The organism is Plantactinospora sp. ZYX-F-223, assembly GCF_039649625.1.
Taxonomy (GTDB): domain Bacteria; phylum Actinomycetota; class Actinomycetes; order Mycobacteriales; family Micromonosporaceae; genus Plantactinospora.
In genome coordinates this window covers 1-57,671 of the sequence record NZ_JBDJAV010000039.1, presented here as the reverse complement: position 1 = coordinate 57,671, position 57,671 = coordinate 1, and the positions used below count along the sequence as shown (strand labels likewise).

Annotated in this window: 46 protein-coding genes (1 of these 46 running past the window's edge); 21 read left to right on the top strand and 25 right to left on the bottom strand. The window is 71.0% G+C overall.

Annotated elements, in window-relative coordinates; translation table 11 throughout:
- Positions 1 to 587: the end of a glycogen debranching N-terminal domain-containing protein gene (locus AAH979_RS31830; RefSeq protein WP_346261834.1), read on the top strand. Its footprint begins 1,585 nt before the window's first position; the window shows 587 of its 2,172 coding nt (coding positions 1,586–2,172); the start codon falls outside the window, past its left edge; the stop codon is at positions 585 to 587.
- Positions 588 to 678: 91 nt separating this feature from the next.
- Here the strand turns inward: AAH979_RS31830 and AAH979_RS31825 are convergent, their stop codons facing one another.
- Positions 679 to 1,230, bottom strand: a complete 552-nt coding sequence (locus tag AAH979_RS31825) for a dihydrofolate reductase family protein (RefSeq protein ID WP_346261833.1) — start codon at positions 1,228 to 1,230, stop codon at positions 679 to 681.
- A 119-nt stretch (positions 1,231 to 1,349) separates the two neighbouring features.
- Positions 1,350 to 2,795 carry a PLP-dependent aminotransferase family protein gene (locus AAH979_RS31820; protein ID WP_346261832.1) on the bottom strand — a complete coding sequence of 482 codons (1,446 nt, stop codon included), beginning with the start codon at positions 2,793 to 2,795 and terminating at the stop codon, positions 1,350 to 1,352.
- Between the two features lie 46 nt (positions 2,796 to 2,841).
- On the opposite strand from AAH979_RS31820, the gene AAH979_RS31815 reads away from it, so the two are divergent.
- Positions 2,842 to 3,783 carry an aldo/keto reductase gene (locus tag AAH979_RS31815; protein ID WP_346261831.1) on the top strand — a complete coding sequence of 314 codons (942 nt, stop codon included), beginning with the start codon at positions 2,842 to 2,844 and terminating at the stop codon, positions 3,781 to 3,783.
- Between the two features lie 149 nt (positions 3,784 to 3,932).
- On the opposite strand, the gene AAH979_RS31810 is transcribed toward AAH979_RS31815, so the two are convergent.
- Entirely contained in the window at positions 3,933 to 6,647 is a 2,715-nt protein-coding gene (locus tag AAH979_RS31810; RefSeq protein WP_346261830.1) for a M14 family zinc carboxypeptidase, read from the bottom strand.
- Between the two features lie 172 nt (positions 6,648 to 6,819).
- On the opposite strand from AAH979_RS31810, the gene AAH979_RS31805 reads away from it, so the two are divergent.
- Positions 6,820 to 8,205 (top strand): GntR family transcriptional regulator, encoded by a 1,386-nt coding sequence (locus tag AAH979_RS31805; protein WP_346261829.1) that lies wholly within the window; start codon positions 6,820 to 6,822, stop codon positions 8,203 to 8,205.
- 43 nt (positions 8,206 to 8,248) lie between these two features.
- On the opposite strand, the gene AAH979_RS31800 is transcribed toward AAH979_RS31805, so the two are convergent.
- Both AAH979_RS31800 and AAH979_RS31795 read right to left on the bottom strand, forming a co-directional pair.
- The gene (locus AAH979_RS31800; protein ID WP_346261828.1) at positions 8,249 to 10,207 is read right to left on the bottom strand and encodes a fibronectin type III domain-containing protein; all 1,959 of its coding nucleotides are present in this window, start codon (positions 10,205 to 10,207) and stop codon (positions 8,249 to 8,251) included.
- Positions 10,208 to 10,355: 148 nt separating this feature from the next.
- Positions 10,356 to 11,015, bottom strand: a complete 660-nt coding sequence (locus tag AAH979_RS31795; RefSeq protein ID WP_346261827.1) for a M23 family metallopeptidase — start codon at positions 11,013 to 11,015, stop codon at positions 10,356 to 10,358.
- A 499-nt stretch (positions 11,016 to 11,514) separates the two neighbouring features.
- On the opposite strand from AAH979_RS31795, the gene AAH979_RS31790 reads away from it, so the two are divergent.
- From AAH979_RS31790 to AAH979_RS31780, 3 genes are all read left to right on the top strand, one after another.
- Positions 11,515 to 12,528 carry a pectinesterase family protein gene (locus AAH979_RS31790; protein WP_346261826.1) on the top strand — a complete coding sequence of 338 codons (1,014 nt, stop codon included), beginning with the start codon at positions 11,515 to 11,517 and terminating at the stop codon, positions 12,526 to 12,528.
- A 31-nt stretch (positions 12,529 to 12,559) separates the two neighbouring features.
- Entirely contained in the window at positions 12,560 to 14,023 is a 1,464-nt protein-coding gene (locus AAH979_RS31785; protein WP_346261825.1) for an RICIN domain-containing protein, read from the top strand.
- 88 nt (positions 14,024 to 14,111) lie between these two features.
- Positions 14,112 to 15,455 carry a hypothetical protein gene (locus tag AAH979_RS31780; protein ID WP_346261824.1) on the top strand — a complete coding sequence of 448 codons (1,344 nt, stop codon included), beginning with the start codon at positions 14,112 to 14,114 and terminating at the stop codon, positions 15,453 to 15,455.
- Between the two features lie 56 nt (positions 15,456 to 15,511).
- Here the strand turns inward: AAH979_RS31780 and AAH979_RS31775 are convergent, their stop codons facing one another.
- On the bottom strand, positions 15,512 to 16,429 hold the full coding sequence (locus tag AAH979_RS31775; protein ID WP_346261823.1) for an ion transporter: 918 nt from the start codon (positions 16,427 to 16,429) through the stop codon (positions 15,512 to 15,514).
- A gap of 498 nt (positions 16,430 to 16,927) precedes the next feature.
- Here AAH979_RS31775 and AAH979_RS31770 point away from each other — a divergent pair, with 498 nt between their 5' ends.
- From AAH979_RS31770 to AAH979_RS31760, 3 genes are all read left to right on the top strand, one after another.
- Positions 16,928 to 17,749 carry a hypothetical protein gene (locus tag AAH979_RS31770; protein ID WP_346261822.1) on the top strand — a complete coding sequence of 274 codons (822 nt, stop codon included), beginning with the start codon at positions 16,928 to 16,930 and terminating at the stop codon, positions 17,747 to 17,749.
- A gap of 5 nt (positions 17,750 to 17,754) precedes the next feature.
- A complete protein-coding gene (locus AAH979_RS31765) occupies positions 17,755 to 18,150 on the top strand; it encodes a GntR family transcriptional regulator (protein WP_346261821.1) in 396 nt (131 codons plus the stop codon).
- A 407-nt stretch (positions 18,151 to 18,557) separates the two neighbouring features.
- A complete protein-coding gene (locus AAH979_RS31760) occupies positions 18,558 to 19,760 on the top strand; it encodes a fumarylacetoacetate hydrolase family protein (protein ID WP_346261820.1) in 1,203 nt (400 codons plus the stop codon).
- 120 nt (positions 19,761 to 19,880) lie between these two features.
- Here the strand turns inward: AAH979_RS31760 and AAH979_RS31755 are convergent, their stop codons facing one another.
- The 8 genes from AAH979_RS31755 to AAH979_RS31720 form a co-directional block, all read right to left on the bottom strand.
- Positions 19,881 to 20,666: an ABC transporter permease gene (locus AAH979_RS31755; protein ID WP_346261819.1), complete on the bottom strand. Its 786-nt coding sequence runs from the start codon at positions 20,664 to 20,666 to the stop codon at positions 19,881 to 19,883.
- Positions 20,666 to 21,613, bottom strand: coding sequence for an ATP-binding cassette domain-containing protein (locus AAH979_RS31750; protein WP_346261818.1), 948 nt, complete (start codon positions 21,611 to 21,613; stop codon positions 20,666 to 20,668). Before AAH979_RS31750 ends, AAH979_RS31755 begins: the two co-directional genes overlap by 1 nt.
- Before the next feature lie 460 nt (positions 21,614 to 22,073).
- Positions 22,074 to 22,496, bottom strand: coding sequence for a hypothetical protein (locus AAH979_RS31745; protein WP_346261817.1), 423 nt, complete (start codon positions 22,494 to 22,496; stop codon positions 22,074 to 22,076).
- 13 nt (positions 22,497 to 22,509) lie between these two features.
- A complete protein-coding gene (locus AAH979_RS31740) occupies positions 22,510 to 22,767 on the bottom strand; it encodes a hypothetical protein (protein WP_346261859.1) in 258 nt (85 codons plus the stop codon).
- The gene (locus AAH979_RS31735; RefSeq protein WP_346261816.1) at positions 22,767 to 23,144 is read right to left on the bottom strand and encodes a DUF2089 domain-containing protein; all 378 of its coding nucleotides are present in this window, start codon (positions 23,142 to 23,144) and stop codon (positions 22,767 to 22,769) included. The genes AAH979_RS31740 and AAH979_RS31735 overlap by 1 nt, the downstream gene beginning before the upstream one ends.
- A 105-nt stretch (positions 23,145 to 23,249) precedes the next feature.
- Positions 23,250 to 23,648: a hypothetical protein gene (locus AAH979_RS31730; protein WP_346261815.1), complete on the bottom strand. Its 399-nt coding sequence runs from the start codon at positions 23,646 to 23,648 to the stop codon at positions 23,250 to 23,252.
- A 123-nt stretch (positions 23,649 to 23,771) separates the two neighbouring features.
- On the bottom strand, positions 23,772 to 25,436 hold the full coding sequence (locus AAH979_RS31725) for a cellulose binding domain-containing protein (protein ID WP_346261814.1): 1,665 nt from the start codon (positions 25,434 to 25,436) through the stop codon (positions 23,772 to 23,774).
- Between the two features lie 169 nt (positions 25,437 to 25,605).
- Complete coding sequence (locus AAH979_RS31720; RefSeq protein ID WP_346261813.1) at positions 25,606 to 25,728, bottom strand: hypothetical protein; 123 nt, start codon at positions 25,726 to 25,728, stop codon at positions 25,606 to 25,608.
- 316 nt (positions 25,729 to 26,044) lie between these two features.
- On the opposite strand from AAH979_RS31720, the gene AAH979_RS31715 reads away from it, so the two are divergent.
- On the top strand, positions 26,045 to 26,842 hold the full coding sequence (locus tag AAH979_RS31715; RefSeq protein WP_346261812.1) for a nitroreductase family protein: 798 nt from the start codon (positions 26,045 to 26,047) through the stop codon (positions 26,840 to 26,842).
- Positions 26,843 to 26,910: 68 nt separating this feature from the next.
- Here the strand turns inward: AAH979_RS31715 and AAH979_RS31710 are convergent, their stop codons facing one another.
- The gene (locus tag AAH979_RS31710; RefSeq protein ID WP_346261811.1) at positions 26,911 to 27,147 is read right to left on the bottom strand and encodes a preprotein translocase YidC; all 237 of its coding nucleotides are present in this window, start codon (positions 27,145 to 27,147) and stop codon (positions 26,911 to 26,913) included.
- Positions 27,148 to 27,572: 425 nt separating this feature from the next.
- Positions 27,573 to 28,286 carry a hypothetical protein gene (locus tag AAH979_RS31705; RefSeq protein WP_346261810.1) on the bottom strand — a complete coding sequence of 238 codons (714 nt, stop codon included), beginning with the start codon at positions 28,284 to 28,286 and terminating at the stop codon, positions 27,573 to 27,575.
- Positions 28,287 to 28,679: 393 nt separating this feature from the next.
- On the opposite strand from AAH979_RS31705, the gene AAH979_RS31700 reads away from it, so the two are divergent.
- Together AAH979_RS31700 and AAH979_RS31695 are read left to right on the top strand one after the other, a co-directional pair.
- The gene (locus AAH979_RS31700; protein ID WP_346261809.1) at positions 28,680 to 30,866 is read left to right on the top strand and encodes a HEAT repeat domain-containing protein; all 2,187 of its coding nucleotides are present in this window, start codon (positions 28,680 to 28,682) and stop codon (positions 30,864 to 30,866) included.
- Positions 30,867 to 31,366: 500 nt separating this feature from the next.
- Entirely contained in the window at positions 31,367 to 33,847 is a 2,481-nt protein-coding gene (locus AAH979_RS31695) for a M14 family zinc carboxypeptidase (RefSeq protein WP_346261808.1), read from the top strand.
- Between the two features lie 134 nt (positions 33,848 to 33,981).
- On the opposite strand, the gene AAH979_RS31690 is transcribed toward AAH979_RS31695, so the two are convergent.
- Positions 33,982 to 34,365 (bottom strand): cellulose binding domain-containing protein, encoded by a 384-nt coding sequence (locus AAH979_RS31690; RefSeq protein WP_346261807.1) that lies wholly within the window; start codon positions 34,363 to 34,365, stop codon positions 33,982 to 33,984.
- A gap of 278 nt (positions 34,366 to 34,643) precedes the next feature.
- On the opposite strand from AAH979_RS31690, the gene AAH979_RS31685 reads away from it, so the two are divergent.
- Positions 34,644 to 35,441 (top strand): CehA/McbA family metallohydrolase, encoded by a 798-nt coding sequence (locus AAH979_RS31685; RefSeq protein WP_346261806.1) that lies wholly within the window; start codon positions 34,644 to 34,646, stop codon positions 35,439 to 35,441.
- A 108-nt stretch (positions 35,442 to 35,549) separates the two neighbouring features.
- Here AAH979_RS31685 and AAH979_RS31680 read toward each other — a convergent pair whose 3' ends face one another.
- Positions 35,550 to 36,482 carry a lysophospholipid acyltransferase family protein gene (locus AAH979_RS31680; protein ID WP_346261805.1) on the bottom strand — a complete coding sequence of 311 codons (933 nt, stop codon included), beginning with the start codon at positions 36,480 to 36,482 and terminating at the stop codon, positions 35,550 to 35,552.
- Between the two features lie 459 nt (positions 36,483 to 36,941).
- Between AAH979_RS31680 and AAH979_RS31675 the strand changes: the two genes are divergently transcribed.
- From AAH979_RS31675 to AAH979_RS31660, 4 genes are all read left to right on the top strand, one after another.
- On the top strand, positions 36,942 to 37,991 hold the full coding sequence (locus AAH979_RS31675; RefSeq protein WP_346261804.1) for an LLM class flavin-dependent oxidoreductase: 1,050 nt from the start codon (positions 36,942 to 36,944) through the stop codon (positions 37,989 to 37,991).
- Positions 37,992 to 38,145: 154 nt separating this feature from the next.
- Positions 38,146 to 38,802, top strand: a complete 657-nt coding sequence (locus AAH979_RS31670; protein ID WP_346261803.1) for a maleylpyruvate isomerase N-terminal domain-containing protein — start codon at positions 38,146 to 38,148, stop codon at positions 38,800 to 38,802.
- A gap of 136 nt (positions 38,803 to 38,938) precedes the next feature.
- A complete protein-coding gene (locus AAH979_RS31665) occupies positions 38,939 to 40,474 on the top strand; it encodes a cellulose binding domain-containing protein (protein ID WP_346261802.1) in 1,536 nt (511 codons plus the stop codon).
- A 164-nt stretch (positions 40,475 to 40,638) separates the two neighbouring features.
- The gene (locus AAH979_RS31660) at positions 40,639 to 40,839 is read left to right on the top strand and encodes a hypothetical protein (protein WP_346261801.1); all 201 of its coding nucleotides are present in this window, start codon (positions 40,639 to 40,641) and stop codon (positions 40,837 to 40,839) included.
- Positions 40,840 to 41,193: 354 nt separating this feature from the next.
- Here the strand turns inward: AAH979_RS31660 and AAH979_RS31655 are convergent, their stop codons facing one another.
- The 4 genes from AAH979_RS31655 to AAH979_RS31640 form a co-directional block, all read right to left on the bottom strand.
- The gene (locus AAH979_RS31655; protein ID WP_346261800.1) at positions 41,194 to 43,161 is read right to left on the bottom strand and encodes an ABC transporter ATP-binding protein; all 1,968 of its coding nucleotides are present in this window, start codon (positions 43,159 to 43,161) and stop codon (positions 41,194 to 41,196) included.
- Positions 43,162 to 43,186: 25 nt separating this feature from the next.
- Positions 43,187 to 43,309, bottom strand: coding sequence for a hypothetical protein (locus AAH979_RS31650; protein ID WP_346261799.1), 123 nt, complete (start codon positions 43,307 to 43,309; stop codon positions 43,187 to 43,189).
- 144 nt (positions 43,310 to 43,453) lie between these two features.
- A complete protein-coding gene (locus AAH979_RS31645) occupies positions 43,454 to 44,779 on the bottom strand; it encodes an MFS transporter (RefSeq protein WP_346261798.1) in 1,326 nt (441 codons plus the stop codon).
- A gap of 94 nt (positions 44,780 to 44,873) precedes the next feature.
- Positions 44,874 to 45,851, bottom strand: coding sequence for a hypothetical protein (locus tag AAH979_RS31640; RefSeq protein WP_346261797.1), 978 nt, complete (start codon positions 45,849 to 45,851; stop codon positions 44,874 to 44,876).
- A 316-nt stretch (positions 45,852 to 46,167) separates the two neighbouring features.
- Here AAH979_RS31640 and AAH979_RS31635 point away from each other — a divergent pair, with 316 nt between their 5' ends.
- Positions 46,168 to 47,247: a glycoside hydrolase family 19 protein gene (locus AAH979_RS31635; RefSeq protein WP_346261796.1), complete on the top strand. Its 1,080-nt coding sequence runs from the start codon at positions 46,168 to 46,170 to the stop codon at positions 47,245 to 47,247.
- A gap of 135 nt (positions 47,248 to 47,382) precedes the next feature.
- On the opposite strand, the gene AAH979_RS31630 is transcribed toward AAH979_RS31635, so the two are convergent.
- Together AAH979_RS31630 and AAH979_RS31625 are read right to left on the bottom strand one after the other, a co-directional pair.
- Entirely contained in the window at positions 47,383 to 47,691 is a 309-nt protein-coding gene (locus AAH979_RS31630; protein WP_346261795.1) for a hypothetical protein, read from the bottom strand.
- Between the two features lie 415 nt (positions 47,692 to 48,106).
- A complete protein-coding gene (locus tag AAH979_RS31625) occupies positions 48,107 to 48,460 on the bottom strand; it encodes a hypothetical protein (protein ID WP_346261794.1) in 354 nt (117 codons plus the stop codon).
- A 199-nt stretch (positions 48,461 to 48,659) separates the two neighbouring features.
- Here AAH979_RS31625 and AAH979_RS31620 point away from each other — a divergent pair, with 199 nt between their 5' ends.
- Together AAH979_RS31620 and AAH979_RS31615 are read left to right on the top strand one after the other, a co-directional pair.
- Positions 48,660 to 48,983 (top strand): STAS domain-containing protein, encoded by a 324-nt coding sequence (locus tag AAH979_RS31620; RefSeq protein ID WP_346261793.1) that lies wholly within the window; start codon positions 48,660 to 48,662, stop codon positions 48,981 to 48,983.
- A gap of 67 nt (positions 48,984 to 49,050) precedes the next feature.
- A complete protein-coding gene (locus tag AAH979_RS31615) occupies positions 49,051 to 51,759 on the top strand; it encodes a hypothetical protein (protein ID WP_346261792.1) in 2,709 nt (902 codons plus the stop codon).
- A gap of 145 nt (positions 51,760 to 51,904) precedes the next feature.
- On the opposite strand, the gene AAH979_RS31610 is transcribed toward AAH979_RS31615, so the two are convergent.
- Positions 51,905 to 53,890, bottom strand: coding sequence for a PQQ-binding-like beta-propeller repeat protein (locus tag AAH979_RS31610; RefSeq protein WP_346261791.1), 1,986 nt, complete (start codon positions 53,888 to 53,890; stop codon positions 51,905 to 51,907).
- Positions 53,891 to 54,270: 380 nt separating this feature from the next.
- Between AAH979_RS31610 and AAH979_RS31605 the strand changes: the two genes are divergently transcribed.
- On the top strand, positions 54,271 to 57,671 hold a 3,401-nt coding region (locus AAH979_RS31605; RefSeq protein ID WP_346261790.1), incomplete at its 3' end, for a discoidin domain-containing protein.

Here is a 57,671-nt window from a genome sequence, read left to right as displayed (position 1 = left end):
TGGACGGGGACAAACAGACCATCGACGCGATGACCTCCAACCTGGGCCACCTGCTGTGGAGCGGCATCGTGCCGGCGGAGCGGGCCGCGATCCTGGCCCAGCAGCTCATGTCCGACCAACTCTTCTCCGGCTGGGGCGTGCGTACGCTCTCGACCGGCGACCGCGGCTACAACCCGATCGGCTACCACCTCGGCACCGTCTGGCCGCACGACAACTCGCTGATCGCCCACGGGCTGGCCCGGTACGGCTTCCGGGCGGAGGCGAACCGGATCATCGAGGCGATGATGGAGGCGGCCCGGTACTCCGACAACCGGCTGCCGGAGGCGTTCTCCGGCTACGACCGCTCGTTCGGCCGGGTTCCGGTGCCGTACCCGACCGCCTGCAACCCGCAGGCCTGGGCCAGCGCCGCACCGCTGCTGTTCCTGCGGACCATGTTCGGCCTGGAGGCTCGGGACGGGCGGTTCGTCCTGGACCCGGACGTCCCCGAGCGGTTCGGACGGATCCAGCTCAGCCGGGTGCAGGGCTTCGGCCAGTGTTGGGAGATCGAGGTGAACCGCCGGCGGGGCCATCTGCGGCTGGTGGCCTGACCCGGGCGGTGCCCGGTTCGTCAGCCACCCGGCGCGGCGCGGCTGTGGCCGGGCGGAGGTGGACCCGGGCGGGGACCGGGCCCACCGTGGCTCAGGCGGTAGCCGGCCGGTAGGTGGCGATGACCACACCGCTCTTCATGACCCGGGTGTCGGCCAGCTCCAGCGTCGTCGTCACGTCGGACAGCGCCGAGCTGAACGTCGGGCCGCCCTGGAAGACCGGGTGGATCCAGAACCGGACCTCGTCGAGCAGGCCGGCCTTGAGCAGGGTGTGCGTGACGGTGCCGTAGCCGTACATCAGGATGTCCCCGCCGTCCTGGGCCTTGAGCCGGGTGACGGCCTCGACCAGGTCGCCCTGGAGCACCTCGGTGTTGTTCCACTCCGGGTCGGTCAGGGTGGTCGAGGCGACGTACTTCTTGACGCTGTTGAAGTACGCCGCACCGGTCCTCGGGTCGCTCTCGTCCATCTTCGGCCAGGTGGCGGCGAATCCGTCGTAGGTGTGCCGCCCCATCAGCAGCGCGTCGGCGGCCGCGGTCTGGCTGGCCGCGACCGCACCGGCCTCCTCGTCGAAGTACGGCGCCGTCCATACCGGGTTGTCGATGACGCCGTCGAGGGTGATGTAGGTCGAACTGATGATCTTGCGCATCGGGGTGCCTCCTGTGGTGTCGTCGCTGTCGACCAGAACCCTGCCGGGGCGCCCTTACCATTCGCTTCAGGTGGCCTTACCGGACCCGCGCTCGGCGACCCGACCGCTGTGCCGGCGGCTCAAGCCGGCGGCGGAGAGGGTCGGCGGGCCGGCTGCGGCGCGTCCAGCGCCGCCCGGAGCAGCGCGACCGCCGGCGGGATCTCGACGTCGGTGATGTTGCCGTACCCGAGGACCAGTGCCGGCGGACCGGACCGCTGCGCCCGGTAGGCGTCGAGGTCCGCCAGCCGCAGCCCGGCCGCCGCCGCGCTGGCGAGCACCGCCCCGGTGTCGGTGCCGGCCGGCAGGTGCAACAGGATGTGCAGGCCGGCGGCGGTGCCGGCCACCCGGCCGTCCGGCACCCGGGCGGCGAGTTCGCGCACGAGCACGTCGCGCCGGGTCCGGAACCGGCGCCGGGCGGCGCGCAGGTGCGTGTCGTACCAGCCCCGGTCGATGAAGGTGGCCAGGGCGAGCTGGTCCAGTACCGGCGGGGGTGCCGCGACGGCGTTCGCCGCCCGCAGCGCCGGCAGCAGGGCCGGCGGCGCGGCCGTCCAGCCCAGGCCCAGGGCGGGGGACAGGGTCTTGCTGACCGAGCCGGCCAGGAAGACCCGGCGCGGATCCAGACCCTGCATCACCGCGATCGGCCGGCGGTCGTACCGGAACTCGGCGTCGTAGTCGTCCTCGACGACGTACCCGTCGACCGCCCGCGCCCAGCGCACCAGCTCGGCCCTGCGGTCGGGGCTGAGCATCGCCCCGGTCGGGAACTGGTGTGCCGCGCCGACCACCACGGCCCGGACCCCGACCGCCCGGGCCAGCTCGGCCACGCGTAACCCGTCCCGGTCCACCGGGACCGGGCGGATCCGCAGGCCGGCGCTTGCCACCGCGTCCCGGAGCCGGCCCCACCCGGGCTCCTCCACCGCCACCTCGGCGATCCCCTCCGCCCGCAGCGCCCGGCAGATCCGGAACAGCCCGTCGGTGATCCCGGCGCAGACCAGTACCGACCCGGGGTGCGCGTCGGCCCCGCGGGACCGCCGGAGGTACTCCGCGAGCGTGCGGCGCAACGCCGGGTGGCCGGCCGGGTCGGGTGGGCCGAGGTCGTACCGCGCGGCCGAGCCGGTGACCGCGTGTACCGCCTCGGTCCAGCGTCGGCGGGGGAAGGCCCGCAGGTCGGGAAGCCCGGGCGCCAGGTCGTAGCGGACCGGTGGCGGCGCCGGCCGGGGCAGCGCGCTGCGGCGTGCCGGCGAGGTCTCCGGCGACCACGAGACCCGGGTGGCGGAGCCGACCCGGGCCGCGAGGTATCCCTCGGCGACCAGTTGCGCGTAGGCCTCGGTCACCACCCACCGCGAGCAGTCGAGTTCCTCGGCGAGTGCCCGGCTGGGCGGCACGGCGGCGCCGGTCCCGAGCCGACCGTCCCGGATCGCGGCCCGCAGCGCGCGGGTCAGCCGGTCGTGCAGCGGACGCCGGGCACGGTCCCGGGGCTCGATGTCCAGCAGCGTCGCCCACGCCGAATTGGTCTGGGAATCCGCCACGAGATTGGAGCGTACCGCCCGTCCGATCGCGCCTACCGTTCCAGCCATGACCTACCCCATCGCGCTCGGTGCCATGCTCTTCGGCACCGTCCAGGACGAGCGACGCTCCTTCGAACTGCTGGACCACTTCGTCGAGGCCGGCGGCACCTGGATCGACACGGCGAACTGCTACGCCTTCTGGGCCGATCCCAGCGGGTTCGGCGGGCAGAGCGAGGAACTGCTCGGGCGCTGGCTGGCGCGACGTCCCGGTGTCCGTGACCGGATCAGGATCAGCACCAAGGTGGGCTGCGAACCGACCGTGGCCGGCCGGTTTCCGGAGACCGCCGAGGGCCTGTCCGCATCGGCGATCAAGAACGGGATCGAGGGCAGCCTCCGCCGGCTCGGCGTGGACCACGTCGACCTGTACTGGGCGCACAAGGAGGACCGCCGGACACCGCTGGCGGAGACGGTCGCCGCCTTCGACGAACTCGTCTCCGCCGGTACGGTCGGCGCGCTCGGCTGCTCGAACTACGCGATCTGGCAGGTGGAGCGGGCCCGGCAGCTCGCCCGGACGCACGGGATGACCGGCTTCACGGCGGTGCAGCAGCAGCTCAGCTACCTTCGGCCCCGCCCCGGGACCCGGCCCACCGTGGTGCACCGGTTCGGTGCGGTCAGCGACGAGGTGGTCGACTATCTGGAGTGCCACCCCGAGATGTCGCTGTGGGCGTACACGCCGCTGCTCAGCGGCCAGTACACCCGAACGGACAAGCCGCTGCCGCCGGAGTACGCGCACCCGGGCACCGAGCGGCGGCTCGCGGTACTGGACGAGATCGCCGCGGAGACCGGTACCACCCGCAACCACGTGGTGCTCGCCTGGCTGGCCGGTGGCAGTCCCGCCGCCACCCCGATCGTCGGGGTGAGTACGGTCGCGCAGTTGCGGGTGGCGCTGGCCGGGGTGGCGCTGGTGCTCACCGCCGAGCAGCGGGCCCGGCTCGACGCGGCGGCCTGACCGCGGCGGCCTGACCAGAGCCGCCTGACCCGGTGGCCTGACCCGGCGGATCGGGGGCGGGCGCAGGCGCGCGGCACCGGGGGAACCGGCGCGGGTCCGGGTGGCCACCTCGACGGGAACCACCCGGACCCGGTGTCGTACCGGCCGGGTTACCGTGCGGCGAGCGCGCCGTCCGGCCCGAACCGGGTGCGGAGCTGCTGGAGCCCGGTCGCGTCCACCTCGGCCGCCGGGCCGTGGTAGATCGCGTTGTACAGCAGGTTGAACTGCGCCCGGGGCAGGGTACGGAAGGTGATCTCGCTGCCGTACGTCACCGCCTGCCCCTTGCCGACGGTGAAGGACGCGGTGTTGACCGCACCCCGGATGTGTTCGGCGCCGCGCAGGTATCCGCTGGCCAGCACCTCACCCTCGGCCGGGTAGTGCGACACCACCGTCCCGCCCGCGCCGGTCAGCTCCCACGCCTGGGTGTCGTAGAGCCAGACCGGCCAGGAGTCCGGCATGCCCCAGGCCACCGGGTTGGCCGGGTCGAACTCCTGGTGCAGCAGGCTGCCGCCGGTGACGAACTGGTCCTCGTCGTCGGGCAGGGCCGGCTTGATCGGCAGGTTCAGCAACTCCTGCACCGTCGCCACCGAGCTGCCGATCGCCAGCAGCGTGCCGCCGTTGCGGACGAACTGCGCCAGCTTTCGCCACCCCTGGTCGCCGACCCCGTAGGCCCAGGAGTACTCCTCGGCGTACTCCTTCGGGTCCAGGCCCTCGACGATGTCGTCCTTGGAGATGCCGTGCGACAGGACGATCGTGTCGTACAGCTCGTTCAGCGACTTCCGTTGGAAGTCCTGCGCGGCGACCACGTCGTAGTTGATGCCGTACTGGTCGAACTGCCACATGTCCCAGCCGCCCGGCATGTTGCCGATGCCCCGGAACAGGCCGACCCGGGTCTGCGGCTTGAGCTGCACCCCGGCGACGCGCGGCGCCCGGGCGACCGCGGTGACCTGGAGGCCGACCCTGGCCGACGCGGTCGCCAGCACGCTGCGGGCCTGCGGGGTGGCCGGCACGACGTAGGTACCGGCCGGATAGCTGCCGCCCTGCGCGCCGAAGCCCTTCGCCGCGCGGAACGTCGGGATGTTCGCGTCCTGCAACGCCGAGACGATCTGGATCGTCCCGTACGACTCGGGGCGGACCAGGTAGGCGCCCTTGTCACCTGGAGCGGGCGGCATCGTCACCTGGGGCAGCGTGACCGAGGTGACCCGCTCCAGGTTGGCCTGGAACGGCGCGCGGATCTCCGCGACGTCGACCCCGAGTTGCAGCGGCAGGCTGGTGGTCGCCTCCGCGTACGGCAGCAGCACCGGGCACTCGGCGCAGTCGCGCACCTCGGGGTACCTGTCGGTGCCGAGCACCTGGTGCGCCCAGTTGCCGCGCGGCTGCCGCATCTTGATCACGTAGGAGCCGGCGCCGTAGCGCTTCCCGTCGGCGACGAACTCCGAGCTGGCCCGGTCGATCTCCACCTGCGTCCACTCCAGCCGCTGGAGCATCTCGAAGGTGGCGTACGGGTCACGCTGGTCGGCGTTCACCACGAACGCGTAGCTGCCGGCGGGTACGCCCTTGGTCATGTACTCGTGCGGCACCGCGTACAGGTTGTCGTAGAGCAGGTCCCGGCCGTTGTCCGCGGTGTACTCCATCCCGGCGTAGGTGGCGATCTTCGCGTAGTCGACGATGTCCGCCAGCGTCCAGGTGTCGGAGCGGTACGGCTCGATCAGGCTCATCCGGGCCTGCTGCGGGCCGAGCGGGCGACCGTCCGACGACACCTGCGGGTACGCGTAGTCGGTCACCGAGGCGATCTCGGTCAGGTAGACGCCGGAGCCGGTGAACGGGAAGAACCCGACCGGCTGCTCCAGGGTCCAGAAGATGTGGTAGTCGAGGCTGCCGACCCCGGTCTTGCCGGCGGCGGCGAGCGCCCGGGCGGCGTGCTGGCCGATCGCCGAGACCGAGGAGCTCATGTTCGCCGGCACGTTCTCGCTGGTGATCCCGCCGTACGGCGGTACGAAGATCCGGCTGCCGGTGTTGCCCTTCTGGTGCATGATGTGCACGATCGCCGGCCGGTACTTCTTCTCCAGCGCCAGCCGGTACTGCGCCTCGATCTGGGTGAACATCGTCCAGTCGCGGTTGTCGTCGTGCCCGGTGTACTTGTGGTAGAGGTCCGGGTAGGTCCGCCGGTAGTTCGTGCCGGCGGTCTTGTCGAAGTGGTCGATGATCAGGTGCTGGCCGTCCGGGTTCTGCGACGGCACCAGCACGATGACCGAGTTGTTCAGGACGTTCCTGGTGAACTCCGAGTCCTCGGTGGCGAGCCGGTGCACGATGTCGTTGATCGCCTGTCCGTTGCCCACCTCGCTGGAGTGGATCGTCGCCTCCAGGTGGTAGAACGGCACTCCCTCCTCGGCGAGCCGGCGGGCCTGCTCCGGGCTGGTGCTGCGCGGGTCCGAGAGCTTCTGGTTGATGTCGACCAGGCGGTCCAGCCGGCGCAGGTTCTTCGGCGCGCTGATCAGCACGGTCGCGTATTCGTTGCCCATCGTGGTGCGGCCGATGGTCTCGTAGTCGACCCGGTCGGAGCGTTCCGCGACCAGCTTCAGGTAGCGGAGTACGTCGGGATAGCCGGCGAGTTTTCCTTCGGCGCCCATTGTGAAGCCGAAGTGCTGTTCCGGGGTGGGGATGGCTGCGGCCCGGGCGGTGACGGCGGTTTCGGCGAGGCCGGGGCCGGCGGTGGCGGTGGGTGCGACGGCGGTGGATCCGACCAGGGCCACCAGGCCGACACAGGCGGCGTATAACAACGGGGGGCGGGTCTTGAGCATCGCGGGGGCCTTTCGACTCGACATCAGTCGTCGTAGATCGACCGTGCCTGAACGCTAGCGGCGGGCGTGAAGATCCACAGTGGGGTCGCTGTTCGCGTTTGTTCGGTCTTCGGGCCGCTCGGCGAAAGCTCAAGAATGCCTCAACCCGGTTGCCCCGGGCATGGACGGCGATGTATCAAGAGCCATGATCGCTGGGGTGCCGCAGCCACGGATCACCGACCAGCTCAGGGACGCCGACGCGGTGCCCGGGCGCCAGTCGGACCGGCTGCACGCCAGCGCCCTCGCATTGCTGCTCACCGACCGGTCGGCCCGGGGGATCGCCGACCGGCTCGGCCACCTGATCTATTCCGGCGCACTCGGCCAGGGGCTGCACCTGCCCACCGTGCGTGCCCTGGCCGCCGCACTGCACGTCGGTCCGACGACGATCGCCTCGGCCTGGGCCCAACTGCGGCAACGCGGGCTGATCCACTCCGACCGGCGGCACGGCAGCTTCGTGGGCGGCCCGGGCCGGCTGGCCGGTCGCCGCTACGCCAGCCTCCCGGCCCCGGCCCGGGTCGGGCTGGACCTCTCCACCGCCTTTCCCGACCCGGCGCTGCTGCCGGACCTGGCCGGTCCGATGGCGGAGGCGGTGCTCGGCACCCGCTGGCGCAGCTATCCGGACGACACCGTGGACCCGCACCTGGCCGCCGTCCTGCACCCGAGCTGGCCGTTCGAGGCCGAGGACTTCACCGTCACCAGCGGTGCGCACGACGCCGTGCACCGGGTCGCCGACGTGCTGCTGCGTCCGCACGACCGGGTGGTCGTCGAGGAGGTCGCCGCCGCGTCGCTGCTGGACATCGTCGAGGACCACCGGGCCCAGGCGACCCCGGTGGTCTGCGACGAGGAGGGACCGCTGCCCGAGGCGATCGAACTGGCCCTGACCGCCCAGCCCAGGATGCTGCTGTTCCAGTCCCGGATGGCCAGCCCGCACGGCCACGCACTGTCCCGGCGCCGCGCCCAGGCGCTGGCGCCGATGCTCGCCGGCCGGGACATCGTGATCGTCGAGCAGGACACCGCGCACGAACTCGCCCCGACCCCGGACGTCTCGCTCGGCGAGTACCTGCCGGAGCAGACCCTCCTGGTGCGGAGCTGGAACAAGTCGCACGGGCCGCACCTGCGGGTCGGCGCGCTGGCCGGGATCCGCCGGGTCGTGTCCCGGGTACGTGCCCGGCAGAAGGCGACCGGCAGTTGGCCGTCGGTGCTGACCCAGCGCGCCCTGGCACAGATGCTCGCCGACCCGCAGACCCAGGCGGCGATCCGGCTGGCCGGGGGCTGCTACCGGCAGCGCCGGCAGCGGATGGTCCGGGCCCTGCACGAGCACGGGCTGGCACCCACCGGCGTGGCCGGGCTCTCCGTCTGGGTGCAGGTCCGCAACGCCGCCACCGCGATCCGGTCGCTGGCCGCCGACGGCATCGGCGTCGCCTCCGGGGCCCCGTTCGTCGCGTGCGGCGACGGCAGGGCGCACGTGCGGATCGCCACCACCCTGCAGCACGACCGGCACGCGCACATCGCCCGTACCCTCGGCGAGGCGCACCGTAGCTGACCGGCCGGCAGCCGGGTCCGGTCCGCACCGCCGTCGGGCGGCATCAGCGCAGTACCAGCACGTCGTAGTAGTCGAGCCGGTCGACCGTGACCGACAGGCGGCCCTGCCGGCAGGACCAGGCCGGCACCCGCGACCCCGCGAAGTCGGGCGAGACCAGCTCGATCCGCCGGGGGCAGGACGGCAGCTCCACCCGCACGTCGACGCTGGTCTGCGGGATGATCCCCCGGTCGTAGTTGTGGTTGACCAGGTGCAGTGTCCGCGTCCCGCTGTCCCGCTGCACCAGCAGGCTCGCCGCGACGTTACCCACCCCGACCCGTACGCCCTGCGGACCGTGCTCGTTGTCGCGGTAGAGCGCCCGGTGCTGGTGGTAGAACCTGGTGTACGTCTGGAAGAAGCCCAGCATCCCGGACTGCTCGGCCGTCGGGCCACCGACCGTGTCCTTGAGGTGGAAGGCCGGAAAGAGCCCGTTGGCGTACGCCTCGGCGCCGAAGATCTGCCAGTAGTCCCGCTTCTCCGAAAGCGGCAGGTTCTGGTAGTCGGTCATCATGTCGTTGGGCCAGTCGATGAAGACCGCCACCGGCACGTCACCGGCGATCTCGCGGTTGCGCTCCTTGAGATAGCGGTAGTTGGCCTGCAACGACGTGGCGCCGTCGAGGTGCCCGTCGACCACCGGCACGTAGTCGGCGCCCCGGAAGTCGGGGGTCTGCTCGTCGGGGTTCCACGGGTACATCCCGACACTGTTGAAGTCGACGTACGGCAGCAGCCCGTTCGAGCTGACCAGGAGTTGGCGGTGCGCGGTGTCCCGGGCGTACGCCCGCAGCTCGTCCACCATCTCCTTCCAGTACCGCCGCAGGTAGCTGACGGTGAACGACAGGTCGTCGGCGTACATCCGGTTGGCGGTCACCCGCCCCCACTCGGCGGCCATCGGGTTGGCGGCGGTGAGCGGGTCGAGGTTCCAGCCGTTGGCCCGCAGGTAGTCGCGGTAGTTGAAGTTGCCGGTCAGGTCGTCGGCGGGTACGTCGGCGCGGACGAGGTTGTCGTCGGTCATGCCGAACCGGGACTTCCAGTCGGCGGGGGTGAAGGCCGGGTACTTCGCCAGCAGGTACCGGTTGAAGTCGGCGATGGCGTGGTCGTCGAAGCCCTCGTTGCCGTTGAAGCCGTACTTCTGCCCACCGCTGAACCCGGCGTTCACCTCGTCGAGGTTGATCCCGTCCACCCCGCCGTCGATCTGGATCTTGGCCCAGTCGAGCAGGTACTTCCGGTACCTCGGGTTGAACATGTTGCCCCGGCGGGCCGGATCGGGGAAACCGAACTCGTCGTGCGGCACCGGGTTGTTGTCGGCGTCCCGGGTCGACATGTCGTCGAAGATCTCGGTGCTGGCGAAGTCGTGCGGGAAGATGACGCTGGCCGTCCCGCTGCCCATGAAGGTGATGCCCTTGGCGTGGTAGCGCCGGATCTGGTCGAAGTTGTAGTCGGCCGCCTCGTCGCCGCTGGTGGACCACTTCCCGATGGCCCGGATGGTGACGTCGGGGACCAGTTCGTAGACCTGCGGATCCTCCTCGTGCACGTCGGACTGGCTGAAGCCGAAGACCGCGAAGTCGGCCGCCCGGGGCCGGCCGATGGTCGCCGTCGCCCGGTTGCTGGCCGGCGAGACGTTGCCGGCCGCGTCCCGCGCGGTCACCACGAACGCGTAGGTCGTCCCCGGCACCAGGTCGGCGACGGTCGCGGTCGTGCCGGGGACCGACCGGACCAGGGTCCGCCCGGCGTAGAGGTCGTAGGCCACCACCGCCACGTTGTCGGTGGACGGGCGCCAGCTCAGGGTGACCCCGGTGCCGGTCACCCCGGACGCGGTGAGCCCGGCCGGCGCGGTCGGCGGTCGGGCGTCGCGACCGCCCGGGAGTCCGGGCGCGGCCGGGGCGGCGGTGGCGGGCCGCACCGGCAGCACCAGCGCCAGTACGACGGCGCAGAGTGCCCAGCGCGGGGTTCCGGATCGCCGTGGCATCGCGTTCCTCCGTGGCCAGCATCCGACGGTCGTCCGCCGGCCCGGCGTCGCGCTGCTGCCGGCAGGGCACCGCGAGCATATGCCCGGAGCATCAATATAGAAAGTTGTCTATCGTGACTCTCCGGGCCGGCGGCGCCCGGCGGACGGGCTACGGCTGCCCGGCGGCGCAGTTGTTGCTGGTCCGGGTGACCGTGTATTCGGTGTCGTCGTGGGTGATCCCGGAGGGTTCGCCGTCGAAGTACGTCTCGACCTTCTGCCAGCCCTGGCGCTGCTCGTAGTGCAGGTGCGGGGCGCCGGAGTTGCCGGTGCTGCCGACCCGCCCGATCTGCTCGCCCTGTTCCACCCGCTGACCGACCCGGACCAGCGGCGGTTCGAGCAGGTGCAGGTACTGCGTCTCCCACTTGCCGCCGTGGTCGATCTTCACCCAGTAACCGCCGCCCCGCCCGCGCGGACCGTCCGGGTTCTCCGGGGTACGGCCGCCGAGCGAACCGTTGATCCCGGCCACCGTGACCCGCCCGGCGTACGACGCCAGCACCGGCCGCCCCCACGCCTCGCCCTCGGTCGGGAAGAGGTCGACGTCGTAGTCGTCGTGCCCGGGATAGGTGCCGAGTTGCCAGGTCTCGCCACAGGCGACCGGCATCTGGAAGAGCGGACGCGGACCCGGCGGCCGCAGCAGCAACACGGCGACCACGGCCACCGCGAGCACGGCCACGGCCGATGCGACGGCGGCGAGCGTCAGCAGGATCCGGGTGGTGCGGCTGCGGGGGCGGCGGTGCGGGCGGCGTCTGGTCGGCTGGCCGGTCGTCACCGCCCCGAGGATGGCAGACGGCGGCAACCCGCCGGCCTCCGGGGCCGGCGCGAGCGGCCGGCGTCAGGTCGTCGGCTCCCAGGCCGGCGGCGCCTCGGGGATGGGTCGGCGGGTTAGTTTCGTCGATTGACTTAATCTGTTGCGGTGTCATAACCTCGCAGGTGCATCGAGGTAGATCGGTGGCAGGGCAACCACCCTCTACCAGCTCGTCGCTCGTCCGGGCCGGCGGCGGCTACCCAGCCCCACGACGACGGCCGACAAGATCACCACAGGTCGGATTCCCCACGATCGCGACCCCACGTGCCCGGCGACCGTCGTCGAGCCCCGGCACCAGTCAGGGCGCCGCCGACGCGTCGTACGGCCCTCGGCATCGACCGTCCCGCCGTCGACCGGGGCCGCCTCGGACCAGATCAAACACGGCACTGTCGGCGACGCTCCCGACCGGGTGAGCCGTCGCACCCCACCCGGCCCCCCAACCCGCGTACAGAAAGGACAGTCCATGTCCCGACCATCTTCGGCGGTGCTCCGGCATGTGGTGGTGGCGGCGGTCGCGGCGGCTCTGGCGGTGTCCGCCGCCGTGACGGTGCGGGTGCCGCCGTCCCGGGCGGCCGACCCGACGCCGAGCGGAACCCGGCCCACGGTGGCGGCCGACGGCACCGGCATCTACCGGACGGTGCAGGCGGCCATCGACGCCGTCCCGGCCGGCAACCCGACCCGCCAGGTCATCACCATCAAGGCCGGCCACTACCGGGAGGTCGTCACGGTACCGGCGAACAAGCCGTACCTCACCCTCCAGGGCATCGGGTCCGGGCCGTCGAGCGTCGTCATCGTCAACAACCACTCGGCCGGTACGCACGGCACCTCTGGCAGTGCCACCGCGTTCGTGTACGGCCACGACTTCGTCGCGACCAACCTGACCATCGCCAACGACTTCGACGAGAACTCCGCGACCAGCGGTCACCAGGCGGTGGCGCTGAACCTCGACGCCGACCGGGCGGTGCTCACCGACGTACGCCTGCTCGGTGACCAGGACACCTTCCTGGTCAACGACTCCGCTCGCGCGTACCTGGAGCGCTGCTATGTGGAGGGCACGGTCGACTTCGTCTTCGGTGGCGGAACCGCCGTCTTCGACAACTGCACGATCCACGAGAAGCGCTCCACCGGCGGGCCGATCACCGCGGCCAGCACCGCCGCCGGCAAGACGTACGGGATCATGTTCTACCGCTCCACCATCACCGGAACGGCCGACAACGTCACCCAGCTCGGCCGGCCGTGGCGCCCGGACGCCCAGGTGCTGTACCGCGAGTGCACGCTCGGCGCCACCATCCGGACCGCTCTGCCGTGGACGGACATGTCCGGGAATGCCTGGCGGAACGCGCGGTTCCTGGAGTACCGCAACACCGGTCCCGGGGCGGGCCAGCACAGCAACCGGCCCCAGCTCTCCGACTCGCAGGCCGCCGACTACACGCCGCAGCGCTACCTCGCCGGCTCGGACGGCTGGAACCCGATGTGACGAGACACCACCACCTGGAGAAGGGACTCCGATGAAACGGAAACTGATCGCGCTCGCCGCGGCCGCGCTCGCCGCGCCCGCCGCCGCCGTGGCGGTGTCGGTGCTGCCGGCCGAGGCGGCGGTGGCGCCCGCCGACGGCGGTGTTTACACGTTGGCAGTGGGTGCGTCGGGCAAGTGTCTGGAGGTCGCGAACGGTTCGGTCGACAACGGTGCGCTGTTGCAGCAGGCGTCGTGTTCGGGGTCGGCGCGTCAGCAGTGGCGGGTGGTGTCGTCGGCGGGCCGGTTCAACCTGGTGAATGTCGGCAGTACCCGGTGTGTCGATGTGCCGTCGGGTTCCGCGGCGTCGGGTGTGCAGTTGCAGCAGTGGGGTTGTGGCGACGGTACGAAGGTGAACCAGTTGTGGTCGTTCGCGGCGTCGTCGGCGGCGTCGGGGAAGTACCGGGTCACGAGTGCGGCGAGTGGGTTGTGCGTCAGTGACCGGGACGGTTCGACGGCGGGTGGTAATCCGATCGTCCAGGAGACGTGCGCGGACGTGGCCCGGATGCAGTGGGCCTTCGAGCAGATCGGCGGCAACCCCAACCCGACGCCGACCGGCGGCGGGCGGAACTGGCCGAGCACGGCCGACGGCTTCGCGCAGGGCACCACGGGCGGGGCCGGCGGGCAGACCGTCACCGTCACCACGCAGGCGCAGCTCAACCAGTACGTCACGGCGAGCGCCCCGTACGTGATCCGGGTGGCCGGCACCATCAACATCAGCCCGAAGGGCACCGAGCTGCGGGTCGCCTCGAACAAGACCATCATCGGGGTGGGCACCAGCGGACACATCGTCGGCGGAGGCTTCTTCCTCGGTGCCGGGGTCAGCAACGTGATCATCCGGAACCTGACCATCCGCGACACCCTGATGCCGGACGACGACCCGGGCGACGACGCGTACGACTACGACGCCATCCAGATGGACACCGCGAACCGGATCTGGATCGACCACAACCGGCTGTCCCGGATGAACGACGGCCTGATCGACAGCCGCAAGGACACCACCAACCTGACGGTCTCCTGGAACCACCTGGTCGACAACAACAAGACCTTCGGCATCGGCTGGACCGACAACGTCACCGCCCGGATCACCATCCACCACAACTGGTTCCAGAACACCCGGACCCGCAACCCGAGCGCGGACAACATCGCGTACTGCCACCTCTACAACAACTACGTCCAGAACACCTCGTCGTACGGCAACTACATCCGGGGCCTGACCAAGGGGGTAATCGAGAACAGCTACTTCGAGAACAGCCGCAACCCGTACTACGTCGAGGCCGGTGAGCTGGTCAACCGGGGCAACATCCTGGTGAACAGCCCGTGGGACTCCGGCAAGGTCACCGCCAAGGGCTCGGCGTTCAACCCGAGCAGCTTCTACTCGTACACCCTCGACCCGGCCGGCGACGTGCCCGGGCTGCTGCGCAGCTACGCCGGGCCGCAGGCGAACATCGGCACCTGATCCACCCCGCGCACCGTCCCCGCCCCGCGCGACCCGGAGCGCGGGGTGGGGACGGCGCATCCGCCATTCCGCCACACCTGGAGTTGCGATGAAACGTCGTACCGTACTGCTCACGACCGGGCTGCTCGCGGCCACCTCGCTGGGCACGGTCTGGAACCCGGCCTTCGGCGCGCCGGCGACGCCGGACCCGCCGGCTGCCACTCCCACCGGGCCGCCGGCCGTCGGGCCGGTCGTCGCCTTCCCCGGCGCGGTCGGGGTCGGCGCGGTGGCCAGCGGTGGCCGGGGCGGCTCGGTCCACCACGTGACAAACCTCAACGACTCCGGCCCCGGCTCGTTCCGGGACGCCGTCGGCACCGGCAACCGGATCGTCGTCTTCGACGTCGGCGGCTACATCCGGCTCAGCTCCACCGTGCTGGTCAAGAGCAACATCACCATCGCCGGCCAGACCGCGCCCGGTGGCGGCATCGGGGTGATGGGCGGCGAGGTCTCGTTCAACAGCGCGACGAACGTGATCGTCCGGGACTTCCGGTTCCGGCAGGGCGACCTCGACCCGAACGACGAGAACAACGGCCTGAACTGGCTCGACGCGAGCAACATGATCTTCGACCACGTGTCGGTGGAGTTCGCCCAGTGGAACAACATCGGCGCCGTCCGGGCCAGGAACGTCACCATGCAGTACTCGATCAACGCGAACCCGATCGGGCAGCAGTTCGCGGCGCACACCGAGACCGGGCCGTTCACCTGGTATCGCAACCTGTTCGCGAACGCGCACAACCGCTGCCCGCTGGCCAAGGGGAACACGCAGTACATCAACAACGTCGTCTACAACTACCAGGCGGCGTACACCGCCGGGAACTCCAGCGGGCACTTCCGGCACGACGTGGTCGGCAACTACTTCATCACCGGGCCGCGCACCACGAACTCGTCAAACGCGTATTACCAGATGCGCAACCAGGAGGTCTACAACAGCGGCAACGTCATCGACAGCAACCGGGACGGCCAGCTCAACGGTGCGACCCTCAACGTCGGCGCCGGGGGTACCGAGATGTCCCAGCCGTGGTCCGGCACCACCGCCGGCATCCCGACGTTGCCCGCCGGGGACGCGTACGCCGAGGTGCTGGCCCGGGCCGGTGCCCAGCCTCGCGACCAGGTCGACAACCTGGTGCTCGCCGACGTCGCCTCGCTCGGCACGGCCGGTAACCTGTGGGCCTCGCAGACCGCGACCGGCCTGGACAACAGCGGCTACGGCACGATTCCCGGCGGTACCGCCCCGGCCGACACCGACCGCGACGGCATGCCGAACGCCTGGGAGGCCAGGTACGGCCTGGACCCGAACTCCGGCGCCGACGCCTCCGGTGACTTCGACCGGACCGGCTACACCAACATCGAGAAGTACGTCAACGGGCTCCTCGACGGCTCCTACCGGGCCTGAGCGGTCGACCGGCTCCGGGACCGGCGGCCGCCCGGCGCCGGCATGCGCCGTGGGTGTCACTTTCCCGCCCCGGCCGCCCTGCGCCCGGACTTCGGTCGCCGGCCGGCCGGGCGGCGGTCCGCCCCGCCGGCCGGCGCCTGGCCGGCCAGCTCGGCTTCCAGGGCGTCCAGCGCGGTCCGCAACTCCCGCAGCCGGGCACCGATGTCCGGCGGCGCCCCGGGCGGCGGCGCCCGATGCCCGGTCGGCACCGCCGCGACCGCCGGCCGCGCCGGCTCGGGCGCCGTGTCGGGGCCACCCGGCCGCTCCGCCTGGTGGGCGTCCTCCAACGCCTTCAGCACGATGCCGACCAGCAGGTTGGTGAGCAGGTACGAGGCCATGATGATGTACGAGGCGTAGTAGAGGACGCTCCACTCCGAGACGGCCCGACCGGCCTCGAAGGCGTCGGTGATGCCGTCCAGGGAGAGCAGGAGGAAGAGCGTGAACATGGCGCGCCCGACCGTGCCGTACCGGTCGGGGTAGGCGTCGCCGAACGCCATCCAGCCCACCATGGCGTACAGGTAGATGGTCAGGGTCGCGATCAGCAGGAAGCTGACCAGTCCGGGGAGGCTGCGCAGCACGCCGCCGATCACCACCCGCAGCCCGGGAAAGAGCCGTACCGCCCGCACCACCCGGGCGAGCCGGACCAGGCGCAGCAGGGTCACGTTCTCCCGTACGCCGGGCAGCAGCGGTGCGCAGACGATCAGTAGGTCGAACAGGTTCCAGCCGTCGCGGAAGAACCGGTGCGGGGCAGTGAGGTGCGCACCGAACCGCAGGAGCAGTTCGACGACGAAGAGGGCGAGGCAGACGTACTCGACGGCCAGCAGGGCAGCGCCGGCCCGGTCGAGCGCGCGGTCGTAGGTCTCGACGCCGAGTACGATCGCGTTGACGATGATCAGGGCGAAGGACCCGGTGTTGAACCAGTCGGCATCGACCACCCGGTCACACCGGGCCGCCAGGCGCGCTCTGGCGGCGGGCCGGGCTTTGTACACTCCGACACACTCCTCTGTGGATGGACCTGCCGGCGGACAGCCTAATTCGCGGCCTTTCTGACGATGCCGGGGGAGGAGGATCTTGCCGACGCCCCGGGCCGAACCACCCGGTGTCCCGCCCGCGCCGCCTTTGCTCTCCGGGCTGTAATGACCTATGGTTCCTATTCGATGTAGCCGACTCCTTCCCCCGTGGGAGCCGGCTACATCCTTTTTGGTACGGCGGAGTGCTGTCGCCGGCAGCCGGCCGCGATCGTGCTGGCTGCCGGCGAACTCGCCAGATGCGGGGCTGAGCCGAGTACGCCGGAAACCCCGCCATAGGACCATCGTGACGACCGGCTGCCCGGTGCAATCACGAGGATCGGTGTCGCCGCTTCGTGTCCGGATTGACTTGTCGCAAAGCTTGACGCACTATGTTGAGACAAGCTTTGAGACATCGGGGGCGTCATGCCGAATGAAACGTTGCCGGATGTTGACCCGGCGGTGCGTCCGGCGGACCTTGAGCGGGCCGGCGTGTGGTTGGCCGGGCACGGCCTGGCCGACGTCGGGCCGACACCGTTGCTGGCGACGCGTCTGGCGGCCCGGCGACGTACCCGGCTGGCCGCTTCCGTCCTGCTGGCCGCGTTCATCATCGCGGTCGCTCTTACCTACACCGGCGACACGGTTGACGGGTTGGGGTCGTATCGGCGCTGGTCGCTGCTGGTGTTGACGGCGATGGTGGTCGGGTTGGTGCTGGCCCAGTCGCTGCTGGACTGGTGGGTGCGGCGGGTCGACCGGCGGGCCGGCGCGACGTTGCCGCGACGGGCGGCCCACCCGGTCCGGCTCGGCTGGCGTACCGTGCTCGGCTGGCCGCGTGCCGCGTTCGCGGTTACCACATTCGCGGGCGCGATGGCGCTGGCGATCAGTGCCCTGACCGTGCCGGTCTCCACCGCGAGGTACGCGGCGGTCGTCCTGCTCATCGGGCTGTGCGGGGTCGCGGTCGGCATGTTTGTACAGCTGCGCCATATTCTGACGCACCCGGTCGTGGCAGACGACGAGGTCTCGCTGACCGCCGACGTCATCATGCGGGTCGAGGACGCCCGCAACGTCGCCGCGCCAACTGTGGTGTGGTGCCTGCCGGTCGTGTCGGGAGTGTTCGATACCGCGCTCGGTTGGTGGAACGCTGCCTGGCCTGTCTTCATCGTCCTGGGCGTCATCACGCTTGCCCTGATAAATGCGTGGACCGCGCGGAGCGGCATGGTGGGGCGGCACGCCATGAGCGCCCGGTGAACCGAATGATCGTCATCGACTCGGCCTCGCCCGTCCCGCCGTTCGAGCAGCTCCGTGCCCAGCTCGCCCGGCAGATCCAGGACCACACGCTGGCCGTGGGTACCCGGCTGCCGACCATCCGTCGTCTGGCCGCAGACCTTGGCTTGGCCGTCAACACGGTCGGCCGGGCCTACCGGGAGTTGGAGGAGGCGGGGTTGATCGAGACCCGCGGACCAGCCGGCTCGTTCGTGTCCGCCGCCGGCGAGAAGGGACGCGAACGGGCAAGCCGCGCCGCCGCCGAGTACGCCGCCGTCATCGCCAGCATTGGCATCGACACCAACGAGGCCATTCGCATCGTCCAAGCGGCGCTGACCAGGGGCATCGCAGTATCCCCCGGCACACCCGATCCGAAAGAAGCATGACATGGCCGCACCCGACCGCCTGCCCCAGCGCATGATCGCGGCTGGCTTCGCCTCCACCCCGACAAAATCCTCGGGCTGTTCCCCACGACCAAGGTGACCATCCGCGACCCCCGCGTCCGCAAGGAACTCCTCGGCCGGATCAACGCCGCCCTGAACAAACGAGCCGTTCTCGGGCCTCGACCCGGTCGCGGTCGACGTGATACTCGTGACCCAACGGCCCCGCCGGCCAGCTCCCGTCCCGGTGGCGGGTGACGTCGGCACCCCACCGGGTCAGGCGTCGCGTCGAATTCGATCTTCAGCCGATCGGGAGGTATCGTTGCACGCCGCACCCATGCTCATGTTCCGGGACGCCGTCGACGACATCCGCCCCCGAGACGAGCGGTCCCTCGCCCCCCTGGGAGACCCTCGTGACCCTGCCACCGCCCGAGCCGACCGCTGACTGGTTCGGAACCGCCGCCGAGGCGTTGCCGGACGATGCCGAGCACAGCGTCCTGGTCGGCCGGATCTGGGATCCGGCCGTCGGGGGGCCGTCGCCGGTGGTGGTCCGCGACGGTGAGGTCTTCGACGTCAGCGCCGAGTTCGCCACCGTCCGCGACATCTGTGAGCTGCCGGAACCCGCCGAGGTGGTCGCCGGGATCGGCGGCCGGCGGGTCGGTGGCTTCGCGGAACTGCTCGCCAACACGGGCCGGGCGGCCCGGGACCGGGGCCGGCCCTGGCTGCTCGCGCCGGTCGACCTCCAGGCGCTCAAGGCCGCCGGGGTGACGTTCGCGGTCTCGCTGATCGAGCGGGTCATCGAGGAGCGGGCCCGGGGCGACCAGGCGCTTGCGGCGGAGATCCGGCAGCGGCTGCTCGCCGAGGTGGGCGCCGACCTCCAGGATCTGACCCCGGGTTCCGAGGAGGCGGCGCGGTTGAAGGAGCTGCTGGTCGCCGAGGGAGTCTGGAGCCAGTACCTCGAGGTGGGGATCGGGCCGGACGCCGAGATCTTCACCAAGGGGCAGATCCTCTCCGCCGTGGGTACCGCCGTGCCGGTCGGCGTACTCGGCACGTCGACCTGGAACAACCCCGAGCCGGAGGTGGCGCTGCTCGTCGCGTCGACCGGCCGGATCGTCGGGGCGACCCTCGGTAACGACGTGAACCTGCGGGATGTCGAAGGCCGGTCCGCGCTGCTGCTGCCGAAGGCCAAGGACAACAACGCGTCGTGCGCGCTCGGCCCGCTCGTTCGGCTCTTCGACGACCGGTTCGACCTGGACCGGGTACGCGGGCTCGAGGTGGCGTTGGAGATCGAGGGTGCGGACGGCTTCCGTCTCGACGGGTTCTCGGACATGTCGCGGATGTCGCGCGACCCGGAGGCGCTGGTACGGCAGTTGCTCGGCCCCCACCACCACTATCCGGACGGAGCCGTCCTGATGCTCGGCACCATGTTCGCGCCGATCCAGGACCGGGACCGCCCGGGGGAGGGGTTCACGCACAAGGTCGACGACGTGGTCAGGATCAGTTCGGCTCCGCTCGGTACCCTGGTCAACCGCGTCCGGCACAGCGAGGACTGCGACCCCTGGGACTTCGGGGTCCGCGATCTGATGGGCAGTCTCGCCCGCAGGGGACTGCTCTGAACGCCGGGACCGGCACGTCATGCTGGGCGTGGGCCAGCTCGGTCGGGCGGCTCCACACAACGGCCTCCGCGCCGGTGCCGAGACCGGATCGGCGCGGAAGCCCGTTATGTGGGGGTGCGTTTACTTCGATGGGTCCCGGCGGAACAGCATCCGCGACCAGATGTAGCCGACCAGCGCGATCCCGGCGCACCAGGTGGCGGCGATCCACGCGCTGTTGCCGATCGGCGTGCCCATCAGCAGGCCCCGCAGGGTCTCGATGATCGGGGTGAACGGCTGGTGCTTCGCGAACGCCTGCAGCCAGCCCGGCATCGACTCGGCCGGTACGAAGCCGCTGCCGATCATCGGCAGGAGCGTCAGGGGCAACGGCATGTTGCTGGCGGTCTCCGGCGTCTTGGCGGCCAGGCCGAGTGCGACCGACAGCCAGATCAGCGCGAAGGCGACCATGACCAGGACGCCGGCCGCGGCGAACCACTCGGGGGCCGTCGCGTCGGGTCGGAACCCGATCAGCAGCGCCACGCCGGTGACCAGCGCGACGGCGACCAGCGTCTGGACCATGCTGCCGACGACGTGTCCGGTCAGGAACGACCCCCGGGAGATGGACATCGTGCGGAACCGGGCGACGATGCCCTCGCTCATGTCCATGCAGACGGAGATCGCGGCGCTCACACATCCGGCGGCGGCGGTCATCAGGATGATCCCGGGGGAGAGGTAGTTGATGTAGTCGCTCCGGCTCGCCCCGCCGATGCCGGTCCCCATGGCGCCGCCGAACACGTAGGCGAACAGCAGCAGGAACAGGATCGGCATCAGCGCGGTCGACAGCGATAGCGACGGGTAGCGCAGGGCGTGCTTGAGGTTGCGGCCCAGCATCGTCGTCGAGTCGGCCAGGGAGTGGGCCATGGTGCTCATCAGGCGGCAACCTTCGTCTTGTCGGTGAGGGCGAGGAATACGTCGTCGAGGTCGGGGGTGTGGACGGTGAGGCCCTCGACCTGGATGGCTGCTCGGTCGAGCTGGTCGAGCAGGGTGCGCAGCGACTGGACGCCGCCGTCGCTCGGGACCTGAAGGGTCAGCGCCTCGTTGTTTCGGGACACCTCGCCGAGGGTGCGGGCGGCATACTCCAGAGCGTCCGGGCTCCCGAACTCCAGGCTGATGTGACCACCCGGCACCAGTCGCTTGAGCTGGGCGGGCGTACCCTCGGCGACGATCTTGCCGCCGTTGAGGACCGCGATCCGGTCGGCGAGTTGGTCGGCCTCCTCCAGATATTGCGTGGTGAGGAAGATCGTGACGCCGTTGGCCACGAGGCCGCGGATGATGTCCCACATGCCGCGCCGGCTGCGCGGGTCCAGGCCGGTGGTCGGCTCGTCGAGGAAGATGATCCGCGGGTTGCCGACCAGGGTCATCGCCAGGTCCAGTCGGCGCCGCATGCCGCCTGAGTAGGTGGCAACCATCTTGTTGGCGGCCTCCACCAGGTCGAACCGCTCCAGCAGCTCCTCGATGCGCCGACCGCCCTCGCGGCGCCCGATGTGGCGCAGCCTGGCCATCAGCCGCAGGTTCTCCCGAGCGGTGAGCAGGTTGTCCACCGCGGAGAATTGCCCGGTCACCGCGAGCGTCGACCGGACGCCGTCCGGGTCCTTGGCCAGTTCGTGGCCGCCCACGTGCACCCGCCCGGCGTCCGCGGCGATCAGCGTGGTGAGGATCTGCACCGCGGTGGTCTTGCCGGCGCCGTTCGGGCCTAGCAGCGAGAAGATGGTTCCGGTCGGGACGATCAGGTCGATGCCGTCGAGGACAAGCTTCTTGCCGTACGACTTGCGCAGCCCGATTGCGTGGATGGCGGTCTGTGCGGGGATGGGGGTCACGATTCCTCGTTTCCGTTGCGGGGATTACTCGGCGTCGCCGCGCAGCGAGCGGTGGACGGTGCCGTCGCGGTGTGGCTGCGCGCGCCGGGTCTCCTCGGCCTTACCCGGGGCTGTCGCCGCGTCCAGCTCGTCGCGCACGATCTCGCCGACGGCGGACGGAGCCCGATACGGCCTTCGCGGACTCCGCCCTGCACGCCGTCGACGACAATGTCACCGCTGGCCGAGTTCACCCGCGGGTCGTCGGTGGCCTCGCGGGTTCCGGGGTATCCGCCGGAGTTCTTGATGGCCCCGGAGGCGCCGATCGCCCGGACGCGGACCTCGCCGCTCCCGGTGGAGATGTCGACCCGGCCGACTGGCGGCTAGACTTCGGGTTGCAGTTCAACAGTGCCCTGCTGTATCGGGCACGACCTCGGGAGGGTGTTGCAGCACCCTCTCGAGGGTCCGTCCAACTGGACGGCGCCTACTCGCAGAAGACACGCACTTTGGCATCGGGCTGGTCGACCTCCACGGTCATCTCGTCGAGTTGCTCCACGAGCGCCTCGAGCTGTTCGGGCTTGAGCTGCGTCAGGTCGAACGGCACGCCCGACTTGTTCAGTTCGGCGTTGGCCCGTTCCAGTGCCTGCGGCGGGATCAGGGCCGCAAGCCGTACGCCGGCCCGCAGCAGTTGCAGCGGCACCCGCACGTTGATCCGCCCCGGCTCGCCGTTCTCAACGGTGTCCACCACAACCCGCAGATATTTCGGCCTGCCCTTCGGTCGGGCGTCGAGACTCGACGCCGCCGACGGCTGGCCCCGTTCGAGCGCGGCGATGAGCTGCTCCGCCTCCTCTGCGGTGATCTTGCCCTCGGCCAGCATGTCGAGGATGTCCTTGCGCTGTTCGTTCATCGGAATCTCTCTCCTATCGGATGGTTACGAGCACAGCCGTGCGGCCCTGCTCGACGTCGAACCGGATGCCGGGCAACGCGGCGACGACGCGCCAACTGGTGCCGAGTGCCCGCAGCACCCTGACGCGGTACACGAGGCAGGCGACGGCCCCCACCAGTACGGCCAGGACCACGACCGGTAGGAACACGAGCACTACGGGGAGGATCGGGACCCAGATCCGGATGCGACGACCGTCCGAGCGTTTGACCCGAACGGTCACCAACTGCGGCATCACGTGCGCCCCTCGAATTCGGACAATGCCTGCTGCGCGGTGATCTCGCCGCGGCGCAACCGGTCGATGATGTCGGCCCGCGACGGCGCCGGATCGGTCTCGACGAAATCGAGCATCTGCATGATCCGGTTCAGTCGTGACTTGATCGTCGGGTAGCTCACCCCGAAGATCCGCTCCATCTCCTTGATGGAACCGTGGCACCGCACGAATGCCGTGACGAAGACCTGATCCTCGACGTTGAGCTGCGCCAGTTGGGGTAGCTCGAACTCGCCCTCGATCGCGACGCCGCTGCCTGTCAGGCGCACCCGCTCGACGACGAACGGCTGACCCCGGGTCAGGTTGGTGAGTTCCTGCCAGCCCATCGCCTGCTCTGTCATATCTAAAGTTCTACCCCTCACGTCTTTAACTTTCAAGATGTCGATCTTAAATTTCTTGAAGTCGGGGGCCGCCCTCTGGGGGCCCGCCGGCAACGGCAGCTCCTTTTAGGCGGTATGCCCGATATACGCGAGCCCGCCGGCGGCGTCACCGGCACGAAGATCAGGCGTCGGCGACCAGCCCTTAGCTGGCGTTAGGTCCATGGTGCCGGCGACCTCGGTGTCGGTGTCGGCGGTGAAATCGCCGGCCACGGTCGCGACCCGTACCGGCAACGCGGTCGCGGCCGGCTGCGACAGTCGTGCGCCGGTCAGGTCGAGCGGACCGGCGACGGTCGCGCCGTACGGGTCGACGAAACCGGCCCGGAAGCCCCGCCGGAGGTTGACCCCGGCGGCGACCAGACTGGGGCCCGGAGGCCGACCGGTGAGGGCGGGGCCGCGTCCGTCGTCGATCGTCGCGTCCTTCAGGATGACCGCGCTGTCGACCCGGGCGAGGTTGAGGAAGACCATGCCGGAACAGGCCAGCCCGGCACTGCCGAAGTCGCCGCCGACGAGGGGAATCGGGCGGGGCCCGGTGCGGAGGCTCGTCGCCGCCGCACCGGGCCCCGCGGGAAAGCTCCCGGACGCCGGAGGCTATCCGGCGGAGCAGGTCGGACTCATGCCCGACCCGGAACCGGATCCCTGGAAGCCGAACTCGGTCGACTGGCCGGCGGCGATCGAGCCGTTGAAACTGACGTTGGTGAACTGCACCGCACCGGTGTTCCCGCTGCGGTTGGCGTTCCAGACGTTGGTGACGCTGGCGCCCGACGGCAGGGTGACCGAGACCGTCCAGCCGTTCACCGGCGCGGAGCCGGCGGTGACCCGAACCGTGGCGACGAAGCCACCCGTCCACTGGTTGAGCGACACCGTCGCCGAGCAGGCGCCGGTGACCGGCGGCGTGGTCGGCGGCGGCGTGGTGGGCGGGGTGGTGACCGGAGGCGTGGTCGGCCCACTGGTCGGCGGCGTGGTGGGCGTCGTGCCCGGGCCGTCGGTCAGGGTCGGGGTCTGCCAGTCCCGCCACTCGGCCAGGTTGCCGGCCTTCCGGCTGGAGATCCGCATCGTGCCGGCGGCGTTGCCCGTCTTCAGCAGGAACTTCTGGAGGTACTGCTGCAGCGGGGTGCGCCACTCGGACCGGACGGCGCAGTGGGTGCCGTCCTGGACGTCCGACCAGTAGGTGATGTTGTCACCCGCACCGAGCGCCTTGTAGACCTCGGCGCCGCCCAGGGCCGCCACGCTGCCGGACCTGGCGCCCAGCCAGTCGACGTGCGGGTTGTCCATGATGAACAGCCCGCGCGGCGCCACCATGCCCACCATCTGGTGGGTGTCGATCGGCAGGCTGTTCGGGTTGCCGGTGAACGAGCTGAACGCGTCACCGAGCCACGGCTGCTCGGAGTAGGCGCTGCTCAGCGGCTGGGCTCCGCTCTCCGTGGCGATCGAGCGGAAGGCGCCGACGCCGGCGCTGCCGGACTCGATCGGCATGGTCAGCGCGATGCGCTGGTCGAAGACGCCGATCGTGAACGCGCCCTTGCCGTACCGGGAGCAGCCGGTAACGCCCATCGCGTCGGCCCGGAGGATGTTGCCGCCGGACTGCTCGATGACGTCGATGATCCGGCTCACGCCCCAGGCCCAGGCCATCAGGATCCCGGTGCTGCTGGACGCACCGTAGATGCTGTAGAAGGCGCCCTGCTTGTTGTTCCGGGGGGTGCCCTCCCGGCCCACCGCGAGGGGGTCGAAGCTGATGGTGGCGACACCGGCGGACCGGATTGTCGAGGTGTCCGCCCCGAAACCGCCCACGACGACGACGGCCGGGAAGGGGCCAGTGCCACTCGGCAGTTGGACGCCTGCCGAGAAGCTCGCGCTCCTGCCCTGGTCCGACACGTTCACCGTGATGTTGGTGCTGGACACCGTACCGGTGACGCTGGCCGGCTTCGCCGGCTTCTGGCCGTAGACGTGCCGCTCCGCCAGCTCCCGGGTCTCCGCCCGGCGGCATCGCCAGTCGGCCTTGCTGGTGATCCGGGTACCGTCCATCTTGCGGAACGGGTCGGGGAGCCTGGAGTTGGATGTCGACGAGCCCGAGCCGGGCACGGGGCAGTCGGCGCCCTCGTCTTCGACGGTCGAGGCGGCCACGACGACGTCGGCGGCGGCCTCGGCGGCGGTTGTTCTCGCTACTACAGTTACCGTTCCGACGACCGCGAGCGCCGCTACCGCGAGCGTGACGACCGTCGAGCGGATCTTAGAGCAGCCCGAGGTGATGGCCACTAGGGCTCTCCTTCCGGGTGGGGTGATGGTCTCGGCGGACAGCAATCGATGATCGCCGATGCCGACATTGATAAGTTTCAAGCAAGACGCTGAAACATGTCAATGCCGCCCGGCCGCTACTGGATCTTGTCGCCGGCCGTCACCTGATGGTCACCCGAGGTGTCCGCGCTCACCTCCGGAGCAGGGATAGGAGCTGGTCGCCCTGGCGGGTGATCTCCGGCAGGTAGGGGGTGTCGGAGGGTGCGAACTGGGTGACGCCGAGGGGCTGGTACCCGCGCAGCGACTTCGCCACGTCCTCCGCCGAACCGACCAGCCAGATCGTGCCCGCGCCACCGCCGCCGCACCGGCCGGGGTGGTGTAGAGGTTGTCGCCGAGCACCTCGCCACGGGCGGCCAGGTCGAGCAGCCGGCTGGAACCTCGGCACACACGCCCGAACGGGAGAACGATCCGGACACCGGATCGGCCCACCCGGGCCGCGCATGGCACCATCGCGCAGATGATGCCCGCCCACCCCGGCCCTCCCGGTGCCGTCGCCCCGCCCGCCGGGTCCGCCCCGGCCAACCGTCCCCGCACCGGACCCGGCGATCGGCGGACGAGGTGACGGCGCGATGACGGCCGCGGCCCGCTACGGTGACCCCGCCGCCGTTCTCGCGGTGGCCAGCGATGTGCTCAACCTGCAACTCGCACACCGTTCCGTGCGCAAGTTCGGGCCGCGCGAGGTCACCGACGACGAACTGACCGCGTTGATCGCGGCGGCACAATCCGCGCCGACGTCGTCCAACCTCCAAGCCTGGAGCGTGGTGGCGGTGCGCGACCCCGCGCGCAAGGCCCGGCTGGCCGGGCTCGCCGGCAACCAGGCCTTCGTCGCGCAGGCGCCGCTCTTCCTCGTCTGGGTCGCCGACCTCGACCGGGCCCGCCGGTTGGCGGCACGCGCCGACCGGGAGGTCGCCGCCGCCGACTACCTGGAGACCACCATCATCGGCTTCGTCGACACCGCGCTGGCCGCCCAGAACGCGGTGGTGGCCGCCGCGTCGCTCGGCCTCGGCTCGGTGTTCGTCGGCGCCATCCGCAACCGGCCCGCCGAGGTCGCGGCGGAACTGAAGCTACCGCCGCACGCGGTGGCGACCTTCGGGTTGGCCGTCGGCGCGCCCGATCCCACCGAGCAGGCCGACATCAAGCCGCGGTTGCCGCAGGCCGCCGTCCTGCACCGGGAGCAGTACGACGCCGTCACCGCCGACGCGCACATCGCCACCTACGACAAGATCCTCTCCGGGTACAACGCCCGCTTCGGGTTGTCCGGCAACTGGAGCGGCAGGGTGTTGGACCGCCTCCGTGGGCCGGCGTCGATGGCTGGCCGGCACCGGCTGCGGGAGATCCTGGAACGCCTGGGCCTGCCGTCGCGCTGACCGGCCCTGGGAACAGCCGCCGGCCGATGATGACCGCGACAGGTGCGGGTGGCGCTCAGCGCGTCGGCTCAATGCACCGAATCGGGGTGCCCGGTCGTCGCCGAGCTGCCGCCGCTACCGCCGGACGCACCGCCGGCCACCCCGGAGTTGTCGTCCTCGGTCACGATGTCCGGCCTCTCGTCCGTACCCGACGGCGCCGGGACCTCTGTCTCGGCGACCACCTGTGTCAACCTGGCCTGGCCGTCCTCGTCCTCGGCGCGGTCCGGATCGACCGGCTGCTCGCCCTGACGCGCCCGGTATCCCATGACCGTCCTCCCGATCCGCTCCCGGACGCGGCAGTCACCTGCCGTTGCCCTACCGAGGGCCCGTCCGCGCGGTGCGCTTACCCACGGCGGACTCCGAGTCACCACCAGCGGCGGATGTATGTCGGTCGAGCCGCATGGTGCCGGAATCGTGGTCGGTGGCGCCGGGGGCGTGCGCGGCGTGGGTCGGGGTGGCCACTGACCCCGGGTGTCCGGCCAGACATGGGGCTCGGCGGCGGCCGAAATGGGACATTCGTGCGTTGACGGCGCAATCGCTCCTCGGCACGAGCCTGGGGGACAGCCGGGCCTCGGCCGACCGGTTCCGCGCGCGCCTGGGCCAGCGCTTGCCCCGCTTCCGGGTCGGTTCTTGCCCCGCTTCGGGTCGGTTCTTGGCACGCTTCGGGGCGGCTCGCCGGCTGACGGGGATCTCAGGCCAGCAGGGCTGGTCTCATCTCCGCGCCCAGATTGATCGCGCTGACCACCCGGCGGCCGGTGTGGTCATAGACGTCGATGTTGTTGTTGCGCCGCATCAGCTCGCGGGCCGGGGGCGGCAGCCGGGGTGGGTCGTCCATGGCCGCGCGGATCTGCTGGGCGGTCGATATCAGCCGGTTGGCCAAGGCGGCGGCGTCGACGTCCGCCCGGACCCGGCCGTACTCCCAGCCGGCGGCGGTGAGATCGAGCACCTCGAACACGTGTCGTAGCAGCGGGCTCGGATCGGTCATCCGCACCAGCCGGGGCGCCCGGGCGCCGACGACCGTGACCGCCCCGGCCACCTGCGCGTACGGGTGGAAGCCGCAGGGTAGCGCCAGCAGCGGCCAGCGCAACTGCGGCCCGGCCTCCCGCCACAGCGGCCGGTAGTTCCGGCGGTCCACCACGAGCCGGCGACCGGTATGCCGGTACAGCTCGGTGGCCTGGGCGAAAAGGTCCGCGTGAGCCGCGTCGGCGAACTCCCGGATGACCCTGGCCGCCACGAACAGGCCGTCGTCGCCGTCCAGCAACCGAATGACCGCGTCGGCCTGGTCGGCGAACCGGACCTGCGCGCCGGCGCCGAACCGGTGTCGAAGGTCCGACAGGAGTGCCTCCTGCCGGGCCGGATCGTGCTGGACCTGCCTCCTACCCAGCAGACGCCGGAACCACCGCATGTCGTCTCGTTTCAGCAGCCGACTGAAGAACGCGGCAATGTTACAAGGTCCGGCCGGCGGAGGTGGACAGCGGCGCCGTACCCGGCTCGGCGATCCTGGTGGCAGCAGTGCCCGTCGCAGCCCCCGGAGCGGGACGAGGAGGGCTGCCATCCCGGCGGCGACTCGGGGCGCGGATCCGGCCCGGACCGGAGGCCGGGTCCCGCGTCAGCCCCGCTGTCCCTTGTGGGAACGGCGGGGCCTCCTTGGCGCTGGATTCCAGGCGCACCACGGCAATCCCGTCAAGCGTACCGACAATCCGGTCTTGACGATCTTCGCGGTGGGGCAGAGCGCCAGGGCGGACTGGACGACGGGACGCCGGCGACGCGGGACGCCGAGGGTGTGTACCGTCGCCCCGTGCTGGACGAACTCGACCGGGTGTCGTGGACTGAGCTGGCGCACGCGTACGGCCCTGCCGGCGACGTGCCCGACCTGATCCGCCGGGTCGCCGGTCCCGACGAGGAGGACGCGCTCCAGTCGCTGTACGAGCTGCGCGCCCGCATCCTGCACCAGGGCAACGTGTGCTCGGCGACCGCCCCGGCGGTGCCGTTCCTCGCCGCCCTGCTGGACGATCCGGGCACCACGGACCCAGGCGGCATCGCGCACCTGCTCGGCGACATGGCCGACATCGTCGACCCGGACAAGCCGACGCTGGCCGCACTCCGCGCCACGGTCACCGCCCAGGTCGACCGGCTGCTTCCACTGCTGACCGCCGCCGAACCGTGGACCCGGCTGGCCGCCGCCTACGCGCTCGGGCAGTGCCCGGAGCGGGCCGGCGACATCCTGACGGCCCTGCACGGCCGCTGGCCGATCGAGACCGACGCCCACGCCCGGGGAGCGCTGGTCATCGCGGCGGCCGCCCTCGACCCGACCACCAGCCTGCTCGCCGAGGCGTTCGCCGCGGACGGGCCGGCCACCGTACGCGCCGCGGCGGCACTGGCCGCGGCCCGCGCGCCGGCACCGTGGCCCGGCGACGTGGCGGTCGCGGCCGTACGGGCGGGCTGGGCCGACGGGGACCCCTGGCTCGACCGCGACGAGGACGCGTACGGCGTCGAGGTCGGCCCGTACCTGTGGAACTGGGATCCGATCGAGGACCTGCTCGACCATCTCGCCCGCGCCGACCAGCCCGCCGTGGTCACCGCACTGCTCGCCTCGACCGATCCGGCGGTACGCGAGAAGGCGGCCCGCTGCGGCGGCGGGCTGGTCGGCCGGTACCGGTCGGTGCGCGGGCCGATGGTGCAGGTGCTGGCGACCGCGCTCGACGACCCCGCCCCCGAGGTCCGGGAGGCGGCGGTCTGGGGACTCCGCCGGGCCGGCGACGCCACCGCCGTCGCCGCCGACGCGCTGGCCGGGCTGGTCGACCGGGACGACGATCTCGCGGCCGGTCAGGCGCTCGCCGCCCTGGTCGAGATCGGCGACCCCCGGTACGCCGACCGGTTGCCGGCCAGGCTGGCCGCCGGCACCGCCGGTCCTGACGCCGTGACCGCGCTCGCCTCGGCCGGAGTACCGGCGGATCCGGGTCTGCTCGACGCGGTCCGCCACCGGCTGGCGCGGGTGCCCGCCGACGTGCCGTTCGACCCTGCCGCGCAGCTCGGCCGGCTGTCCGACGGCGCCTGGCCGGTCTCGCACGCCACCGAACGTGTCGGGCTGGTCCGACTCCTCGCCGGCTGGGGCCCGGCCGCCGCGCCCGCCGTACCCGAGTTGACCGTCCTGCTTCGTGCCGGACAGTCGGTGGCCGAGGTCGCGGAGACGCTCGCCGCGGTCGGTGCCGCCGCCGCGCCGGCCGTACCGCTGCTGCGCGACCATGCGGCCAGCGGCGACGGTCCGGCCCGGTTCGCCGCCGCCCGGGCGGTGTGGCGGCTGGCCGGCGATCCCGAACCCGCGCTCGACACCGCCGTGCACGAGATTGAGACCGATGGCTGGGTCGGGCGGGCCGTCGGCCTGCTCGTCGAGGTCGGTGAGCCGGCCCGGCGCCTGCTGACCCGGCTCGCCGCCGCCGTCGCCGCCGAGCCGGCCAGCAGCCTGACCGGCCAGAGTGGGCAGGTCGCGCTCGCCCGGTTGCTGTGGCGGTGGACCGGGGAACCCGACAGCGCGCTCCCGCTGGTCACCGCCGTGCTGCGGGCCGGCTGGCCCGAGGCCCGGGGCGAGGCCGCCGACCTCGCCGCCGAGCTGGGCGACCCCGCTGGGGTCGACACCTTGCGCGCCCTGCTCGCCGACCCGGCCGTGCGACGCGGTGCCCGGATCGCGGCCGCCCGGGCACTCTGGCGACACACCGGCGAGGCGGAGGTGCTGGTCGAGCCGACGCTGGCCGTCCTCACCGACCGGCCCGGCCAGCGGGACCTGGTGCAGGCCCTCGACCTGCTCGCCGCGTTCGGACCGGTCGCGGCGGCGGCGCTGCCGACGCTCCGCAGCCTGGCCGACCGGGACGACACCCTGGTCTACTACGGCGCCGAGGACAATGTCGGGCGGCTCGACGAGGAGTGCCGGCGTGCCGTCCATCGCGTCGTCGAGGTCATCGAGGGGTCGTCGCCGGCCCGCACCTGACGCCGGGCCCAGTGGCACCGGGCGGAAGCACCGGATTTGCACGACCGTCACGCGGTGGAAACACCGGACGGCGACGGTGTGCCGACCCTCCAAGATCGAGAGGGCGGATCCGAGCACCCGGTAGCGGCTCCGGTCGGGCCCGTGGTGCCCTTGCTACATCCCGAAGAGTGTCTTCAAGGGCCGCCGCTGATCCGGCTCCGGTCGCAGCGAAGACGGAAAGGTCCAGATAGGACATGTATTAGTCTGCGTGGCCACGGCGGGACGACAAGCTCAAGTAATGCTCAAGATCCGGTTCGCGCCACCCGTCGATGCGAAAAATGCGCATACGCTCACCGCACCCAGCCCGCCCACAGGCCGCACCATGCTCTTGCAGGTGGTCGACCACGTTGTACCACGGCTCACCGTGGGTGAGCTCAGCACGACCGTGCTGAACGGATCGGGCCGCCCCGACCTGGGGCCGGCCCGGTATCAACCACAGGCCGCAAACAGAAGGAGGGAGCATGCGACGCAGACGACTGCGCATCGCGCTGCTCGCGTTGCCCGCCCTGGTCGGGACGGTCCTCATGGCGACGGCGCCGGCAGGCGCGGATCCGGCGAAGTCCGCAGCCACGGGCGGTGCCGGACGATCGCAGCTTGAGGACCAGGAGTCGGTACGCCTGGTGCGCATCCAGCTGACCGGCGCCGACATGCTGGACAAGGTGGTCGCCGCCGGCTTCGACCTTGAGCACGGGCTCCGGCGCGTGCCGGCCGGCATCGAGGGCGAGGCGGTGGTGACCGCCGGGCAGGTCGCCGAACTCAAGGCTATGGGCGTCACCATCCTCGGCAACGGCGAGAGCTTCGCGTGGAGCGACGAGGCCGACGGCGGCCTCCAGGCCCTCGGCGCGCGGGCCGTCCAGCCGGTCAACCACGAAAAGACGGTACGGGTCGTCCGCGCCGACTGGTTCACCACCAAGGGCCAGGGCTTCCTCTACGTGGAGGCACGGACCACCGAAGGGCAGCAGTCCGATCCGGTCGTCACGATGCAGCTCGAGAACGACTCGGGCCGGGGCACGCCGTTCGGCTTCGCCCGGACGATGAGCCGGTTCGTCGACTCCGGGCAGTACATGTTCCACCGGAACCTGTTCAAGCTCGACGCGCGCCCGAAGCAGATCCGGGTGACGAGTTCGACCGGCGGCGTCACGACCGGTTTCGTCTCCAACTGGCTTGAGGACGCTCCGCCGCCACTGACGGCGAATCCCGGCTACAAGTCGGACTTCGTGGACGGCTACCGGCACCCGCAGCAGCTCTACCGCCGCGCCGAGGAGATCGCCCGGCAGTACCCGGAGATCGCCGAGATCGTCTATCTACCGAACAAGACGAACGGCTATCAGCGCAAGGCGCAGGCCACCATCGGCGGTACCGGCCAGGAGGCGGTCGTCGTCAGTTCGGCGGCGTGGGGCCACGAGGGCGGCAACGAGATCACCGTCGAGTTCGTGGACCGTCCGGGGGCGAACCTGCCGCTCGCCGTCGAGGTCGTCGGCAAGGCGGTCCGGGTCCTCCTCGGCAAGGACGCCTCGGGCGGGCTCGCGAGCACCGCCGCGCAGGTGGCCGCAGCCCTGGAGACCGGGTCGCAGGGCCTCATCGACCGGGCGCACCCGTACCGGACGAACGCCGGCACCGGCATCGTAGCCCCGACGGCCGGTCCGGTCGCGCTGACCGACTTCCTCGACGAGAAGCGTGCCGGCGCACCGGAGGGCGAGGTGCCACGCGGCCCGGCCACGATCCCGGTGCTGCGGATCGGCAAGCACCGCGACGGCAAGAAGCCGGGTGTGCTGATCCAGGCGCAGGACCACGCCCGCGAGTGGGTACCCGCGACGACCACGCTGGAGACGGCCGAGCGGCTGGTGCACAACTACCGGTCCGACCGGGAGACGAAGAAGATCGTCAACGACACCGACATCTTCCTCATCCTCTCCAACAACCCGGACGGCGCGAACTACAGCTTCTACAACTTCGCGTCGCAGCGACGGAACATGACGAACCACTGCCCGGACGAGAACGCCGACCCGGCCCGGCGTAACGCCTGGGGCGTCGACCTGAACCGCAACTACCGGGTCGGTTCGGGCCACGACGGCTACGCGGGTGGGTCGACCGACTGCGTCAGCAACACCTACCAGGGACCGGAGGAGCTCTCCGAGCCCGAGTCGAAGAACATCATCTGGCTGGTCGAGAAGTACTCGAACATCAAGTTCATGATGTCGGTGCACTCCAACGGCGGCCAGCTCTTCTGGCAGCCCGGCGCCTACATCGCGGACGGCCGCATCACCACGCCGCGCCCGCCCCTGGGTGACGAGGCGTTCTACTGGCAGTCGGCCGCCCGGATCCTGTCGCAGGTCAAGGCGCACCGGGAGACCGTGGTCACGCCGGAGAACGTCGGCGGGTCGTCGGACGTCCTCTACTCCTCGGCCGGCAACGTGCGCGAGGACCTGTACCACACCTACGGGATCTACGCCTTCGGCTGGGAGGTCGGCGGCTCGATCTACAACCCGGCCACCGGCGACTGGCAGGGCGGCTCGTTCCAGCCGCCGTGGGTGGGGGATCCGGCGCTGGTCAGCGGCCACGCCGAGACGATGGAGTACGCCAACGGGATCATGGAGATGTTCCGGATCGCGGCGGAGTGGGGCGGCGACAAGAAGGACCCCACGTCCCGGCTGCTGCCCGGCGGCGGAAAGTACTACGACTCCGTCGATGTCCGCTTCGAGACCAGCGAGCCGGCCACCATCTACTACACGACGGATGGCAGCCGGCCCACCCTGGACTCGCCGCGCTACGAGGCGACCGAGTTCCGTGAGCCGGGGCAGGTGTTCCACGTGACCGAGACGACGACGTTCCGGTGGTTCTCGGTCGACGCCGCCGGCAACATCGAGAACAACTACGACCCGACGAAGAACGAGCGGCGCGACAAGTACCGCACGGCGACGATCAGGATCGTCAAGCGGTAAGCCCAGGTGACCAGCCGCCTCGTCGGTGCGGATGCGCCGCGCCGACGGGGCGGTGGTCGGTCACATGTCGGGGCCCGGTCCCATCCGGCAGGTGCGGCGGGCCGTCCGGCAACCGGTTGTCGCGGGACCGGCCGCTACCCGGCCTGGCAGGGTGCGCCGTTCACCGCGAAGTTGGTCGGGGTCGGGGCGGGAATGGTGGTGAGATAGCCGATCGTCACGCTGCCGTTCGGCGGGACCACGGCGTTGAACCCGAGGTCCCGGGTGGTGACGGTGTCCGCACCCCGGCTGACCAGCTCCGCTCCGAAGAAGTACAGCGGCTGCTTGTCGGGGAAGGAGAATCGCAGCGTCCACCCGTTGATCTCGGCTTGGCCGAGGTTGCTGATGATCAGTTGGGCCTGCATGGCCGGTGGGAACGCTCCGGTGACCTGGTACCGCACGCCACAGGCGGGTGCCGGCTCCGCCGCCGCGTACCCGACCGTGCCGGAGGCGGCGGTCAGGACGGCGGCGAGGGCGGGCACGAGCAGGATACGGAGCCAACGGGCCACTCGGGACGGACGATTGCGCATGACGGTCCTCGCTCTCGGCTACTGCCGGCGGCGGGGTGCCCCCGACACCCGGACATCCATGATGAGCGACGGATGACCGGTCGTGGTAGCGCCGATCCGCCAAGGTCGATCAATGTCGGAAAGCTGTCCGTCCCGGCACGGCGGCGCCCGGCACCGACCGCCGGCTCCCGGCCCGATGCACGACCTCGGCGGCGGCCCGGGCCGAGCGGCGGTACGCCTACGATCGTGACGTGCCCGACCAGAGGAGTAGCGCACCCGGAGTGGACAGCACGCTGCCGGCGGCCGGTCTCGGCCGGGCCGACCTGCACATGCACACCAACCTGGGCGACGGCTGGATCAGCCCGGCGCGATTGGTCCAGACCGCGGCTCTCCGGCAACTGACGTTGATCGCGGTTACCGATCACGACCATGTCGAGGGTGCGCGGCGGGTCGAGGAACTGTTGGCCGAACAGAACTCCCCGGTGCGGATGATCACCGGAGTCGAGGTCTCGACGCGTCACGGCCATCTCCTCGGCCTCTTCGTCACGAAGGCGCCCAAGCCGCTGCGCCCAATTCAGGAGAGCATCGACGCCATCAAGGAGCAGGGAGGGCTGGTGGTCGTGCCGCACCCCCTCGGGACACTGGTGCCGAGCCTGAGCCGCCGGAGGATCGACGCACTGCTCACCGCGGGATACGAGATCGACGGGATCGAGGTTTACAATCCCAGCCCTGCCAACTCGACCCGACGCGCCGCCGTGCGTTCGGCCAACGAGGAGTGGGGCCTGGCCGAGATCGGTGCGAGCGACGCGCATTTCTGGCAGCACATCGGTGCCGCCTACACGCGCTTTCCCGGAACCACACCGGACGACCTGCGCCGAGCCATCCTCGACCGAAGGGTGCGGGCCGGTGGGCAGGAGCAGCCACCGGCCCGGCTCAACCCCGCCGCCTACGTCGCACAATGTGCCTGGAGTTGGTTCGTGGACCCGCCGCGCCGGATGGTCCGTCGCCGCCGCGAGTCCCGGGCCGAGCGCCGGGCGCCCCAAGGCTGATCGCGGCGCCGATCACGGGCATTGCCACGTACCTGCGTCGGGCACGCCGCACACCCGCAGGCGTGCGACGCATGGTGTTCGGAAGCGGCCTCGCCGAGCGGTGTGCGGCTACGCGGCCATCGCCCCCGGGGCCTTCGCTGCCGGTACCTCCGCCTCGACGGGCCAGAATCGGCGGAACATGAACCACTGCGTCGGGCACTGCCGTACCACCTCTTCCTGGCACGCGAACATGTACTGCGCCAGGCGCCGTATCTCCCGCTTCCGCTCGGTGTGGCTACTCGCCGCGTTCGGGAACATCGGCGGGAACGCCCGGATGTAATAGCGGTTGTTCGGTGCGTACCAGACGTAGCCGGGCATGATCGGCGCCCCGGATCTCACCGACAGTGCGGCCGAACCGACGGGCACGTAGGTCTTGTGGCCGAAAAACGTCACCTCCACGCCCCGTTCTCTGGGCACCGGCCGGTCAATGACGATCGCCACCGCTCTGCTCGCGACGAGTTCCTGCATCACCCGACGGACGGCACTCGACACCGGGATGATGTCAACGCTCTTCTCCCGCCGATGTCCCTGAAGGAGGTTGTTCAGTCGCGGATCCTTGAACGTGTCCGCGATGGCGGAGAGCGGGACGTGGCGCGCGGCGATGGCGCCGGCAAGGTCCCAACTCCCGAAATGACCGGTAGTGATGATCACCCCCTTCCCGGGGGCCATCGCCGATCGGATGCACTCTGTCCAGGTCATTCCCTGGGTCAGATCCTGGGTGCGTGCGTCGACGTCGAGCATGTCCAGATAGGGCAGGCAGATCAGTGATGCCGCCGTCCGGCCGTAGTTGCTCCAGGAACTCAGCGCGGCCCGCCTGACCCGAGGATCGGACGCGGGCAGACCCAGGACCTTCGCCATGTTTTCCTGCGTCACCAGGCGCTTGGAGCGCCATCCCAGGTAGCTCGCCGAGGTGACGGTGGAAGCAAGTCCGTTCCTCACCCGACGCGGCGTCCTACCCACGACGGCAATTCCCGAGCGCGCGAGCCAGTATACGGATGACACCGTGCCGCCTCCCTACGTCCGGAATTCCATCATCAAAGACGAATGGCGAAGCAGACAGTGCGGATGCCTGAAATCTCTGTAGCTCGGTGGTGAACCTCGCTCATTCGCCGCCAGCCTCGTCGGCCGGGGCTCGGCATCGTCGAGCTTGTCGTCGCGGCGCGGGCCGTGTCACGGCGGCGGACCGTCCGCCCCGGGTCGGCTGGCGGCGGACCGTCCGCCCCGGGTCGGCTGTGGCGGACCGTCCGCCCCGGGTCGGCTGGCGGGGCCCCGCTCGGGGCGGTCGGCGGTCGCCGCCGGGACGGACCGAGCGAAGGCCGCCTCGGTGCGGGACAGGGCGTGGGTGGAGCTTCCGACAATCGACACGTCGAACAGGTGATGGTTAGGGTTGGGTGGCTACGTACTTCAACCGCACTGCTTCCCCCACGTGTGCCGACGACCCGCGGCCAAGGAGGCACCACCGTGAAGTTCAGCTACGCGATGCTCCCCGATTATCCGATCAGCGAGTCACTCGCATCCATCAGGCTGGCGGACGAACTTGGCCTCTACGCCGTGTACGCGGCCGACGAGCCGTGGCACAAGGACATGTGGCTGCTGTTCGCCGCCGCTGCGGCCCAGACCTCGCGGATCCGGCTGGGCCCGAGCCTGTCGTCCGTCACGCTCCGCGAACCGAGCCTCATCGCGCAGGCCGCTGCGACCCTCGACGAGCTGACCGGCGGCCGTGCCGAGGTCGTGCTGGGCAGCGGCAACTTCGGCGTACTGGCGCAATACAAGATCGACTGGACCACCACCAAGCCGCTCAGTCGGGTCAAGGAGGCGGTCGAGGTCGTCCGTACGCTGCTGGACCAGGGCGCCATAACCCGCGATGGTGAATTCCACTCCTACGACGGGTTGTTCACCTTCGCCCGGCCGGTCCAGCAGCACCTCCCCGTCAAGATCGGTGCGATGCGAGGGCCGAAGTCCTTCCAGGCTGCCGGCGAACTCTCCGACGGCGTGCACCACGCGCTCAGCTACTCGCGTGCCGCCTACGAGTACGCGGTCGAGCATTTCAGGATCGGCGCGGAGCGCGCGGGCAAGGACTGGCGGTCCCTGGACATCGGCGCCTGGGTCGTCTTCGCTGTCGGACCGGACTCGGCTGCCGCCAAGGAGGCGGCGCGGAGCATGGTCGGCCTGTACGCCTCCGCAATGCCGCGCGAGCAGCTCGAACGCAACGGCGTGCACCCCGATGAGATGGTGCCGATCACCAAGGCCATCGCAGCGGGAGACCTCGCGCGGGGCATCGAGCTGACCAGTCCGGAGATCACTGAGAAGCTGTCCCTGGCGGGCACTCCCGACGAGGTGCGGGCGAAGATCGAGAGGGACATTGCCCCGACCGGCGTCAACCATATGATCTGCGCGATCACCGACGCCGGCCTGGTGAAATCCTTCACCGGCCGCGACGTACCCGGGGTGGCCGACGTCGACAGTCAGCTACGCCTGATCCACGACGAGTTGATGCCGGTCTTCGCCTGACCGGCGAGCTTCCCGGATAACCTTCCGACCGCCGTTCGTGGCACCGGACGAGATCCAGGCGGCGCTGCCTACCGCTCGGACTCGTTCCGGTCGGCTTCGGGCGTCGTCCAGCGTGGGGGACTCGACCGGGACGGCGCCGCATTATCGTGCCGATGTGGACCTCTTCTCACGCTCCTGGGCGGCGCTGCGCACGGCGGTCGCCGAACTGCCGGACGAGGCCTTCGCCCGGCCCTCCGGCTGTACCGGCTGGCTCGTGCGGGACCTGGTGTGCCACCTCGTCATCGATGCCCAGGACGTCCTGATCACCCTCGTGACTCCCGCCGAATCCGAACCGACCCGCGACGCGGTCACCTACTGGGAGGTCGCCGAGACGCCGCCGACCGGCGACGACCCGCTCGACGCGCTGATCGTCCGGCTGGCCGCCGCGTACGAGGAGCCGTGGCTGCTGAAGTTCCACCTCGACGACGTGGGTTCCGCCGCCGGTCGGGCCGCCGAACTCGCCGACCCGGGCCTGCGGGTCAGCACCCGCGGTCAGGTGCTCACCGTGCGTGACTACCTGGCCGCGTACGTCCTGGAGTGGACGTTGCACCATCTCGACCTGATCGCGCACGTCGAGTACGCGGGCGAGCCGCCCGCCGAGGGCCTCGCCCGGTCGCGCGAGACGCTGGAAAAGCTAGCCGGTAGTGCGTTCCCCGCAGGGTTCTCGGACGAGGACGCGCTGCTGGTCGGCACCGGCCGGCGTGCCCCTACCGGCGCCGAAGAGGCCGAACTGGGTGAACTGGCGGCGAAACTTCCGCTCGTCCTCAAGTGATCGTCTGGGTGGACGGAACCGTCGGCGCGGCAGGACGGGTGTGCCGCCAGGGTCTGGACAGGAACTGTTAATAGTCCTAATAATTAACCACCCTGTCGATGGTCGGGTATGCCCAGTGACGCCTCCGGAGGACCCCATGAGACGCTCCAGAACACTGCTGCTCACCGCCGTCGCCGCGGTGCTGGCGACCAGCGGCGCCGTGGCCGTCGCGCTGCCCGCGTTCGCCGCCGGGCCCACCGCGACGTTCGTCAAGACCTCCGACTGGGGGGCCGGCTGGGAGGGGAAGTACACCGTCAGCAACGGCGGCACCAGCACGCTGACCTCGTGGTCCGTCGCGTTCGACCTGCCGGCCGGCAGCGTCGTCGGCACCTACTGGGACGCCCTGCTGACCTCCTCCGGCCAGCGGTACACCTTCACCAACCGGTCCTGGAACGGCACTCTCGCCCCGGGCGCCTCCGCGTCGTTCGGCTTCGTCGTGACCGGCGCCGGCACGCCGACGGACTGCACCCTCAACGGGGCCTCCTGCGGGGGCACCGGCACGCCACCCACGACCACCCCGCCGGCGACGACCCCGCCGCCGACCACTCCGCCGCCGACCACGCCGCCGCCGACCACGCCGCCGCCCACCACCCCGCCCACCGGAGGGCTGCCGAAACGGGCACTGATCGGATACCTGCACGCCAGCTTCGCCAACGGCTCCGGATACCTCCGGATGGCGGACGTGCCCGCTGACTGGGACATCATCAACCTCGCCTTCGGGGAACCGACCTCGGTGACCTCCGGCGACATCCGCTTCCAGCTCTGCCCGGCCGGCGAATGCCCCGGCGTCGAGACCGAGGCGGCGTTCATCGCCGGGATCCGGGCCAAGCAGCAGCAGGGCAAGAAGGTGCTCATCTCGATCGGCGGGCAGAACGGCCAGGTGCAGTTGACGACCACGGCGGCCCGAGACCGGTTCGTCAGCTCGGTCAGCGCCATTATCGACCGGTACGGGCTTGACGGGCTGGACATCGACTTCGAGGGGCACTCCCTGTCGCTGAACACCGGCGACACCGACTTCCGGAATCCGACCACCCCGGTGATCGTGAACCTGATCTCGGCGATCCGGGCCCTCAAGCAGCGCTACGGCGCCGGCTTCGTCCTCACCATGGCGCCGGAGACCTTCTTCGTGCAGCTCGGCTACCAGTACTACGGCTCCGGTCCCTGGGGCGGGCAGGACCCGCGCGCCGGCTCGTACCTGCCGGTGATCCACGCCCTGCGCAACGACATCACGGTGCTGCACGTGCAGGACTACAACTCCGGACCGATCATGGGACTGGACAACCAGTACCACACCATGGGCGGCGCGGACTTCCACATCGCCATGACCGACATGCTGCTCGCCGGCTTCCCGGTCGCCGGAAACGCCGCCAGCGTCTTCCCGCCGCTACGCGAGGACCAGGTCGCGTTCGGTACGCCCGCCGCCACCAGCGCCGGTAACGGCTACGTGGCGCCGGCCGGCGTGCAGCAGGCGGTCACCTGCCTGGTACGCGGCACCTCCTGTGGCGGCTACACCCCGCGCAGCGGCACCAACCCGAACTTCCGGGGCCTGATGACCTGGTCGATCAACTGGGACCGCTACTACGGCTGGGAGTTCAGGAACGCCCACGAGCCGTTCCTCAACTCGCTGTCCTGAGCTACCCCGGTCAGACCGTCAGCGCTGTCCGGGCCGGTCGAGGCTGAACGCAGGGCGCCTTCGCGGTCTGGTCGTCGGGGTCCTGGTAGGCGTCGCTGCGGGTCATCGTGACTCTACCGTGGCCGGACGGTCAGACTTCCGCACCATCGGACGACGAACACCGGTTGCAGGTCGTTGCCCAGGCGCAGGACGAACTCATCCAGGCGTTGCCGCCCTACCACGGCGCCAAGGTGAAGACGCCGTACCGACTCTATCCGCAACTCGCGATGGTGGTTGATCGCCAGGCGTTGGCTTTCCTGCTCGGCTCACTCCTGGTGAAGTCGGTCAGCGAGAACGCCCGCAGGTCTGTCGGGCTCGGTCGTTGATCGCGGTACCTCCACAGATGCGACGCGAGCGCCGTGATCCGTACCGGGATCCAGCGCCGGGAATGACCCGGTCCGGCGGTACGGGATCGCGCGGATCGCGATGCCGCGGCTCGGCGCCGTCGCGCTGCCTGGCAAACTCAGCGCGGCGATCGCGAGCGGCGGAGCCGGGGACGTGGCGGGCCGGATGGCGATGGCAGGAACCCACTCCGTCGCCGTCTCCGACGAGCATGCCCCGCCGGGCTGGCCGACGCCCTGGGCAGCCACGGCCTCCCGGCGACCACGGCGCACACGGCTTCCCGGCGACCACGGCGCGGTCCCGGCGGCCGGCAGGGTCGTGGGGATGCCGGCGTACCTTCACGCGGACGCGGCCTGCCGGTGCAGTACCGCCGTGGTGGGTGCGCTGGTGTCGTAGCCGGCGGCCTGGAGGGAGAACAGCTCGGCGTACCGGCCGGCGGCGGCGATCAGTTCGTCGTGGGTGCCGGCCTCAACCAGCCGGCCGTGGTGCAGGACGTAGATGCGGTCGGCGTGCCGCACGTTGGCCAGCCGGTGGGTGATGAGGATCGTGGTGGCCCGGCCCTGCCGGTCGCGGATCGCCTGGAACAGCGCGTCTTCGGCGCGGGGGTCGAGGGCGGAGGATGGTTCGTCCATGATGAGCAGGTCGGCGTCGCGCAGGAAGCCGCGGGCCGCGGTGATGCGCTGCCACTGCCCGCCGGAGAGGTCCTGCCCGTTGGCAAAGGTGCGGTCGAGCAGCGTGTCGTACCCGTGCGGCAGCTCGCAGATCATGTCGTGTGCGACGGCGCGGGCGGCGGCGGCCCCGATTCGGTCCTGGTCCGGATCGCTGGAGATGTCGCCGATGGCGATGTTCGTGGCGGCGGTGAACGGCCACTTGTGGTAGTCCTGTGTGACGACCGCGATCCGGGACCGCAGCTTGTCGACGTCCCAGTCCGGCAGGGGCCGGCCGTTGTAGCGGATGGTCCCGCCGGTGGGCGTGCGCAGGGTGGCGATCATGGCGGCGAGGGTCGACTTGCCGGAGCCGTTCTCCCCGACGAACGCCACCGTCTGCCCCGCGTTGATGGTGAGGGTCACGCCATCGACGGCCGACTTGTCCCGGTCGCGGTAGCGCAGGCTGACCGCCTCGACAGCGATCTCACGTAGCCGACCACCGGCTGCGGCGTGCGGGGCCAGCACGGCCTTGGGCGGGAGGTAGTCGGCGGCGCGCGCCATGAAGCCGGTGTAGTCGCGGAAGTGCTGGCCCTCGGTGTAGACGCGGTCGACCTGGAACGTGACCACGGACAGGGAGCGCTGCGCGGACTGCACGGCGATCACGCAGGTCGCCGCGGCGGCGAGCGGGATCTGCCCGTCGACGAGCAGCAGCCCGAGCAGGGCGTAGACCGCGGCCGTGGCCACGCCGCCGACCATCGCCCCGACGGTGGTGGTCGTGGTGACCCGCCGGGCCAGGGCGAGCTGGATCGCCGTCTCCACGCCCATCACCCGGTCGTACTGGTCGAGCAGGAACCGGCGCAGCCCGTACGAGCGCAGCTCCGGCGCCGAGGCCCGCTCGGCCATCAGGCGGTGCAGTAGCCACAGCCGGCGCCGGCGGACCGAGCCGGCCGCGTAGGTCTGGTAGCGCAGGTGACCGGCGCGCAGTGACGCCCACGCGTTGGGTACCGTCGCGACCAGCAGCGCCACCAGCAGCAACGGGTGGACCACGACGACGGCAACCGCCACGGCGAGCAGCCCGGCGAGCCCGGCGAGCAGGTTCATCGACGACTGCACCAGGTCGGTGGTGGAGCCCGCGCCACGGGAGGCGCGTTCCATGTCGTCGGCGAACGCGTCGGCATCGAACGCCTCCAGCCGGACGGCGGTGGTCACCTCGAACAGGCGCCGCTCCACCTCGCGGTCCACCTTCGGGGCGAGCCCGTTCTGCGCGTACCCCATCGCGGTCGCCATCCCCGCCCGTAGCCCGGTCACCGCGGCGAGGGCGACCAGCGCGGGCAGTGCGGCGATCACCTTGTCGCCGGTGGGACCGCCCGCGAACAGCTCCACCAGCACCCGCTGCGCGGCGAGGAGCCCGAATGCGGACATCATCCCCGCGGCCACCGTCGTCGCCGCCACCACCGACGTCCGGACCCGGTCGGCACGCCAGCTCACCACCAGCGCGGCCCAGACCAGGCGGGGCAGCTCGGCGAAGACGGCGAACAGGCCCGCCTGTGCCCGCGCCCGCACTCCGGTCTCCCACCACATCTCCCGCAGTTCCGGCAGCACCGAATCCGTCTTCGCCGGGCCCGGCGGGGCGGGTGTGCGGTGGTCGGTTGTGGGCATGGGGTACCTCCGGATCATGAACTGGCTACAAGCGGCCGCCCCGGGGAGAAGCCGAGTCGTACCCGCTGCTCGGGTTGGTGAGCGGCAGCCCGGCTGCCGGCCGCTTGCCGGGCCGGGTGATGGTGAAGCCGAGGCGACCGGAGGGCATGGATGGACCGTAGGACGCCCTCCGCCCGACACGCCCGCAGCGCCGGGCGCGGAAATTGTCGGTAGACGCGAACACCAACTCCGACAGATCTTTGACACCGCGCGGCACCCCTTGCGGTCACCGTCGGTGCCTGGCGTCCCGGTGTTACCCGGGCCGCGTGGACGTCGGGGTCGCGCCTGCGGCGACCATCGATGCTGCCCGGGCCGTCCACTCCTCGTCGGCGGCCCGCTTCCTGGCGAGCCCGTCCCGCCCGTCGTAGCGGATGAACGCTGGTAGGGCCGCCGCCAGCGCCAGCGTGCCGACCACGCAGAGCACACCACCGGAGACGATCGACCCGCCGATGCCCATGAAACGGGCGGCGACGCCGGAGCGGAGTTGGCCGAGCAGCGGCCCGGTGGCGTACGAGATCATCTCGATGCCGGCCAGCCGGCCACGCAGGTGATCCGGGATGGTCTGGTTCCAGATGGTCATCCGGAAGATGCCCGAGACCATGTCGGCCGCACCGGCGAACGCGAGGAAGACGAGCGCCAGCCAGAGCCAGTCGGTCAGGCCGAAGCCGACGATCCCCACGCCCCACAGCCCGGCGGCGATCACGACCATCAGCCCGTGCCGGTGCACCCGCCCGGTCCAACCGGAGGTCACCGTCGCGAGCAGCGAACCGGCGGCGGGTGCCGCGTAGAGCAGGCCGAGCACCGCGGGGCCGCCGAGCTTGCTCGCCATGAAGGGGTACAGCGCCTGTGGCATCCCGAAGAACATCGCGTTGATGTCCACGAGGTAGGTACCGAGCAGTTCGGGCCGACTTCGCGCGTAGCGCAGGCCGGTCACCACGGAGCGCAGCGAGGGGCGCTCGGCGGCCGGCGGAGGCGGCACGGCCTTGACCAGGCACAGGCAGATCAGTGAGAAGGCGAACGTGCCGAGGTCGACCGCGTAGACCCACGGCATGTCGACCGACGCGATCAGCAGGCCGGCGACGGCCGGGCCGCCGAGTTGTGCGATCTGCATCCGCAGGGAGTTCAGCGCGCTGGCCGCCGGGATCTCGTCCAGCGTGACGACGCGCGGGGTGAGTCCTTCGAGCGCCGGCCGCTGGATGCCGTCGATCGCGGCGGTGAGCGCGGCGATGACGTAGAGCAGCCAGAGGTGCGGGCGGTCGAAGAGCGAGTTGACCAGCAGCACGCCGCAGAGCGCGGTGAAGGCGACCTCGGCACCCAGCACCAGCGCGCGGCGGTCGAGGTAGTCGGCCAGGGCGCCGCCGACGAAGGCCATCACCAGCAGGGGTACGAGTTCGCACACGCCGAGCAGACCGACCAGGAGCGGATCGTCGGTCAGCGCGTACACCTGGAAGGGGATGGTGACGTACGTTATGAACGATCCGAACCCGGACACCCCGCTCGCCGCGAACAGGAGTCGATAGTCCCGCGACGTGCGTAACGGCGTGACGTCGAGCGCCATCCGGCGGAGCAGGCGTTTCACGAACCGTGATGGTCCACCACTGGTGCTGCCGGTGTCGACCGGGTTTCCGGTCGGTCGCCGGACACGGAACCCGGCAGGGGTTGAGAGAGGTTCGTCAGTCGAGAATCCGGAAGACACCGATGTCATCGGCGAGGGCACCCTGGGCGGGCACCGTCTGGTTCAGCGAGGCCTCCACGCCCACCCAGCCGTGGAAGACGCCGTTGTCGTCGACGACCTGGAGCATCGGCTTGACGTGCGAGTTGCCGGTGTAGCAGGTTTCACCGCGATCCATGGCGTGCTGCAGTCGCCACCCCCACAGGGTGTCCCGGCGGTGGCCGGTCGGGGAGTTGGCCGGGGCGATGTAGTACTCCGTCGCCGTGGCGGTGCCCGCCGCGCCGGTTTCCCCCGCGATGCACTGGCCGCCCGAACAGACGTTCCAGCTCCGTAGCCAGAAGGGGCTGCCGTCACCGGTGTCGATGTAGGGGGCGGCGCTGGCCTCACTGGTCTTCCACAGGTGGTAGCGGTGTACGTACCGGGACCAGTCCGTGGTGGCGATCGCGGAGAGCGGCCGGCGGGCGTCCCAGCCGGCGTTGCTGCCGTTGCCGAAGCCGTGTGTGGCGCCGAAGTTGTTGGCGCTCAGCTCCACATTGGCCAGCGCGCCGCCGGCCTTCGTCGTCAGCGTCCACTCCTCCCACTGCCCGCCGCTCCAGTTGACGCGCAGGGTGCTGCCGGAGACGGAGTAGGTGCCGGTCAGGGTCTTGGACGCGCCCGTCGACTGGTAGCCACCCGCGGTGGCGACCCGGCAGTCGCGGTCGGCGCAGTTGGTGGCGGTGAACTCGGTGTACGCCCGGGCCACCCGCACCCGCTGTGACCAGTGCCAGTGGCGCTCGCTGACGGTGCCGTCGGGGCTGAAGGTGTACTGGCCGAGTCGAACCCAGTTCTCGGTCGAGGCGACCTTGAGGCCGCCGACCGCGATGGTGAAGTTGGCCTTGCCGAGGGGGAGGGCCGCCGCCTGCGCGCTGGTGACCGGCAGCATGGCGGCCAGGAGGGCCGTCGCGGCCGACGATGCGAGGGTGGTGATGCGACTGCGCATGCACGCTCCTGGGTGTGCGGAGTGGGTCTCGTGGAGGTTCGGCGTGCAGACCCTATCGAATGTGGACGATGGAATCCGACCCACGAGTCTCGGCTGCGCCGCGCCGTGCCGACCCGCGCGATCTCCGGTCCGGTGGCGCTGGGCGCTTCAGGACCGCCGGCTCGGCGGGCAATCGAGTCCCGTGCGGCGCGGCGTGCGATTAGTAAGGACTGTGAACAAAAAGATTAGTAAGGTTTACGAACAGAACATGTTACGGTCACCTCCATCGATGTGCGGCCCGCCGTCGGCCCGAGGTATCCCAGGAAGGAGTGACCACATGTCGAGACTGCGCGCCCTGGTCGCGCTCGCGACGCTGGTTGCCGCGAGTGGACTCATGGCGATCATCCCGTCGACCCCGGCATCGGCGGCGGCCTGCGCCGCGCCGTGGCAGTCCTCGGCCGTCTACTGGGGCGGCGACCAGGTCTCCCGCAGCGGGCGCAACTACCAGGCGAAATGGTGGACCCAGAACGAGGCGCCGCCGGGCACCACCGGCGTCTGGCAGGACCTCGGCGCCTGTGACGGCGGCACCACGCCGCCACCAGGAGGAAGCTGCGACCATCCCAACTGGGTCGCCGGCACCTGGTATGCCACCGGCAGCATCGTGCGGTACACCAACGGCCTGTACTACATCGCCGAGCATGACAACCCCGGCTACGACCCCGTGGTCAGCACCTGGTACTGGGAGCCGTACACCTGCGGCGGCCAACCGCCGACCAATCCGCCCCCCACCGGCCCCGGCGGCTTCGTGGTCAGCGAGGCGCAGTTCAACCAGATGTTCCCGAGCCGCAACTCCTTCTACACGTACTCCGGACTCGTCGCCGCCCTCAGCGCCTACCCGGCGTTCACCAAGACCGGCAGCGCCACCGTCCAGCGCCAGGAGGCCGCGGCCTTCCTGGCGAACGTGCACCACGAGACCGGTGGACTCGTGCACATCGTGGAGCAGAACACCGCGAACTACCCGCACTACTGCGACCCCGGCCAACCCTACGGCTGCCCCGCCGGACAGGCCGCCTACTACGGGCGGGGGCCGATCCAGCTGAGCTGGAACTTCAACTACAACGCCGCCGGCAACGCCCTCGGCCTACCCCTGCTGACGAACCCCTGGCTGGTGCAGAACGACGCCGCGGTGGCCTGGAAGACCGCGATCTGGTACTGGATGACCCAGAACGGGCCGGGCAGCATGACCGCCCACCACGCGATGGCCACCGGCGCCGGGTTCGGCGAGACCATCCGCAGCATCAACGGCTCGATCGAATGCAACGGCGGGAACCCCGCCCAGGTGCAGAGCCGCGTCACCAGGTACCAGCAGTTCGTCGGCATCCTCGGGGTACCGGCCGGCGCCAATCTCCACTGCTGATCCACGGCTGGGCCTCGTCACCCGTCGGCACGCGGGCGACGAGGCCCGACCGGCGCCCCGGACAGTTACCCGGGACGATCGACGCCGGCGCCTGCCAGCCTCGGGGACGCAGGACGCGTTCGACTGGTCCAGAATTCAGATACGCGTTCTCGGCTGCGGTTGGATCGTCGCGACCGCGCCGTTGAGCGACGTCAGGGCACGGTTCTGGTGTGCGACGGCCTTACGCAACGCGTCGGCCGGTCCGGTCTGCCCGGCGGTGGCGGCGGCACCGGCCAGCTCGGTCATGCACTCCTCCAGTCCGGAGCCGATCCTCTGCAGGATGGCGAGCAGGATTGCCGGTTCGGTTACCCGCACGTCGCCGCGCAGCTGGAGCGCCAGCTCCTCAAGGGCCTGTTGCGAGTCGATCGCCAGGTTGACGAGCTTCGGGTCGGGGGTATCGGGCATCAGCCGGCCCTGCCCGCATGCGGAGTCGGCGGGTCGGCGGCGGCGCGGCGTAGGCGGTGGGCGGTCTGGGCGGGAGAGTCGGGGGGTGGTGCCACCAGTCCAGGATGCCAGCGGGTACCCGCGACGCCCTCGGACCTCCGATCATCACTTCGGCCTGAGCGGTCCGGGGCCGGGCGCCGATTGGACTGTTCCCTTTCCTGCCCACGGGCACCGAATCGCCGCACCTCGGTGGGTACGGCGACGGTCGGGCGATTTGGCGTCGGCCGATCGGTGGTCATCGGGGCGCGGCGCGGCGCCTGGTGGCGGCCCGGCCGTCGTCGGTGACCGCGCCCCTGATCTCGTAGCCGGGGATGTCGCCGACGTGGCCCGGGCCGGACCGCCGCAGCTCACCGGGGCGCTGACCAGGTCGCGCGCACTACTGGGTGGAGGTCGCCGGGTTGCCGGGCGACTTGCGGTTGCCGAGCAGGTACGTCAGCGCCACGCCGGCGATCGCCAGCACGATCTGCAGGCTGATTTCCTTCCATCCGTACTGCCGGTCGTCTCCGAAGAGCAGTGCGAGTACGGCGGCGACCAGCGCGCCGGCCACGGCGAGCGCGGGCGCCAGCCAGATGGCGTTGGCCTGGCGGCCTTTCAGCGCGAACCCGCCGATGAGGCCGATGAGGACACCGATGATGACGGCGAAGAGGAAGTTCATGTCGGGTACTGCCTCTTTCTTCTCTCGAAGGGACGGATGCCCCAAGAGGATCCTCACGTTCTCGACGGACGTCAATATGCCGCAGGATCCGGTCACGAGTGATCCGAGGATCAGGCCTCAGGATCAAGGACGCGCTGTCGACCGCGTGCCCGAGAGCGTCTGGCGGCACGTCGCGATATCGATATAGGCGCAATCCTTGCGCCGTCCTCGACACCTGCTTTCCGCCTTCATAAGGTGGGCGATCACACAGTCTGTGGTGAAGAAGGGCGGTCCAGTGCCCAACACCCTGGTGGAGGTGTCGACGGTCGGGGACGGCACCCTCGTCGTGCAGCCGCACGGGCCGGTCGGGATCGACTGCGCCGCCGAACTGCGGCACATTCTCGTGCGTGCGGTCCGCAAGATCCGGCCGTGGCGTGTGATGGTGGACCTGTCGGACGTGTCGGCCCTGGACCCGATCGGCGTCGGCACGCTCGCCGCCGCCTGCCACGTCGGGGACGACGACAATGTCATTGTTTCCTTCTGTACCGGGTCCGCGGTCATAGCCAGCCGGCTCGCCGCCGCCGGGGTCCCGCCGCAACGTCTCCGGCAGACCCGGTGACATCGGCCCGAACAGGTGGCCGACGCGCTGCCTGACGACGTTGCACGCCTGCGATAGAAACGGTTGCATGCGTAGATTCCTGATCTCGGCCGCGCTCGCCCTGACGCTGGTGACGGGGGCGGCCGGGCAGGCGGCGGCGGTTCCCCCCGGAAGCCCTTCGCCGCGGTCGGCGGCCGCGGGCGGCTGGTCGGTGACCGACGGCAAGCTGACGTGGCGCTCGGAGAGCTGGGTGCCGATCGGCGACGCCGCCGTGGAGTTCTGGTCGGGCGACGAGCGGCTCGGCCGGGCTCGCCCCCACCCGGACGGTCGCACCTTCAGCCTCGGGTTGAGCGGGTCCGTCCGGTTCGGCGAACTGACGGTGCGGGCCGCCGGCAGGCGGATCGACCAGGCCCCGACGCACAGCAGCCCCCGCCGCACCGCGCCGATTGCCGCCGTGCCGGCCCCACAGCCGGCCGGCGCCGTCGATCCCGGCGTCGCCGGGCCGTACCGGTCCGTCACCGGAGAATACGACCTGCCCGCCGTCAAGCTGCCCGACTTCCCGGAGAAGGTCGAGATGCGCGCCGTCGTGGTCGCCCCGCAGGGTGCGTCCGGCACCCGGCCGCTCGCCCTGTTCCTGCACGGTCGGCACACCTTCTGCTACCGAGGAGCCGAGGAGGTGCCCCAGGAGTGGCCGTGCCCGGCCGGCACCGACCCGATCCCGAGCCACCGGGGCTACCTACAGGCCCAGCGGCTGCTCGCCTCGCAGGGCTACCTGACCGTGTCCATCTCGGCCAACGGTGTCAACGGGCAGGACTGGGACGCCGACGACGGCGGCGCCCAGGCACGCTCCTCGCTCGTCCGGCTGCACCTGGCGAACTGGGCCGACTGGGCGGGTGCCGGACGCGCCGACGCTCCGGCGATCGTGCGCGCCGCGCCGCGCGCCGACCTGTCCCGGGTGTTCCTGGTGGGCCACTCCCGCGGCGGCGAGGGCGTCAGCCGCGCGACGATGGACTCGCTCACTCCGCCGCCCGCCGCGCAGGACGGCTACCACGGCAAAGTCCGCTGGAGCGTACGCGGACTGCTGCTCATCGGTCCCACCATCTTCGGCCACGACCCGGTGCCGGACGTCCCGTCGGTGACCATCCTGCCCGGCTGCGACGGCGACGTCTCCGACCTGCAGGGCCAGATGTTCGTGGACGAGACCCGGGACGTCAGCGGCAGCCGGGCGCTGCGCAGCGCGCTGTACGTGGTCGGCGCCAACCACAACTTCTTCAACACCGAGTGGACGCCCGGGCAGTCGGTGGCACCGTCCGTCGACGACTTCCGTGCCGGTGACGAGCCCGACCCGGTCTGCTCGCCCGGCGCCGGGACCCGACTCACCGCCACGCAGCAGCAGACCGTCGGCGCGACCTACATCGCCGCCGCCGCGCGGCTGTTCGTCGCTGGCGACGACCGGGTCCGGCCGCTGCTCGACGGCAGCGGTGTGCGGGCACCGTCGGCCGACCCGGCCCGGGTGCTCAGCCACGCGCTCGGTGCCAACCGTACCCGGCTGCTCACCCCGGACCCGTCGATGACGGTGTCCGGCGGCGCGCGGATCTGCGACCAGGTAACCGACGACCCCGAGCGCTCCTGTATCCCCCCGGAGGACCGGAACGCCCTCCGGGCGCACTTCGTGCCGTTCCTCTGGACCGTCCCCGAGCCCGGCCGGTACGCGGCAGCGCTGAACTGGTCCGCCGCCGGCAGCCGGATCCGGCTGGCCCCGGCCCGCCCGGTCACCGTCGCCGGTGCCCGCGACCTGGCGCTGCGCGTGATCGTCCCACCGAACACGACCGGTACCCGGCTCGGCGTCACCGTCGTCGGCACGGACGGCCGCCGCAGCACGCTGGGCGAGGTCCGGATCGACGGCCTGCCCGGCACCGACAACACGACCTCGTACTGGGGCCAGGAGGTGCGGGTGCCGCTCAAGGACGCACCCGCGAGGCTGACCGCCATCGAACTCACCCCGCGCAGTGGGCCGGGCCGGGCCTGGCTGCTCGACGCGTGGGGCTGGCAGCCGGGTACCCCGCACGCGTCCCCGGAACGCCTGCCACGGCTCGACATCGGGACCCTGCGGGTCGCCGAGGGCGACTCCGGCACGAAGACGTACGAGATCCCGGTGACCGTCACCGGAGACGGCGGCGGCGTGGTGCGGCTGTTCCAGTCCGACGACACGACGTTCACGAGCCGCTCCTGGCTGGCCACCGTCCAGCCCGGGCAGCGCACCATCCGGGTGCCGATCGACGTCACCGGTGACACAGTGTGGAACTACACCGAGAATCAGACCCTGGCCGCCAAGGCGGAGCGGGGCTTCGTGATCGGCAGCTACTACGGCGGAGTTTCGACCGTCAACGACGACCCCGAGCCGACGCTCTCCATCGAGTCCGCCTCCGCCCGCGCCGTCGAGGGCGAGGCGCTGACCTGGCGCTTTTCCTCGTCGGCGCCGACCGAGACGGGCATTTACGCGTACACCCTGCCGCAGGCTCCGGCCAGCGGCGTGGAACTGTCCACCACGGACGTCGACCCGGACTGGTTCACCCTGCTCTCGCTGGAACCGGTGCAGCCGCCGCGCCCGCTGTCGCAGACCTGGCTGGCGCCGTACCTGTTCATCGAGCCGGCCGCGGCCACCGGCGAGATCACCGTACCGACGATCACCGACTCGGTGGCCGAACCGGACGAGTTCGTCGAGCTGCATTTCGTCGACCTGCCGGAAGGGCCGGTACCGAGCACGGTGTTGACCGGTGTGGTGACCGGCGGCTGACCGATGGGTCCGGGCCGCACCGCAGGGTGCGGCCCGGACCCGCTCGGGTCGGGACGCGCGCCGAAGCAGCCGTCGTCAGGTGGCGGGCCGCGACCTCGGCGGCGCGTGCCGTAGCGCGAACGCCCTCGACCGGCCGGTGGGGCGGTCAGAGTGTGAACAGCCGGACCTGGATGGCGGAGCGGTCCGCCGGCGGATCTCCGTGGATCCACAGCCCCCGGGTCACCAGCGCACCGCCCCCGGCGCCCAGTAGTTCGTTGCTGCCCTTGCCGACCCATTCGACCCGACCGGTGACCGCGTGTCGGACCCAGGTCAGCTCGCGCTCGGGGCCCTCGGCCGGCTGGTACGTCGTCTGGTAGCCGAGCCGTTCTCCGGCGGCCAGCGTCCGGTGTACCCATTCCGGGCCGCCGTCGCCGTCTTCCGGCAGCTCCGAGATCCACCGCTGGTCGCCGGTGCCCAGGTCGTGGCCGGCAATCCTCCGCTGCCCGTCGTGGCGCGTCACCACCACGTCCCCGACCGTCGCCAGCGGGGAGGTGCCGTTGTCGCCGTTCCACCGGACCCGTCCCGTGGCGAGGTCGAGTGCCTGGGGTCGCCCCTCCGGCGTCGCCGCCAGCAGCGCCCCGGCGGCCACCTGCGGAACCCAGGCATCACAGGGCTGCGTGGCCACGTCGCGGCCGGGTGGCCGGATCCGGGCCGTCCACTTCGCCGCCCCGCCCCGTACGTCGTACCCGGTGACCGCGAATTCGCACGGGTCGGCCGTACGCCAGCGCAGGTAGCTGCGGTCGTCGCCGACGGTGAACCGCTCACCGTCGGCGAGCGTCGCTCCCTCGGAGAGGACCTTGCCGGTACCGGCGTCCAGGGCCAGCGTCCGGTACGCGCCGTTGCCCTGGTACTGCCCGGCGATCAGTACCCGGGTCTCCCCGGCGGTCAGCGGGCGTAGCCGGTCGGCCGCCAGCCGGCCCGGGCGAGCCGGCGCCGCCTCCGCGGGATCGGCCGACAGTTCGGTCCAGTACGCCGGCACGTCGGCGCCGCGCGAACGGCTCTGCCTGGTGTGCGTCCAGCGCAGCCGACCGCTGCCGATGTCGTACGCCCGGATGGCGCAGCGCGGTTCGCAGGTGCTCAGGAACAGGGTCGTCCAGCTCGCGGCGGCGCCGGTCACCGGTGCCGTCTCCCGGGCCAGCCGGCCGGTATCCAGGTCGAGGACCTGCACCGCGTTGTCCAGGAAGATCAGTACGGCGTCCCGGGTGACCTGGATCCTGCGCCACTGTTGCGACCCGGACGACGCCTTCCGCTGCCAGCGCGACACTCCGCTGTGCCGGTCGAGCACGGCCATCCCGCCCGGCTCGGTCACCACCACGACCCGGTCACCGGAGACCGCGGCGCCACTCGGTATGCCGAGCGAACTGGGCAGCGACGTGCTCCAGGCGGCTTCCCGCTGGGCGACCCCGACTGTCGGGTCCGCGTCCGGCTCCCCGCCCGCTGTCGTCGCCGCGACGGCGAACAGCGCCAGCGGCACCGCGACCAGTACCCGTACCCGTCCGAGCAGTGCGGGCACGCGCGCCGCCGGTGAACCTCTTTCGACCTCCCCTTGCCGTGCGGTGGGCCGCAAGGTCAGACGCGGTGCGTGAGCGCCGCGCGGTCTGGGTGCGAAAGGGTTCAGTGCCCGTACCAGGCCGAGTGGCGTGAGCCGGCGGGGCGTGCCGGCCGGCGGCCGGTCGCCGTCGGTGCGGCGGACGACCGTACGCCGTCCGATCCACCAGGCCAGGCCGAGCGCCGGCAGGGCGACCAGGTCGGTGGGGTCGGCGAGCACCCGCGAGGGTCCGGCTACCGAGGACCACACCGCGGAGGCCAGTGCGGCGCCCGGTGCGGTCAGCTTGACCAGTGCGAATCCCAGTCCGGTGCTGATCACGCAGGCCGCGACGAGCAGCCGCCCGCGACGGACCGGGAACGCCGCCGCCAACCCACCGCCGAGCACGGCCGGCGCCACCACCAGGCCGGCGAAGTCGCTGACCTTGCCGGTCACCGGGCCCGGCCAGCACGCCTTGAGGAGGTGGTCGTTGACCAGCAGCAGCACGGTGGCCGCGACCGTGCCGGGATGGCCGAGCCAGCGCAGTCCGAGATCGAGGTTCCGCATCGGACAGAGCCTTCCGGGACACCGTCACGAACCCGACAAGACGCGGTCGCGATCCGGGACCGCCGGAGCCGTCCGGCGCCGAGGGCCTGGACGGGCCTGTTCGGTACGTCCGCACTTTCGTCGAGCTATCTGAAAGTTAGAGCCGTTGGGACGAAACATCTAGACATCCAAACGTAACGATCGTAGGGTTTGCCTCGCCAGGCAGCGGCGTGCCCGGTCAGCTCAGGACGTATGAGGTTTCCCGTCGGCCATCACGGTGCGCGCCGCCGAGCGGTCCGCCATGCCGTGACGGTGCGGCGTCGTCCCGCTCACCCCTGGGAGGAAACGTGTTCCTACCATCCCGACGAGCGCGCACATCGATTCTGGGCACGGTCGCCACCGTGCTCGCCGTCGCGGCCGTGTGCCTGCCGGCCGGCGGTGCCACGGCCGCGCCGCCGCCACAGGAGCCCGGTGTCACGCTGCGGGTTTTCGACCTTCAGGTGCCGCTGAACAACCTCTGCACCCTCAAGGCCGCGCAGACCCCGAACATCGACAAGCTCATGCCGGTGGTCGACTGGACCAGCGCGGCCGACTTCGGTTTCGAGAACTACTTCCTGGCCCAGGTCCTCGGCAACATCAACATCGCCCAGGCCGGCAGCTACACCTTCCGGCTGCTCAGCGACGACGGGTCGCGACTACTGATCGACGACGCGGTCGTCGTCGACCACGACGGGCTGCACGGACCGGATCCGAAGGACGGCACGGTCGACCTCACCACCGGCTACCACTCGCTGCGGATCGAGCACTTCGAGCGCGACGGCGGCCAGCAGCTGACGCTGCAGTGGCGCACACCCGGCTCGACGTCGTTCGTCACCGTGCCCAACTCGGTGCTGAGCACCGACGCCGGGGTCGTCCGGGTGACCGCGCCCGGCCGCAAGGAGTGCGAGGCCAGTGGTGACGCGCCCGGTGACGGGCTGCCGCTCACCGCCGTACATCCCGGCTTCACGCTGACGAACCTGCGGCCCAGCGGCTTCGAGCCGCAGGTCACCGGCTTCGACTGGCTGCCGGACGGGCGCCTCGCGGTGCTCACCTGGGGAGGCTCGCTGACCACCGCCGGCGAGGTCTGGCTGCTGGGCAACGTCACCGGCAACACCAGCCCGGCCCAGGTGACCCGGACCCGGGTGGCCAGCGGGCTCCAGGAGCCGATGGGCATCACCTACGTCGACGGCAAGCTCTACGTGTCGGAGAAGCACCGGCTCACGGAGCTGAACGACACCAACGGCGACGGGGTGACCGACAACTACCGCACCGTGGCCACCTGGCCGTTCGGCCAGAACTTCCACGAGTTCGGGTTCGGGCTGCTCTACGCCGACGGGTTCTTCTACCTGAATCTCTCGGTGTCGATCAACTACGGCGGCGCGACCACGAACCCGCAGCCGGCGGGTAACCGGGGCACGACCATCAAGGTGAACCGGACGACCGGCGCGGTGTCGTACGTCGCGGGCGGGCTGCGTACCCCGCACGGCATCGGCTGGGGGCCCGAGAACGGGCTCTTCGTCACCGACAACCAGGGCGGCTACCAGCCGGCCTCCAAGCTGCTGCACATCAAGCAGGACCGGTTCTTCAACCACTACCTCAACCCGGCCGGGCCGTTCGACAACAACCCGGTGACCCAGCCGGTCATCTGGTTCCCGCAGAACGAGATCGGCAACTCGCCGAGTACGCCGGTGATGATGACCCAGGGGCCCTTCGCCGGGCAGATGGCGATCGGCGACGTGACGTACGGCGGCCTCCAGCGGGCGTACCTGGAGAAGGTCAACGGGGAATACCAGGGCGCGCTGTTCCGGATGACGCAGGGGCTTGAGGCCGGTGTCTCCGAGGTCAGCGTCGGCCCGGACGGTGCCCTCTACACCGGTGGCCTGCACGGCGGTGGGAACTGGGGCCAGGAGGGCAAGCTCAGCTACGGCCTGCAGAAGATCACCCCGAACGGCAGCGCCACCTTCGACATGCTGGCGATGCGGGCCCGGTCGGACGGTTTCGAGATCGAGTACACCAAGCCGCTCTCGGCGGCGACCGCGACGGCGCTGGCCTCGAAGTACCGGGTCAAGCAGTGGCGGTACGTCCCGACCGCCGCCTACGGCGGGCCGAAGGTGGACGAGGAGACGCTGTCGGTCTCCTCGGCGACGCTGTCGGCGGACGGCAAGAAGGTCACCCTGGTCGTCAACGGGCTCAAGGCCGGCCGGGTGGTACACGTCCGCTCGCCCCGGCCGTTCAGCGCGAGCGACGGCCAGGCGCTGTGGAGCACCGAGGTCTGGTACACCCTCAATGCCATCCCCGGCCAGGTGCCGCCGGTCAACCTCGCCCTGGGCAAGCCGGCCACGGCCGACAGTTCCTGCTCGGCGACCGAGGGCCCGGCGAAGGCCGTCAACGGGACCACCACCTCGGGGAACCTCGACAAGTGGTGCTCGTCGGGATCCAGCCGGTGGTTGCAGGTCGACCTCGGCTCGACCCAGAGCGTGAACCGGGTCGTCGTCGCGCACGCCGGTGCCGGCGGTGAGGCCGCCGCCTGGAACACCCGCGACTTCGCCGTCCAGGTCAGCACCAACGGCACCGCCTGGACGACGGTCGCGAACGTCACCGCGAACACCGCCAACACCACCACGCACACCTTCGCGGCGACCCAGGCCCGGTACGTCCGCCTCGCCATCACCACCCCGAGCAGCGACGGCAACAACGCGGCCCGGATCTACGAGTTCGAGGTGTACGGCGGTGCCGCCCCGGCATCGGGCAACCTCGCCCTGGGGCGGCCGGCGACGGCGGACAGTTCCTGCTCCGGCACCGAGGGACCGTCGCAGGCGGTCAACGGCAGCGTGAGCGGCGGCAACAGCGACAAGTGGTGCTCGCTCGGCGCCACCAAGTGGTTGCAGGTCGACCTCGGCACCACCCAGACGGTGCACCGGTTCGTGGTCCGGCACGCGGGCGCCGGTGGCGAGAACGCCGCCTGGAACACCCGCGACTTCGCCGTCCAGGTCAGCACCAACGGCACCGCCTGGACCACGGTCGCGAACGTCACCGGCAACACCGCGAACGTCACCACCCACGACATCCCGGCCAGCCAGGCCAGGTACGCGCGACTGACCGTGACCGCGCCGACCAGTACCACCGACAACGCGGCCCGGATCTACGAGTTCGAGGCGTACGGACCCGGTGGGAACACCGGTCGGATCACCCTCTTCGACGGGACGAACATGGACAACTTCCAGCAGGCCAACGGGGCCAACCCGACCTGGCCGCTGGGCAACGGCGGAGTGGAGGTGCTCGGCGGCGACATCCGGAGTCGGCAGAGCTTCGGCGACGTCAAGCTGCACATCGAGTTCTGGCTGCCGAACCTGCCGGCCGACGTCACCGGGCAGGCCCGGGCGAACAGCGGCATCTACCTGCAGGACCGGTACGAGTTGCAGGTGCTCGACTCGTACGGCGACACCACCCCGGCCAGCAACGAGTGCGGCGCCATCTACGAGAAGCTGGCGCCGAGGGTGAACGCCGCGACCGCGCCGCAGACCTGGCAGACGTACGACGTGACGTTCCGCGCCGCCCGGTTCGACGCCTCCGGGGCCAAGACGGAGAACGCCCGGGTCACCGTCGTGTGGAACGGCGTCACCGTGCACGACAACGCCGAGATCACCGGGCCGACCGGCGGCGGAGCACCGGAGGGGCCATCGGTGGGCCCGATCCGCCTCCAGGACCACGGCGACCCCGGCCCCAATCTGTTCTACCGGAACATCTGGGTCGAGCCGCTCAG

Bases quoted from the DNA above. Each gene is read 5' to 3' on its own strand.
- AAH979_RS31655 (WP_346261800.1), bottom strand. From the start codon at position 43,161: ATGCCCACAACCGACCACCGCACACCCGCCCCGCCGGGCCCGGCGAAG.
- AAH979_RS31740 (WP_346261859.1), bottom strand. From the start codon at position 22,767: ATGCCGCAGTTGGTGACCGTTCGGGTCAAACGCTCGGACGGTCGTCGC.
- AAH979_RS31815 (WP_346261831.1), top strand. From the start codon at position 2,842: ATGACCTACCCCATCGCGCTCGGTGCCATGCTCTTCGGCACCGTCCAG.
- AAH979_RS31745 (WP_346261817.1), bottom strand. From the start codon at position 22,496: ATGAACGAACAGCGCAAGGACATCCTCGACATGCTGGCCGAGGGCAAG.
- AAH979_RS31705 (WP_346261810.1), bottom strand. From the start codon at position 28,286: ATGCGGTGGTTCCGGCGTCTGCTGGGTAGGAGGCAGGTCCAGCACGAT.
- AAH979_RS31650 (WP_346261799.1), bottom strand. From the start codon at position 43,309: ATGCCCTCCGGTCGCCTCGGCTTCACCATCACCCGGCCCGGCAAGCGG.
- AAH979_RS31665 (WP_346261802.1), top strand. From the start codon at position 38,939: ATGAGACGCTCCAGAACACTGCTGCTCACCGCCGTCGCCGCGGTGCTG.
- AAH979_RS31790 (WP_346261826.1), top strand. From the start codon at position 11,515: ATGTCCCGACCATCTTCGGCGGTGCTCCGGCATGTGGTGGTGGCGGCG.
- AAH979_RS31755 (WP_346261819.1), bottom strand. From the start codon at position 20,666: ATGAGCACCATGGCCCACTCCCTGGCCGACTCGACGACGATGCTGGGC.
- AAH979_RS31785 (WP_346261825.1), top strand. From the start codon at position 12,560: ATGAAACGGAAACTGATCGCGCTCGCCGCGGCCGCGCTCGCCGCGCCC.
- AAH979_RS31770 (WP_346261822.1), top strand. From the start codon at position 16,928: ATGCCGAATGAAACGTTGCCGGATGTTGACCCGGCGGTGCGTCCGGCG.
- AAH979_RS31715 (WP_346261812.1), top strand. From the start codon at position 26,045: ATGACGGCCGCGGCCCGCTACGGTGACCCCGCCGCCGTTCTCGCGGTG.
- AAH979_RS31810 (WP_346261830.1), bottom strand. From the start codon at position 6,647: ATGTCGAGTCGAAAGGCCCCCGCGATGCTCAAGACCCGCCCCCCGTTG.
- AAH979_RS31730 (WP_346261815.1), bottom strand. From the start codon at position 23,648: ATGGTCTTCCTCAACCTCGCCCGGGTCGACAGCGCGGTCATCCTGAAG.
- AAH979_RS31765 (WP_346261821.1), top strand. From the start codon at position 17,755: ATGATCGTCATCGACTCGGCCTCGCCCGTCCCGCCGTTCGAGCAGCTC.
- AAH979_RS31630 (WP_346261795.1), bottom strand. From the start codon at position 47,691: ATGCCCGATACCCCCGACCCGAAGCTCGTCAACCTGGCGATCGACTCG.
- AAH979_RS31800 (WP_346261828.1), bottom strand. From the start codon at position 10,207: ATGCCACGGCGATCCGGAACCCCGCGCTGGGCACTCTGCGCCGTCGTA.
- AAH979_RS31640 (WP_346261797.1), bottom strand. From the start codon at position 45,851: ATGCGCAGTCGCATCACCACCCTCGCATCGTCGGCCGCGACGGCCCTC.
- AAH979_RS31635 (WP_346261796.1), top strand. From the start codon at position 46,168: ATGTCGAGACTGCGCGCCCTGGTCGCGCTCGCGACGCTGGTTGCCGCG.
- AAH979_RS31735 (WP_346261816.1), bottom strand. From the start codon at position 23,144: ATGACAGAGCAGGCGATGGGCTGGCAGGAACTCACCAACCTGACCCGG.
- AAH979_RS31610 (WP_346261791.1), bottom strand. From the start codon at position 53,890: ATGCGGAACCTCGATCTCGGACTGCGCTGGCTCGGCCATCCCGGCACG.
- AAH979_RS31780 (WP_346261824.1), top strand. From the start codon at position 14,112: ATGAAACGTCGTACCGTACTGCTCACGACCGGGCTGCTCGCGGCCACC.
- AAH979_RS31615 (WP_346261792.1), top strand. From the start codon at position 49,051: ATGCGTAGATTCCTGATCTCGGCCGCGCTCGCCCTGACGCTGGTGACG.
- AAH979_RS31710 (WP_346261811.1), bottom strand. From the start codon at position 27,147: ATGGGATACCGGGCGCGTCAGGGCGAGCAGCCGGTCGATCCGGACCGC.
- AAH979_RS31825 (WP_346261833.1), bottom strand. From the start codon at position 1,230: ATGCGCAAGATCATCAGTTCGACCTACATCACCCTCGACGGCGTCATC.
- AAH979_RS31695 (WP_346261808.1), top strand. From the start codon at position 31,367: ATGCGACGCAGACGACTGCGCATCGCGCTGCTCGCGTTGCCCGCCCTG.